Annotated in this window: 50 protein-coding genes and 1 pseudogene (1 of these 51 only partly in view); 30 read left to right on the forward strand and 21 right to left on the reverse strand. The window is 61.1% G+C overall.

What is annotated here, in order from left to right:
- The 3 genes and pseudogenes from AB4O16_RS23800 to AB4O16_RS23810 all read right to left on the reverse strand — a co-directional run.
- Window positions 1–750, reverse strand: the 5' portion of a protein-coding gene (locus AB4O16_RS23800) for a LysR family transcriptional regulator (RefSeq protein WP_460155976.1). It extends 189 nt beyond the left edge of the window; the window shows 750 of its 939 coding nt (coding positions 1–750); it begins with the start codon at window positions 748–750; its stop codon lies off the left edge, out of view.
- Window positions 751–864: 114 nt separating this feature from the next.
- Window positions 865–1,781: pseudogene (locus AB4O16_RS23805) on the reverse strand (DMT family transporter).
- Between the two features lie 13 nt (window positions 1,782–1,794).
- The gene (locus AB4O16_RS23810) at window positions 1,795–2,979 is read right to left on the reverse strand and encodes a cyanate transporter (RefSeq protein WP_460155977.1); all 1,185 of its coding nucleotides are present in this window, start codon (window positions 2,977–2,979) and stop codon (window positions 1,795–1,797) included.
- 475 nt (window positions 2,980–3,454) lie between these two features.
- Between AB4O16_RS23810 and AB4O16_RS23815 the strand changes: the two genes are divergently transcribed.
- The 6 genes from AB4O16_RS23815 to AB4O16_RS23840 all read left to right on the forward strand — a co-directional run bounded on the left by AB4O16_RS23815 (window position 3,455) and on the right by AB4O16_RS23840 (window position 9,998).
- On the forward strand, window positions 3,455–4,837 hold the full coding sequence (locus AB4O16_RS23815; protein WP_160389153.1) for a glutamine synthetase family protein: 1,383 nt from the start codon (window positions 3,455–3,457) through the stop codon (window positions 4,835–4,837).
- 189 nt (window positions 4,838–5,026) lie between these two features.
- Entirely contained in the window at window positions 5,027–6,676 is a 1,650-nt protein-coding gene (locus AB4O16_RS23820) for a phosphoethanolamine transferase (RefSeq protein ID WP_160389154.1), read from the forward strand.
- A gap of 72 nt (window positions 6,677–6,748) precedes the next feature.
- A complete protein-coding gene (locus AB4O16_RS23825) occupies window positions 6,749–7,399 on the forward strand; it encodes a class I SAM-dependent methyltransferase (protein ID WP_460155978.1) in 651 nt (216 codons plus the stop codon).
- Between the two features lie 123 nt (window positions 7,400–7,522).
- Entirely contained in the window at window positions 7,523–8,656 is a 1,134-nt protein-coding gene (gene rnd, locus AB4O16_RS23830; protein WP_460155979.1) for a ribonuclease D, read from the forward strand.
- Entirely contained in the window at window positions 8,653–8,946 is a 294-nt protein-coding gene (locus tag AB4O16_RS23835; RefSeq protein WP_460155980.1) for a YcgL domain-containing protein, read from the forward strand. The genes rnd and AB4O16_RS23835 overlap by 4 nt, the downstream gene beginning before the upstream one ends.
- 119 nt (window positions 8,947–9,065) lie before the next feature.
- The gene (locus AB4O16_RS23840) at window positions 9,066–9,998 is read left to right on the forward strand and encodes a D-2-hydroxyacid dehydrogenase (protein WP_160389158.1); all 933 of its coding nucleotides are present in this window, start codon (window positions 9,066–9,068) and stop codon (window positions 9,996–9,998) included.
- Between the two features lie 140 nt (window positions 9,999–10,138).
- Here AB4O16_RS23840 and AB4O16_RS23845 read toward each other — a convergent pair whose 3' ends face one another.
- Entirely contained in the window at window positions 10,139–10,732 is a 594-nt protein-coding gene (locus tag AB4O16_RS23845; RefSeq protein WP_460155981.1) for a nitroreductase family protein, read from the reverse strand.
- Between the two features lie 164 nt (window positions 10,733–10,896).
- On the opposite strand from AB4O16_RS23845, the gene AB4O16_RS23850 reads away from it, so the two are divergent.
- Window positions 10,897–11,346, forward strand: a complete 450-nt coding sequence (locus AB4O16_RS23850) for a YcgN family cysteine cluster protein (protein ID WP_160389160.1) — start codon at window positions 10,897–10,899, stop codon at window positions 11,344–11,346.
- A gap of 35 nt (window positions 11,347–11,381) precedes the next feature.
- Complete coding sequence (locus AB4O16_RS23855; protein ID WP_460155982.1) at window positions 11,382–12,611, forward strand: hypothetical protein; 1,230 nt, start codon at window positions 11,382–11,384, stop codon at window positions 12,609–12,611.
- A gap of 128 nt (window positions 12,612–12,739) precedes the next feature.
- Here the strand turns inward: AB4O16_RS23855 and AB4O16_RS23860 are convergent, their stop codons facing one another.
- From AB4O16_RS23860 to AB4O16_RS23875, 4 genes are all read right to left on the reverse strand, one after another.
- Window positions 12,740–13,117, reverse strand: coding sequence for a YgaP family membrane protein (locus tag AB4O16_RS23860; protein WP_160389162.1), 378 nt, complete (start codon window positions 13,115–13,117; stop codon window positions 12,740–12,742).
- A gap of 80 nt (window positions 13,118–13,197) precedes the next feature.
- A complete protein-coding gene (locus AB4O16_RS23865) occupies window positions 13,198–13,668 on the reverse strand; it encodes an RNA methyltransferase (protein WP_007911337.1) in 471 nt (156 codons plus the stop codon).
- A gap of 196 nt (window positions 13,669–13,864) precedes the next feature.
- Window positions 13,865–14,236, reverse strand: coding sequence for a YajD family HNH nuclease (locus tag AB4O16_RS23870; protein ID WP_007898702.1), 372 nt, complete (start codon window positions 14,234–14,236; stop codon window positions 13,865–13,867).
- A gap of 50 nt (window positions 14,237–14,286) precedes the next feature.
- Window positions 14,287–14,973: a spermidine synthase gene (locus AB4O16_RS23875; RefSeq protein WP_007898703.1), complete on the reverse strand. Its 687-nt coding sequence runs from the start codon at window positions 14,971–14,973 to the stop codon at window positions 14,287–14,289.
- A gap of 95 nt (window positions 14,974–15,068) precedes the next feature.
- Between AB4O16_RS23875 and AB4O16_RS23880 the strand changes: the two genes are divergently transcribed.
- Window positions 15,069–15,359 (forward strand): hypothetical protein, encoded by a 291-nt coding sequence (locus AB4O16_RS23880; RefSeq protein ID WP_110662116.1) that lies wholly within the window; start codon window positions 15,069–15,071, stop codon window positions 15,357–15,359.
- Here the strand turns inward: AB4O16_RS23880 and AB4O16_RS23885 are convergent.
- Window positions 15,356–15,829: a cyclic nucleotide-binding domain-containing protein gene (locus tag AB4O16_RS23885; RefSeq protein WP_008015977.1), complete on the reverse strand. Its 474-nt coding sequence runs from the start codon at window positions 15,827–15,829 to the stop codon at window positions 15,356–15,358. The genes AB4O16_RS23880 and AB4O16_RS23885 overlap by 4 nt on opposite strands.
- Before the next feature lie 204 nt (window positions 15,830–16,033).
- A complete protein-coding gene (locus AB4O16_RS23890; protein WP_460155983.1) occupies window positions 16,034–18,088 on the reverse strand; it encodes a S9 family peptidase in 2,055 nt (684 codons plus the stop codon).
- A 124-nt stretch (window positions 18,089–18,212) separates the two neighbouring features.
- Between AB4O16_RS23890 and AB4O16_RS23895 the strand changes: the two genes are divergently transcribed.
- Genes AB4O16_RS23895 through AB4O16_RS23905 form a run of 3 tightly spaced genes read left to right on the forward strand, consistent with a single transcriptional unit; the run spans window position 18,213 to window position 20,074 of the window.
- Window positions 18,213–18,710 carry an MFS transporter gene (locus AB4O16_RS23895; protein WP_460155984.1) on the forward strand — a complete coding sequence of 166 codons (498 nt, stop codon included), beginning with the start codon at window positions 18,213–18,215 and terminating at the stop codon, window positions 18,708–18,710.
- A 33-nt stretch (window positions 18,711–18,743) separates the two neighbouring features.
- Entirely contained in the window at window positions 18,744–19,520 is a 777-nt protein-coding gene (locus tag AB4O16_RS23900; protein WP_150717818.1) for a class II glutamine amidotransferase, read from the forward strand.
- Between the two features lie 11 nt (window positions 19,521–19,531).
- Complete coding sequence (locus AB4O16_RS23905; RefSeq protein ID WP_460155985.1) at window positions 19,532–20,074, forward strand: DUF2937 family protein; 543 nt, start codon at window positions 19,532–19,534, stop codon at window positions 20,072–20,074.
- A 53-nt stretch (window positions 20,075–20,127) separates the two neighbouring features.
- On the opposite strand, the gene AB4O16_RS23910 is transcribed toward AB4O16_RS23905, so the two are convergent.
- Window positions 20,128–21,042 carry a LysR family transcriptional regulator gene (locus AB4O16_RS23910; protein ID WP_460155986.1) on the reverse strand — a complete coding sequence of 305 codons (915 nt, stop codon included), beginning with the start codon at window positions 21,040–21,042 and terminating at the stop codon, window positions 20,128–20,130.
- A gap of 146 nt (window positions 21,043–21,188) precedes the next feature.
- On the opposite strand from AB4O16_RS23910, the gene AB4O16_RS23915 reads away from it, so the two are divergent.
- The 4 genes from AB4O16_RS23915 (at window position 21,189) to AB4O16_RS23930 (ending at window position 24,925) form a co-directional block, all read left to right on the forward strand.
- A complete protein-coding gene (locus AB4O16_RS23915) occupies window positions 21,189–22,475 on the forward strand; it encodes an MFS transporter (RefSeq protein ID WP_460155987.1) in 1,287 nt (428 codons plus the stop codon).
- A 73-nt stretch (window positions 22,476–22,548) separates the two neighbouring features.
- On the forward strand, window positions 22,549–23,301 hold the full coding sequence (locus AB4O16_RS23920) for a 5-oxoprolinase subunit PxpA (protein ID WP_460155988.1): 753 nt from the start codon (window positions 22,549–22,551) through the stop codon (window positions 23,299–23,301).
- Window positions 23,298–24,002 (forward strand): 5-oxoprolinase subunit B family protein, encoded by a 705-nt coding sequence (locus tag AB4O16_RS23925; protein WP_160389169.1) that lies wholly within the window; start codon window positions 23,298–23,300, stop codon window positions 24,000–24,002. The genes AB4O16_RS23920 and AB4O16_RS23925 overlap by 4 nt, the downstream gene beginning before the upstream one ends.
- Window positions 23,999–24,925 carry a 5-oxoprolinase subunit C family protein gene (locus AB4O16_RS23930; RefSeq protein WP_160389170.1) on the forward strand — a complete coding sequence of 309 codons (927 nt, stop codon included), beginning with the start codon at window positions 23,999–24,001 and terminating at the stop codon, window positions 24,923–24,925. The genes AB4O16_RS23925 and AB4O16_RS23930 overlap by 4 nt, the downstream gene beginning before the upstream one ends.
- 120 nt (window positions 24,926–25,045) lie before the next feature.
- Here the strand turns inward: AB4O16_RS23930 and AB4O16_RS23935 are convergent, their stop codons facing one another.
- The 3 genes from AB4O16_RS23935 to AB4O16_RS23945 all read right to left on the reverse strand — a co-directional run bounded on the left by AB4O16_RS23935 (window position 25,046) and on the right by AB4O16_RS23945 (window position 28,337).
- Window positions 25,046–26,224 carry a vWA domain-containing protein gene (locus AB4O16_RS23935; protein WP_110658508.1) on the reverse strand — a complete coding sequence of 393 codons (1,179 nt, stop codon included), beginning with the start codon at window positions 26,222–26,224 and terminating at the stop codon, window positions 25,046–25,048.
- 12 nt (window positions 26,225–26,236) lie between these two features.
- On the reverse strand, window positions 26,237–27,082 hold the full coding sequence (locus AB4O16_RS23940) for an AAA family ATPase (protein ID WP_007911294.1): 846 nt from the start codon (window positions 27,080–27,082) through the stop codon (window positions 26,237–26,239).
- 148 nt (window positions 27,083–27,230) lie between these two features.
- Window positions 27,231–28,337: a DUF748 domain-containing protein gene (locus tag AB4O16_RS23945; protein WP_460155989.1), complete on the reverse strand. Its 1,107-nt coding sequence runs from the start codon at window positions 28,335–28,337 to the stop codon at window positions 27,231–27,233.
- Window positions 28,338–28,434: 97 nt separating this feature from the next.
- Between AB4O16_RS23945 and cysK the strand changes: the two genes are divergently transcribed.
- The 4 genes from cysK to AB4O16_RS23965 all read left to right on the forward strand — a co-directional run bounded on the left by cysK (window position 28,435) and on the right by AB4O16_RS23965 (window position 31,772).
- Window positions 28,435–29,409, forward strand: coding sequence for a cysteine synthase A (gene cysK / locus AB4O16_RS23950; protein WP_160386460.1), 975 nt, complete (start codon window positions 28,435–28,437; stop codon window positions 29,407–29,409).
- Window positions 29,410–29,616: 207 nt separating this feature from the next.
- Window positions 29,617–30,555 carry an aspartyl/asparaginyl beta-hydroxylase domain-containing protein gene (locus AB4O16_RS23955; protein ID WP_460155990.1) on the forward strand — a complete coding sequence of 313 codons (939 nt, stop codon included), beginning with the start codon at window positions 29,617–29,619 and terminating at the stop codon, window positions 30,553–30,555.
- A 90-nt stretch (window positions 30,556–30,645) separates the two neighbouring features.
- Entirely contained in the window at window positions 30,646–30,810 is a 165-nt protein-coding gene (locus AB4O16_RS23960; RefSeq protein ID WP_177329315.1) for a hypothetical protein, read from the forward strand.
- A gap of 98 nt (window positions 30,811–30,908) precedes the next feature.
- Window positions 30,909–31,772 carry a DMT family transporter gene (locus AB4O16_RS23965; RefSeq protein WP_460155991.1) on the forward strand — a complete coding sequence of 288 codons (864 nt, stop codon included), beginning with the start codon at window positions 30,909–30,911 and terminating at the stop codon, window positions 31,770–31,772.
- Between the two features lie 36 nt (window positions 31,773–31,808).
- On the opposite strand, the gene AB4O16_RS23970 is transcribed toward AB4O16_RS23965, so the two are convergent.
- The 4 genes from AB4O16_RS23970 to AB4O16_RS23985 form a co-directional block, all read right to left on the reverse strand.
- On the reverse strand, window positions 31,809–32,765 hold the full coding sequence (locus AB4O16_RS23970; RefSeq protein ID WP_160386453.1) for a LysR family transcriptional regulator: 957 nt from the start codon (window positions 32,763–32,765) through the stop codon (window positions 31,809–31,811).
- Window positions 32,766–32,834: 69 nt separating this feature from the next.
- Complete coding sequence (locus AB4O16_RS23975) at window positions 32,835–34,364, reverse strand: tripartite tricarboxylate transporter permease (RefSeq protein WP_460155992.1); 1,530 nt, start codon at window positions 34,362–34,364, stop codon at window positions 32,835–32,837.
- Complete coding sequence (locus AB4O16_RS23980; RefSeq protein WP_460155993.1) at window positions 34,361–34,894, reverse strand: tripartite tricarboxylate transporter TctB family protein; 534 nt, start codon at window positions 34,892–34,894, stop codon at window positions 34,361–34,363. The genes AB4O16_RS23975 and AB4O16_RS23980 overlap by 4 nt, the downstream gene beginning before the upstream one ends.
- Window positions 34,895–34,946: 52 nt before the next feature.
- Window positions 34,947–35,960: a Bug family tripartite tricarboxylate transporter substrate binding protein gene (locus AB4O16_RS23985; protein WP_160386448.1), complete on the reverse strand. Its 1,014-nt coding sequence runs from the start codon at window positions 35,958–35,960 to the stop codon at window positions 34,947–34,949.
- Window positions 35,961–36,371: 411 nt separating this feature from the next.
- Between AB4O16_RS23985 and AB4O16_RS23990 the strand changes: the two genes are divergently transcribed.
- The 6 genes from AB4O16_RS23990 (at window position 36,372) to AB4O16_RS24015 (ending at window position 43,893) form a co-directional block, all read left to right on the forward strand.
- Complete coding sequence (locus AB4O16_RS23990) at window positions 36,372–37,697, forward strand: MFS transporter (protein WP_460155994.1); 1,326 nt, start codon at window positions 36,372–36,374, stop codon at window positions 37,695–37,697.
- Window positions 37,690–38,649: an amidohydrolase family protein gene (locus tag AB4O16_RS23995; protein ID WP_460155995.1), complete on the forward strand. Its 960-nt coding sequence runs from the start codon at window positions 37,690–37,692 to the stop codon at window positions 38,647–38,649. The genes AB4O16_RS23990 and AB4O16_RS23995 overlap by 8 nt, the downstream gene beginning before the upstream one ends.
- Window positions 38,646–39,650, forward strand: coding sequence for a 4-hydroxythreonine-4-phosphate dehydrogenase PdxA (locus AB4O16_RS24000; protein ID WP_460155996.1), 1,005 nt, complete (start codon window positions 38,646–38,648; stop codon window positions 39,648–39,650). The genes AB4O16_RS23995 and AB4O16_RS24000 overlap by 4 nt, the downstream gene beginning before the upstream one ends.
- Before the next feature lie 311 nt (window positions 39,651–39,961).
- Window positions 39,962–41,137: an L-rhamnonate dehydratase gene (locus AB4O16_RS24005; RefSeq protein ID WP_160386440.1), complete on the forward strand. Its 1,176-nt coding sequence runs from the start codon at window positions 39,962–39,964 to the stop codon at window positions 41,135–41,137.
- Between the two features lie 53 nt (window positions 41,138–41,190).
- The gene (araD1, locus tag AB4O16_RS24010) at window positions 41,191–42,186 is read left to right on the forward strand and encodes an AraD1 family protein (RefSeq protein ID WP_460155997.1); all 996 of its coding nucleotides are present in this window, start codon (window positions 41,191–41,193) and stop codon (window positions 42,184–42,186) included.
- Between the two features lie 126 nt (window positions 42,187–42,312).
- The gene (locus tag AB4O16_RS24015; RefSeq protein WP_460155998.1) at window positions 42,313–43,893 is read left to right on the forward strand and encodes an aldehyde dehydrogenase (NADP(+)); all 1,581 of its coding nucleotides are present in this window, start codon (window positions 42,313–42,315) and stop codon (window positions 43,891–43,893) included.
- Between the two features lie 106 nt (window positions 43,894–43,999).
- Here the strand turns inward: AB4O16_RS24015 and AB4O16_RS24020 are convergent, their stop codons facing one another.
- The gene (locus AB4O16_RS24020) at window positions 44,000–44,908 is read right to left on the reverse strand and encodes a DMT family transporter (RefSeq protein WP_160386434.1); all 909 of its coding nucleotides are present in this window, start codon (window positions 44,906–44,908) and stop codon (window positions 44,000–44,002) included.
- A gap of 159 nt (window positions 44,909–45,067) precedes the next feature.
- Here AB4O16_RS24020 and aceK point away from each other — a divergent pair, with 159 nt between their 5' ends.
- The 3 genes from aceK (at window position 45,068) to AB4O16_RS24035 (ending at window position 52,330) form a co-directional block, all read left to right on the forward strand.
- Complete coding sequence (gene aceK, locus AB4O16_RS24025) at window positions 45,068–46,786, forward strand: bifunctional isocitrate dehydrogenase kinase/phosphatase (RefSeq protein ID WP_160386432.1); 1,719 nt, start codon at window positions 45,068–45,070, stop codon at window positions 46,784–46,786.
- A 189-nt stretch (window positions 46,787–46,975) separates the two neighbouring features.
- Entirely contained in the window at window positions 46,976–50,887 is a 3,912-nt protein-coding gene (gene hrpA / locus AB4O16_RS24030; protein WP_460155999.1) for an ATP-dependent RNA helicase HrpA, read from the forward strand.
- 321 nt (window positions 50,888–51,208) lie between these two features.
- Window positions 51,209–52,330, forward strand: a complete 1,122-nt coding sequence (locus AB4O16_RS24035; protein ID WP_160386428.1) for a beta-ketoacyl-ACP synthase III — start codon at window positions 51,209–51,211, stop codon at window positions 52,328–52,330.
- 272 nt (window positions 52,331–52,602) lie between these two features.
- Here the strand turns inward: AB4O16_RS24035 and AB4O16_RS24040 are convergent, their stop codons facing one another.
- Window positions 52,603–53,934, reverse strand: a complete 1,332-nt coding sequence (locus tag AB4O16_RS24040) for a putative porin (protein ID WP_160386426.1) — start codon at window positions 53,932–53,934, stop codon at window positions 52,603–52,605.
- Window positions 53,935–54,214: 280 nt separating this feature from the next.
- Between AB4O16_RS24040 and AB4O16_RS24045 the strand changes: the two genes are divergently transcribed.
- On the forward strand, window positions 54,215–55,339 hold the full coding sequence (locus AB4O16_RS24045) for a GNAT family N-acetyltransferase (RefSeq protein WP_460156000.1): 1,125 nt from the start codon (window positions 54,215–54,217) through the stop codon (window positions 55,337–55,339).
- 11 nt (window positions 55,340–55,350) lie between these two features.
- Here the strand turns inward: AB4O16_RS24045 and aqpZ are convergent, their stop codons facing one another.
- Window positions 55,351–56,049: an aquaporin Z gene (gene aqpZ, locus AB4O16_RS24050; RefSeq protein ID WP_160386422.1), complete on the reverse strand. Its 699-nt coding sequence runs from the start codon at window positions 56,047–56,049 to the stop codon at window positions 55,351–55,353.
- Window positions 56,050–56,262 lie beyond the last annotated feature (213 nt).

Below are 56,262 nucleotides of genomic sequence, written 5' to 3' on the forward strand. Positions count from 1 at the left end.
GGCATAGTCGGTGCCGGTAATCAGCTTCAGCGCTGCACTGTAACTGTTGGCGCGTGCGACGATCTGGCGCTGTTGTGCCTGCTGCGCGAGCCAGCCGTCGACCATGTTGGTCGCGGACGTCCAGGGTGTCGGGAACACGTGTCGACGTTCGACATAGGTTTGCAGGCTCAAGCGCGGTTCCGCCGGCGTGGCGCACTTGTCGAAAACACACACCAGATCATCTTCGAGCAGCGTCTGCGATTTGAAGTCGGCGTGACGGCGATGAAAGTTCGGACCGAAGCACAGCACCAGGTCGAGGCTGCCGTCGCGCAACGCTTCGGCAGGGATCTCGGCTTGGAGTTTGAACACATTGACCATCACCGGAAGATCGGCGAGGGCGAAGGCTTTCAATAAGCGTGGCAGGATCCACTGTTCGAAGTATTCCGGTGCACAGATATTGAAAGTCACGGCCTGCAGGCCAGGGTCGAACGCGGCTGGCCCCGCGTGACAGAGATTGATGCTTTCGAGAATTTTCAGCGCGTGAGGGTACATCGCGCCGGCCTTGCCGGTGGGCTGCATGCCGCCGGTGCGGGTATTGATGAACAGTTCGTCCTCGAAGCTGTTGCGCAGCTTTTTCAGGCAGTAACTCACCGTGGACTGGCTGACGCAAAGCGTCTCGGAGACGTCGGTGACACTGTTCTGCTCGAACAGGGCGACGAACACCATGAGGTCCTGCATGTCGAGCTTTCTGAGCGAATTGCTGTTGAGCATCCATTGCATCTCGTTGCGCCCCTTGCGCTGACCGTGTGCAAGGGTGAGCGAATGATCCTAGCGGAATGAGGGAGCAGGGAGAATGTCCCGCAGGAAGTTTCGCCCGGGAGCTTTTCAGCCCTGGACCACCACCGACTCGGTGCGACGGCTGGACAGCAACAACGCGAACATGCCGATACCTACCAGTACCGCGCCGGCCAACTCCAGCGGCAGCGGCATCTGGCGCCCCCAAACCCAGTGAAACACGGTGATGAACAGCGTGCTCAGGTAGATGTAGGAAATAACCGAGGACGGCGAGATCACGCCGATGGCCCGGTGCAGCAGCCAGAACGTCGCCAGGGTGGCGAACACCGCCAGATACATCAGCCAATAGAAGTCGTTGAGCGTCAGCAATGATGCCGAGCGCCAACCGCCACTCAAACCACAGAACAGCAGCAGAAACAGCGCACCGAACAGCATGTTCCAGAATGTCATGGGCACCGGCCCGCGCCCCTTGAGGCAATCGACTTTCAGGCGTTGGCTGAGAGGGGCATAGAGTGCCATCGCCAGGCAACCTAGGCCGTACACCGTCAGCGCGTACGGCGATGGCCATTCGCCGGGGCCGGTGCCTTTCATGATCAGCAACACTGCCCCGGCAGCGGCGAGCAGCATCGGCACAATCCGTTGTTGCAGACGGCTGTCAGGTGTCAGCACGGCTTCGAAACCCAGGTCATCAACGGCACCAGGGTGAACATCGTCCCGGTGTTGACGGCCGAGGTGTAGCGCAATGCTTCGAACAGTGAGCCGAAGTACAGCGCAAGCAGCAGGCCGAGCGCCGCGTGACCCAGCAGCCCGCGTAAGGTCATGTCGGCATCGCCTTTGAGCAACAACAGCGGCAGAAACACCAAGGTGCAAAACAGCAGGCGCAAACCGGTCAGCAGGATCGGGTCGATGGCCTGGCTGACTTGCGCCGCCGCGGAAAACGATGCGGCGATCAACAAGGCCCACAGCAGCATGCTGGTGTGAGCGGCGGCGAAACCGGTGGTTTTCATGGCTGGCTCCGGGTCAAAGGATGTGGCGGCTGTAGTGCCTTGGGTTGAAGCGCAAAACCATCAGCATCATCAGCGCCATGACCGCTGTCAGCGACCACCAGGCCCATTCAAAGCTGCCGAGCCGGTCGCGGATTATCCCGGCCAGCAGCGGCGACAGGCTGGCGATCAGGTAGCCGATGCCTTGCACGAATGCGGTCAGGCCACCGGCGCGCATGGGATTGTCCAGATGATCCAGCGATACGATCAGGCTCATCGGGAACAGGCCGCCAATGCCCAGTCCCAGCAGGCATGGCCACATCAGGCTCAAGTGCTGCGGGGTCAGAATCAGTCCGCAGAAACCAACGATGATCAGTGCAAGCAAGACCATCAGCACGACGCGGCGATCGCGGCTGCGATTGGCGATGACGGGTGTCAGCAGGCCCGACAGCACTTCCATGGCGGTCAGGAACCCGAGCAGCAACCCGGCCTGCTGTTCGCTCCAGCCCTTTTCCACGTAGTACGGCGCCAGCCAGGCCAGCACACAGGTGTAGGACGCAGTGCCCAGGCCAAAGAAGATCGCGAGTAACCACGCGCGGGAATTGGCGAAGAACGAACCGTTACTGGAGGCCTTTGCATCCAGTGTCGGTATCTGCGCCCGTTGGGTACCCCAGAACAGCAGTGCCAGCACGGCGAGAACCGCCCAGATCGCCAGGCCCATGCGCCAGCTGCCGGTGCGTTCCATCACCAGTGGCGCAAAGGACGCACCCAAGGCGGCACCGCCCATGATCGACGTGACGTAGAGCCCCATGCACAGGGCAACGTGGGCGCTGAAGCGGGATTTGATCAACGCAGGCATCAGGGCCTGGATCAGGGCGATCCCGATACCTGCCAGCACTGCGCTGAGCAGCAACTCCATGGCTGAATCAAGGAACAACCGCGAAACCGTGGCCATGCCGATGATCAGCAACGACAACACCACCATGCGTTGATCGCCGAGTCGCTGGCTGACGCGCAGGCCGACAAACATCGCCAGTCCCATGGCCATCACCGGCAAGAGGGTCAGCAGTGAAGCGAGGCTGAAACTCAGCGCGATGTCCTCGCGAATCGCCGAGAGCAGGGGCCCGACTGCGGCCATGGATGGACGCAGGTTCAGGGCGACGAGAACGATGCTGAACATCAACCAGAGGGCGGGGCGGGTGGTAGCGCGGGTGTTTTCCATGATCAGGCCTGGAACGGTAGGGTTGCGATTAGGCGCGTGAGGCCTGGAGGTCGCAAATCAGAAAGTCTGGCGATCTATTTAGAAATTAGATCCTGTGGGAGTGGTTGAATGTTTAGCCAGGCAATATCCAAAGTTCTTCAAATCCTGATTTAACGACTTAAGCCGGCGTGTGACGCTGCGGGTCATCTGTTTTCTGCGGTTCTCTCTATGGACGGTTGGCCAGTCACAAGCCACTTCAAGGCAACCACCGACGCTCGAGCGTCGAGCCTTGGTCGTCGCTTCACGCCCGCCACCGCGCCAAATCTCTCTGCACTTCCTTCTGAACTGGCCTTCTGGGCGCTGTGGCATTGCCGCCATGCGCGCCCGCCGGATTCCTGCTTTTTCCGCTGATTGTTCCTACATGTTCCGCTTGATGGCGGAATTAAAGTGCGGGTGCTTTTGCGCACCCGTCTGACACGGAAAAAAGTGAGTTCCCATGAGTTGTGCCACGACCTCGTTTGCCACCCGGCAAGAAGCCCTGACCTTTCTGGAGCAGAACCCGGACATCGAAATGTTCGAGCTGTTCATCCTCGACAACAACGGTGTGCCGCGGGGCAAGCTGCTGCACCGGGACGAGTTGCTGGCGGTGTATGAAAGCGGGCGGCCGTTGCCGAGCACCATCCTCGGCCTGACCATCAACGGCGATGACGTGGAGAACTCCGGGCTGGTCTGGGATGTCGGTGATATCGACTGCCGCGCCTACCCTGTCAGCGGCAGCCTCACGCGCATGCCGTGGCGCCTGATACCGACCGCGGCCGTGCAGGTCAGCATGCACCCGACCGAGGGAATGCCCGCCACCATTGCCGATCCCCGCCACTTGCTGGCGAAAGTCATCGAAGGTTTGCAGGCAGACGGCTATTACCCGGTCATGGCGGCGGAACTGGAGTTCTACCTGCTGGACCAGCAACGCGACAGCAATGGCCGGCCGCAACCGGCACGGGATGTCGATGGCGGGCGCCCGCGCGGCACTCAGGTCTATGGTTTGCGCGAGCTTGAACAGATCGAACCGTTCCTGGCCGATCTCTATAGCGCCTGCAAGCTCCAGGGGATTCCGGCGCGCACGGCCATTTCCGAATACGCGCCGGGGCAGGTGGAAATCACCCTCGAACACCGCACCGACGCGCTACAGGCGATGGATGAAGCGGTGCGCTACAAGCGTCTGGTCAAGGGCGTGGCGCACAAGCACGGCATGACAGCCTGCTTCATGGCCAAGCCTTTCGATGACTTGGCCGGTACCGGGATGCACATGCACGTGAGCCTGGCGGACAAGGACGGCAACAACCTGTTCGCCAGCGAAGCTCCGGACGGGACGCCACTGCTCAAGCAGGCGGTCGCAGGCATGCTCAGTACCTTGCTCGATTCGCTGTTGCTGTTCTGCCCCAACGCCAACTCCTACCGTCGATTCCAGGCCAACAGCTATGCACCTCTGGCGGCCACCTGGGGCGTGGACAATCGCACCGTGAGTTTGCGCGTACCTGGCGGGCCGGCATATTCCAGGCACATCGAGCATCGTATCTGCGGCGCGGATGCCAACCCGTACCTGGCGGCTGCGGCGATTCTGGCCGGTATCCATCGCGGTATCCGCGAACAACTCGATCCCGGTGCGCCGGTGGAGGGCAATGGCTACGCCCAGGCTACGAAACTGTTGCCGACTGACTGGCTGACCACATTGCGCTCGCTGGAAGGTTCCAGTTGGGCCAGGGAAGCCTTCGGCGGCCAGTTCCTCGGTGTCTATCTGGCGGTGAAACGCGCCGAGTATCGCCAATTCATGGGGGAGGTCGGTGAGCAGGACTGGCGCTGGTATCTGCACCAGGCTTGAGCCGAAACTGAACCAAAGCTGAACTATTCTCAAATAGTCTTAAAGTTTAAGGCAGGTCTTGAAGCCAACTAATCGTTGGCTTCTTTTTCACAAAAAATTGATGGTTGGCTTCCTAAAATTAGAACTGTCCCGGTAAATGAAATTTTCACATTTACCCAGGGCACTTCTTATCAGGACCTGCCAAACCTCATGTTTAAGATTAAAGCCGTGCGCCCCGAGTGGGTGACGTTGATTGCCAGCGCGTTTTTGTTGGTTGGCTTCAACTTTGTACTCTGGCAACACCTGTTCGAAATCACCGCGTCCGATGGTAAAGGCATCGTCATGCGCGTGGCCTTCGGGGTGATGATCTTGGCGGCCTTCAACATTGTGCTGACCCTCCTGGCCTTCCGGCCGGTGCTCAAGCCGGTCCTGACCCTTCTGTTCATGATCAGTGCGGGTGTGGCGTATTTCATGAGCCAGTACGGTGTTCTGATCGACACTGGCATGTTGCGCAATTTCGCTGAAACCAATGCCACGGAAGTGCGCGACTTACTGTCGCTAAAGTTGTTTGTTTATATTGTTGTTCTTGGCGTATTACCGACTTTGCTGTTGTGGAAGACACCGATTAATTATCGTCGTTGGCACCGTGAGCTGCTCAGCAAAGTCCTGGTGACTTTTGCTTCGGCTGCAGTCATTGGTGGTGTTGCACTGGTTAACTATCAAGGCCTGTCGTCACTGTTTCGCAACCACCATGAGTTGCGCCTGATGGTGGTGCCAAGCAACTACATTGGTGCCTCGGCTGGTTTTTTGCGTGAGAAAGTGGCAACAGCACGGCAACCCTTTGTCAAGATTGGTGAAGATGCCCGACGCAATCCGGCCTGGCAGGCTCACGGGCGCAAATCCCTTACGGTTCTGGTCGTGGGTGAAAGTGCCCGGGCGGAGAACTTCGGCATCCTTGGTTATAGCCGCGACACCACGCCGAAACTGAGCAAGGAAGACGGCCTGATCGCCTTCACCGATGTGCATTCCTGCGGCACTGAAACCGCCGTTTCGGTGCCTTGCATGTTCTCCAACATGGGGCGCAAGGACTACAGCGCCAGCAAGGCAAAGAACGAAGAAGGCCTGCTCGATGTGCTCAAGCGTGCGGGTATCGACGTGATCTGGCGTGACAACCAGTCAGGCTGCAAGGGTACCTGCGATCGCGTCACCGTTCAGGACGTGAGCAATCTGAAAGATCCGGTGCTGTGCGCCAACAGTGAGTGCCGCGACGAAATCCTCCTGCAGGGGCTGCAGCATTTCATCGACAACCTGGACAAGGACACGGTGTTGGTATTGCACCAGATGGGCAGCCACGGACCGGAGTACTTCAAGCGTTATCCGAAAGAGTTCGAGCGCTTCACCCCGGTTTGCGAGAGTAATGCCCTGAACAATTGCAGTCGCGAAAGTATCGTCAATGGCTACGACAACACCCTGGTGTATACCGACCACGTGCTGTCGACCTTGATCGATCTGCTGCGCAGCAACCAGGACAAAGTGGACACCGCGATGCTGTATCTGTCGGACCACGGCGAGTCCCTGGGTGAGTACAACTTGTTCCTCCACGGCACGCCTTACATGCTGGCTCCGGATCAGCAAAAGCATGTAGCCATGTTTGCCTGGTTCTCCGACAGCTATAAAAAGTCCTTTGCGTTGGATACCCAATGCCTGCAACAGAGTCGTGAATTGCCTCTGAGCCAGGACAACCTGTTCCATTCGATGCTCGGGCTGCTGGAGGTCAACAGCAAGGTCTATCACCAGGATCTGGACATGTTTGCCGGATGTCGTGGCCCGGTGACCGACGGCGTGTTGGCCAAGGATTGAGTGCTTTGTCTGTGTTTCGCGCGGTGGCCGCCGATCTGCGGCCTGTAGAACCATTATCAAGAGTCTTTGCACATGTGCGCCCAGCCCCCATCCGCCCTCGAGCTTGAGATTGCCCGGCGCTACGATCAGGAGCACGCGCGCGTCTGCCTTCAGCCGCAACCGCCGGGCCTGGCGGGGCGTTTGCTGCTCTGGCGTGAAGAGCGTGTGGTGCGCAAGGCACTCAAGATCGCTGGCGAACCGGGGCTGATCCTCGACGTGGGCTGCGGTGTGGGGCGTTTTTGGCCCGTGCTGGTCGAACATGGCAATCGGGTGATCCTCGCGACGGACCCGTCCGGGGACATCCTCGATCATGCCCGCACACATCACCCGCAAAGTCTGTTGAAACGGGTCAAGACCTTTCAAAGTTCGGCGTTCACGATTGGCCTGTCGGAAAATGCGGTCGACAGCATTTTTTGCATGCAACTGTTTCAGCACTTCACCCACTCGGAACATCGTCTGGCGATGCTTGGCGAGTTTTACCGGGTCAGTCGCGATACGGTGATCGTTGCGGTGCGCCTGGAAGGTCGTTTCAAGGGGGCGCATTCAACAGTTGAAGGGGGTTTGCCCAGCAAGACCGAGGTCGAAAGCGAGTTCAGGCAGGCGGGATTCCGTTTGCTCGGTCATCAGGACTTTTTACCCGGTTGCGCACAGAGGCGCGTCTACGTGCTGGGTAAGACCGGCTAGCCCGGCGTTGTCGGACTATTCTCTATGTCACGCAGTAATTTTCGCTAACGCTCTTGTTCAGTGGATGCGCGGAAATCGCCGGGGGCGATATATACTGCGCGCCATTCTTCAAGGGAGAGCCGTGTGGCCATCGATATTCACTGGATTCGCGACAACGATAGCCTCGGTCGGTTTTGTGCCGAGTGGCAGCAGTTGCCATTCGTTGCCCTCGACACCGAATTCATGCGGGTCGACACCTTCTACCCGATCGCCGGCCTTCTGCAGGTCGGTGATGGCAAACGTGCCTACCTGATTGATCCACTGACCATCGACAACTGGCAGCCATTGGCCACGTTGCTGGAAAACCCGGCCGTGCTCAAGGTTGTCCACGCGTGCAGCGAAGACCTCGAAGTCTTGCTGCGCCTGACCGGCAGCCTGCCGGCGCCACTGTTCGATACGCAGCTGGCTGCCGCTTACCTGAACCTCGGTTTTTCCATGGGCTATTCGCGGCTGGTGCAGGAAGTGCTCGGCATCGACCTGCCCAAGGGTGAAACCCGTTCCGACTGGTTGCAACGTCCGCTTTCCGAAACCCAGATCAGCTATGCCGCCGAAGATGCCGTGCATTTGGCTGAAGTCTTCGTAAAGCTGCGTCCCAAGCTGTCTGACGACAAGTACGCCTGGGTCCTGGAAGACGGCGCCGAACTGGTGGCCAACCTGCGCCGCGAGATCGATCCGTACGAGGTCTATCGCGATGCCAAGCTGGCCTGGAAGCTGTCCCGCGCCCAACTCGCGGTTTTGCGTGAGCTCTGCGCCTGGCGCGAAAAGGAAGCCCGCGCCCGTGACCTGCCGCGCAACCGGATTGTCCGCGAACATTCGTTGTGGCCGCTGGCGCGTACGCAACCGGACAACCTCGGCGCACTGGCGAAGATCGAAGACATGCACCCGCGTACCGTGCGTCAGGACGGCGAGTTTCTGCTTGATCTGATCAAGCGCTCTGGCAGTGTGTCGCCTGATCAATGGCCTCCAGCCGTGCCTGAGCCGCTGCCGGTCGACGCTGCCGTGCTGCTCAAGCAGCTCAAGGCCATCGGCCAGGCCGAAGCCGAACGCCTGAACATCACGCCGGAACTGATGCTGCGCAAGAAAACCCTGGAAGCGCTGCTCAAGAGCGGCTTCCCCAATGGTCCCTACCAATTGCCTGATTCGCTGCGTGGCTGGCGCCGCGAATTGATGGGCCAGGCGCTGCTCGACAGCCTGGCCGCCGCCGGAGAACAGCCTTGAAACGTATTTGTTCCATCTACCGCAGCTCGAAGCGAAACGAAATGTACCTGTATGTGCTCAAGAGTGACGCTCTGGAGCGCGTACCGGATCCCCTGATGACAGCCTTCGGCAAGCCCATCCACGCGTTCGACCTGGTGCTGTCCCCGGAGCGCAAACTGTCGCGCGAGGACATCGAGGTCGTGCTGGAAAACCTCGACAAACAGGGTTATCACCTGCAAATGCCGCCTGCCGAAGACGAGTACATCGAGCACTTGCCGGAAGAATTGTTGCGTCGCAACGATCCGATGTGAGTGGCAGACAGGGTCTGTTCAGAGTGGTTATGAAACACTGATTGATTTTAGCGATGGCAGCATCGATGGAGCACGGCTCCGTCGGCGGCCGTCTGCACTGTTTTTGAAAGGTTTGAAGCATGCGCGTCCTGATTGCTGAACACGACCACCCCGTGTACGCCCAACTGTTGCGCGAGGCCGCACCGGAACTTGAGGTGCTGACCAGCGGTGATTCCGCCGAGCTGGCCAGCCAGGCCGCCGATTGCCCGGTGTGGCTCGGCCAGCCTGACCTGCTGGCGACCCTGTTGCGCCAGGGTCATCAACCGCAGTGGCTGCAATCGACCTGGGCCGGCATCACGCCGCTGCTGGCCGATGGCTTGCCGCGGCACTATCGGCTGACGCGAGCAGTCGGCATCTTCGGTCAGGTCATGGCCGAGTACGTGCTCACGTACATGCTCGGTCACGAACGTGAAGTGCTGGCGCGGTTGGTCAGCCAGGTCGAGCGCAAATGGGACAGCCGCCATGGCCAGAGCCTGGCGGGGCGCAAGGTGCTGATCGTCGGCACGGGCGATATCGGCCAAAGTGTCGCGCAGTTCCTCGTGCCGTTTGGTGTCGAGTTGTATGGCGTCGCCAGCAGCGCGCGGGAACAGGCACCGTTTATCGAAGTCGGTGCACTGGCGGATCTGCCGCGGCTGGTCGGTGAAGTCGATTACGTGGTCAATCTGCTGCCGAACACCGTGGAAACCCACGATATCTACGACGCGGCGCTGTTCAAGCAATTCAAGCCGACCGGGTTGTTCATCAACGCCGGGCGCGGTGTGGCGGTGGTCGATGCGGACCTGGTGGAAGCCTTGAAGGAAGGGCATCTGGCGGGCGCGGTAATTGACGTCTGCCGTCAGGAACCCTTGCCCCAGCGGCATCCTTTCTGGACAGCCTGGGGCCTGCTGCTCACCGGGCACAGCTCGGCACCGACTTCGCCGTCGATGATGGTGAAGCTGTTTGTCGAAAACCTGCGGGCGTATCAGGCGGGAGAGGCGTTGCGCGGGGAAGTGGATTTTGAACGCGGGTATTAAATCCACCGCTGATTCTGCCTGGAGCACCAAACATGTGGGAGCGAGCTTGCTCGCGATGGGGCCTGTACATCCAACATCAATGTTGAATGTCCTGCCGCCATCGCGAGCAAGCTCGCTCCCACAATGTTTTGTGCAGTGGCTTAGAGGGTGAAATCACCTTCAGCCGCCAGCTCGCTCAACGAACGACGCGGGCTTGGCTCTTCTCGGGCTTGCAGGTAATCCGCCAGGCTGGCCTTGTCCCCCAGCTTGCCCACCGCGACGGCGGCGTGCAGGGCGTAGCCTTCAGGAATGTTGAGCTCCTTGCGGGTCAGTTCCTGGTCGAAACCGGCCATGCCGTGGGTGTGCCAGCCGCTCAGGCTCGCTTGCAAGGCCAGGTGGCCCCAGGCCGAGCCGGTGTCGAAGGTGTGCCACAGGGCCGGGGTTTCTTCGCTGGCGCCAGGCGCGGTGAAGGTGGTTTTCGAAATCACGATCACCAGGGCCGACGCATGTTGCGCCCAGCTGCGGTTGAATTCGTTCAGCAGGCCCAGGTAACGCTCCCAGTTCGGCGTGTCGCGACGTGCGTAAAGGAAGCGCCAGGGTTGCGAGTTGTACGCCGAGGGGGCCCAGCGTGCGGCTTCGAAGAAGCTCAGCAGGGTTTCCTGCGGGATCACTTCGCCCGTGAAGGCGCGGGGCGACCAGCGATCGGTGAACTGGGGGTGAATGGCGTAATCGGCAACGCGTGGATTGGCACTCATCAAGAGATTCCTTGCTACGTTTGAAAGTGGGGGCGACGCAAAACCCTACTTGGCAGCGCGAAAACTCACAAGCCCGTTCTACCGACAGTCGCCAATGCTTGGCCCGCGGGGCGTGGGGCACTAGACTGGCGGCCTTTTCACCACCTGATGTCGATGCTCGAACCATGGCCGCCAAAGTAGAACCGTTCTGGAAACGCAAAACCCTCGATCAACTCGATCAGGAGGAATGGGAATCGCTGTGCGACGGCTGTGGCTTGTGCTGCCTGCAAAAGCTTGAGGACGAAGACGACAACAGCGTTTATTACACGCGCATCGCCTGCAAGCTGCTGGACCTGAAAACCTGCCAGTGCACCGACTATCCTAACCGTCGTGACTCGGTGCCGGACTGTATCCAGCTCACGCCGGGCAAGGCCGACGAGTTCAAATGGCTGCCGCCGACCTGCGGCTATCGCCTGGTCAGCGAAGGCAAGGACCTGCCGTTGTGGCATCACCTGGTGTGCGGCGATCGCGACGCCGTGCATCACGAGCGGATTTCCCAGTCCGGGCGCATGCTCGCCGAGGGCAGCGTGGCGGAAGATGATTGGGAAGATCACCTGATATTCCGCGCAGGCTGATGGCCTGAGGTTCAACCTTTCACGAAGGAGTGTGTATGGCTGTGGGATGGCGGCGGGCGTGGATCGTTGGATTGTTGGTGGTGGGTGCGCCCGTATGGGCGGCGAACAAGGTCGATCTGGATTATCACGTGCGCCTGTTGCCGCAGAGCGATCAGGCCGAAGTGCGCCTGACGCTCGCCCAGGGCTCGGCCGTACGCAGCCTGGATTTCAACCTCGGCGACGGCAGCCACTTCAGCGATTTCAAGGCCGACGGCCAATGGCAACTGAGCCCCGGCAAGGCGGCGCGCGGTGTCTGGCGCCCGGCGGCCGACAAGGCCAGCCTGACCTTCCGCGTGAAAATCAGCCACGGGCGCAAGAACGGCAGTTTTGACTCGCGCATGACGCCAGACTGGGCGTTGATGCGCGGCGACGACCTGGTGCCGGCGGCGAGGCTCGATCAGCAGGATGGCACCGAACTGGTTTCACGCCTTGAATTCGAACTGCCCGCTGGCTGGAAGAGCGTTGAAACCGCCTGGCCACGGATCGGCAAGAACAAATTCCGTATCGATAACCCCTCCCGACTGTTCGACCGGCCTACTGGCTGGATGCTCGCCGGCCAGCTGGGCAGCCGCCGCACTCGTCTGGGCGAGACTGAAGTCGCCGTCGCCTCGCCGCTGGGGCAGGGCATGCGCCGTATGGATGTGCTGACCCTGCTGACGTTCGTCTGGCCGCAGGTGCAGGCGTTGTACCCGCGACACCCTGGCAAACTGCTGATCGTCGGGGCCAATGATCCGATGTGGCGCGGCAGTCAGTCGGCGCATGAGTCGATCTACCTCAACAGTCACCTGCCGTTGGTCAGCGAAAGCGGTAGCAGTGCCCTGGTCCGCGAGTTGGCCCAGATGTTCGGGCGGATCAACGGCACGCAGCGCAGTGACTGGATCGCGGAAGGCTTTGCCGAGTATTACGCCATCGAACTGGTGCGCCGGGCCGGTGGCATGAGCGATGAGCGCTACGCGAGCCTGCACGGCAAGCTGGTCAGGAGCAGCCAGAAAGTCACCACGCTGCGCGGCGGGCGGGTCAGCTCTGCGCAGGTGGCCAGGGCGGTGGTGTTGCTGCAGGAGCTGGACAGCGAGATTCGCCTGAAAACCCACAATAAGCGGTCGCTGGATGACGTATTGCGCGGGGCGATGCGGCTGGGGGATATCGATACCAAGACGTTCGTTCAGCTCAGCGAGAGCGTGATCGGTGGATCCTCAAAGGTACTGAGTACCGAGTTGATTCAGTGAGTCCGTCATCGCGAGCAAGCTCGCTCCCACAGTGATTGGGGGTGAACACAAATGTCGTGAACGCCACATAACCCTGTGGGAGCGAGCTTGCTCGCGATAGGGCCATCAGCCCCGCCGGACAAGCCTGATCAACCCCCGGCTTTCGGCGACTTCAACGAATCATTGCCGGTAACGGTGGCGGTTTTGGTCGCCGCCTCGGCATTGGCCTTCAACTGGCTCAGCTCTTCACCCGCGCGCTGGATTTTCGCCCGAACGTTATTCATGTCCTGACGGCCTTTCTCCAGCAGGCTTTTCGCCGAGCTGTGGCCGGTGATACCGCGCGCCAGGGCCACCCCGCCGATGGCCACCTGGATCAAGCCGAAGATCCCGCCGCGGCGCAGACCCTTGCCCACCATCACCACACCGCCGGCGATTGAACCGATGCGTTCCCAGCCCTGCACGTTCTGCTCGGAGGGGCTCTGGAACGGGGTGGATTCGATACGCTCGACGCGTTTGAGTTCGCTCATGGTCTGTCTCCAGGCTTGTGTGGTCGATAATCAAGCTGACTGCGTGGGCGGGCCGCTTGTTCAATCGGATGTGTGGCGATTCAACGAAATTTTGGCCCGGAGCGGGTATTGAGCCCCTTGGCCATGCGGTCGTAGAGCACGACGTTGACTGTGGCGGCCAGGTTCATGCAGCCGGTGGTCGGAATGTAGACCACGTCTTCGCACCAGTCGCGAATCTCTTTATCCAGCGATCCGTCTTCCGGGCCGAAGATGTAGAGCGCGCGATCCGGGTGGGTGTATTCCGGCAACGGGCGGGCGCCTTCGACCAGTTCCACGGCGACGGGCACACAGTTGAGCGGCAGGATTTTCTTCAGGTCGTCGATGCCGATCAGCGGGATGTCGTAGTGCACGCGCTTGGTATCGGTGACGAAGTCGGCGGCGCGCTCATAGCGCTTGCCGGTGTAGAACACCGACGCCACGCCATAACAGCCAGCGGCGCGCATCACCGAACCGACGTTCTCCGGTGACTTGGGGTTATACAAACCAATGCAGCTGTACCGTTTGTCTGCCACGAGCGGGGTGCCTTTCGGGAAAAAAGCGCGATTATACGGGGATTGGGCGGCAGCGGTCAGTTTGGAGATTGGTGGTGGCAGGACTCTTGCTATCGCGGGCAAGCCCGCTCCCACAGAGGTCTCCGTCGTTCACACATTTTGTGTACACCAGAGAACCTGTGGGAGCGGGCTTGCCCGCGATGGGGGCAGCTCAGTTTCAGTCTTCTTTTTTCATCAACCCGGCCAACGCCGCAAACGGGTTATGCGTGGCCTTGGCGATTTTTGGCGTGCTCAGCGAGCCTTCGTCGAAATACTGCTGGTCGGTGTACCGCGAGTGCTCGTTATCGTGGCAGTACAGGCACAACAATTCCCAGTTCGAGCCATCCTGCGGGTTGTTGTCGTGGTTGTGGTCGCGGTGGTGCACGGTCAGTTCGCTCAGGCGCTTGCCGGAGAACTCACGGGCGCAGCGGCCACAGACGTGCGGGTACATCTTCAGGGCCTTGTCGCGGTAGCCCATTTCCTTGTCGCGCTGGTTGTCGGCGAGGATGCGATCCAGCTTCGAAGTGTTGGTCGGGGTGGACGAACTCATGGGTTCACCTTTGTAGAAAGACTAATGACGGTTATAGGGTGAAGTTTAGCCTAGCCCTTGAGCTTCTCGGCAATCCAGATGGTGTGGCGGGTGCCCTTGTTGCCATGGGCGAAGACCTGCACTTCCTCGGCCTTGAACCCGGCTTTCTTCAGTTTGTCGGAAAATTGCCGGTCAGCGCTGGCCGACCAGACGGCCAGCACGCCTTTTGGCCTCAGGGCCTTGGCGCAGGCGCTCAGGCCGCCGGCGGAATACAGCCAGCTGTTGGCTTTCTGGGTCAGGCCTTCGGGGCCGTTGTCGACGTCGAGCATGATGGCATCGAAGCCCTGGGGTTCGGCTTGCAGGACCTTGGCCACGTCTTCCATGCGAATCACCGTCCGCGGGTCGAGCAGCGGGTTGCCAGCCTTCTCGCCCAGCGGCCCACGGTTCCACTCAACGACACCGGGAACCAGCTCGGCCACCACCACTTCGGCGGTCTTGCCCAGGTGCTTGAGCGCCGAAGCGAGGGTGAAGCCCATGCCCAGGCCGCCGATCAGCACCCGTGAGTTCGGTCGACCGGCGACCTTGCGGCACGGAATCTCGGCCAGGGCATCTTCGGAGCCATGCATGCGCGTGTTCATCAATTGTCCGCCATCGCCACCCTGGATCTTGATGACGAAATCCTCGCCGTATTCGAACAGGCACAGGGCACCGCCGTTTTCAGGAATGGGGGTGGTGTCCAGCAGAACGAAACGTTTCATGGGGCTCTCTTGAAGAAAATTGGCAGAACTCGGGAGGGCAAACAGACGCAGTTGGGAGTAGCCTGTTTATGACGACAAGGCCAACGGAGCCATTGATGAAGCGCACCATTCTAACGGTCATTGCCCTGGCCGCGCTCTCGATAACTGCAGTGCAGGCGCAACAGCTGCAATCGATTCCCGTCAGCCCCGCGCCGATGCCCGGTTCACCCGGCACCGCGACGCCCACACCGTACCCGCAAATCAGCCCGGCGCCTTTGCCGAAAGTCGGGCCGGGCAGTAGCGGCCCGCCGTTGGTGCCGATTGAAATGCCGAGCCCGCCGACCAAGGACCAGCCCGTGCCGGGGATTGAACCGAATCCGCCCAAACCCAAGTCGCCAGGCGGCTAGACCTGCTGCGAAAGCAACTGACCGTCGGCCATGCGCAAGCGTTTGGACAGCGACACGGCGAGGGCGCGAATGATCTTGGCGGCGATTTTCGGTGCGTCGTTGAGCATCTTTTCCAGCGAGTCCTTGCCCAGGTTGAGCAACTGACAGTTGCTCGCGGCCACGCAACTGGCCGAGCGCCGTTCGCCGTCGAGCACGGCCATCTCGCCGAACGAGCGGCCGCTGCGCAAGGTGGCGATGGTGACGCGTTGCCCGTCAGCGGTGGTTTTCTGCACCGCCACCTGACCGGTATGGATGATGCACATGAAACTGCCGGCATCACCCTCCTGGAAGATTTCCTCGCCCTGGGCAATGGTGCTGATACTGAAGTAGCCCGAAGCCGCGGCGAAGTCCGCCGGCAGCAACTGATTGAACAGGCCGCAATCCATCAGCCAGTCGCGAATTTCGTTGTTCAGAAAGGTTGATTCAGACATGTCGTCACGGTCTTTTTGTAGTGTCTGTTGTTCCGGGGTTGAGCCGTTCTTGTGGGAGCGAGCCTGCTCGCGAATGGGTTGTCACAGCCAATGGAGATATTGAATGTGCCACCGCTTTCGCGAGCAGGCTCGCTCCCACAGGGGATATGCAGTGTATCGGCCTGCGGCGTGCGGAATTAAGACCGGTTCGTCGGCCCGAGTTCCTCAGGCGATGCCCAGAACCTTGAACAAAAACGCATATTCGAGTGCTACGTCACGCAATCCCTGATATCGACCGCTCATTCCGCCGTGCCCGGCACCCAGTTCAGTCTTGAGCAATAGCGGATTGCTGTCGGTCTTGGTCGCGCGTAATTTCGCCACCCACTTGGCCGCCTCCCAATACTGTACGCGGCTGTCGTTGTAGCCAGCGATCACCAGGGTCGCCGGATACGCTTGCGCGCTGACGTTTTCGTACGGGGCGTAGGCCTTGATCCGATCATGGACGTCCGGCTCTTCAGGGTTACCCCACTCGTCGTATTCCGTGACGGTCAATGGCAGCTCAGGGTCGAGCATGGTGTTGAGCACGTCGACGAACGGCACTTCGGCGATGGCGGCGCCGAACAACTCGGGCCGTTGATTGAGCACTGCGCCGATCAGCAAGCCACCAGCGCTGCCGCCGCTGATCGCCAACTGCGCTGCCGTGGTAAAGCCCTGGGCGATCAGGTGTTCGGCGCAGGCGATAAAGTCGCTGAAGGTGTTGTGCTTGTGCTCCTGCTTGCCGGCGCGATACCAGGCTTCCCCCAGTTCGCCGCCGCCGCGCACGTGGGCAATGGCAAACGCCATGCCGCGATCCAGCAGGCTCAGGCGCGCATGGGAAAACCACGGGTCGAGGCTTTCGCCGTAGGCACCATAGCCGTAGAGGTACAGCGGCACGGGCTTGCCGAGGTCTGCGCGCTTGATCACCAGGCTGATCGGCACTTGCGTGCCGTCCGGCGCAGTGGCCCAAAGGCGCTGGCTGACGTAGGCGTCGGCATCGAACGGGCCGAGCACCGGGGTTTGCTTGAGGACTTTCTGTTCGCCGGTCGCCAGTTCAAGCTGGCGGATTTGCGCCGGGCGGTTCAACGCTTCGTAGCGCAGGCGGATCCGCTCGCTTTCGAATTCCAGGCTGTTCTGCACGTGCAGGCTGTAGGCCGCATCCGGCAGTTGCACGCGATAAGGCGCCAGGCCTTGCGGGTGCACCTCGATGACCGGCAAGCCGCCGACCCGCAGGCTCAGGGTCATGGCGCCGGTGTTCAGGCTGATGCCGTCGATCATCACCGTGTCGCTGTGGGGGATCAGGTTCTGCCAATGGGTTTCGGCCGGTGCCGCGCCGGTATCGATGGCGGTGTACAGGGCGAAATTGATCCCGTCACGGTTGCTGCGAATGAACCAGGTCCATTGCCCGTCCAGTGCGCCGTGGTCGACGTCGTACTCATGGTCCTCGACTCGCGGTGCGATGCAGGTAAAGGCTTGCTGCGGCTGGTTGGCATCGAGGACCCAGACTTCACTGGTGGTCTTGCTGCCCACGGACAGCAGCAACTGCTGTTCGGAGCTTGAGCGGTAGCAATGCATGAAGAAACGACCGTCCGGCTCATGGAACACTTCTTCAGCCGCCGTACCGTCCAGTCGATAGCGATACAGTTTGTGCGGGCGATGGGTGTCGTCCAGTTCGCCAAAGAACAGGGTCAGGCTGTCGTTGGCCCAAGTCATGCTGCCGTCACAGTCCTGGAACTCCAGCTCGCTGACACGACCGTCGGACAATTCCTTCACGAACAGCGTGTAAATCTCATCGCCGCTTGAGTCGATGCTGTAGGCCAGGCGCTGATGATCCGGGCTGACACTGAAAGCACCCAGGGAAAAGAAACCGCCGTTGGCCAGTTCGTTAGGGTCCAGGAGCAGTTGTTCGCGGCTTTCGTCGAGGGTCAGGCTGTCATCGGCCGGGCGCGGGCAGCGGTAATGCCGGGCGTACTCATCGCCCGCCGTGGTGCGGGTGTAGTACAGATACGGTCCCCAGGGCGAGGGCAGGGACAGGTCGGTCTCGAGAATCCGTCCCTTGATCTCCTCGAACAGGGTTTCGCGCAGCCCGGCCTGGTCGGCGGTTTGCGCCTCCTGATAGGTGTTTTCGGCTTTCAGGTAGTCGAGCACTGCGTCGGTGTCGCGCTCTTGCAGCCAGGCATACGGGTCGGAACCTTCAGCCTTGTGGGCAATCGGGGCGTCGCAAGTGTTGGCGGATAGGGGCATGAAGGACTCTCGAACAGTGTACGGAATAGGGGCTTCGCCATCTGTGGGAGCCTGGTTGTCAGGCATTGATGCAGCCTGATGGGCGAAAAGCCGTTATCATAAGCGCCTCTTTGCCTGCCTTGCCATGGACACCATGACCGAGAACGACTATCTGATCGCTTGGGGCCTCTACGCCTTTGCCGCTTTGGGCTGCCTGTTGGTGTGGATGCGCTTGACCCGCTGGATGTGGCGATGGTTGCGCGAGCCGCTGCGGCTGCTGATGGCGGTGTTGCTGTTCAGCCCGACCATCATCGACCCGGTCAAGGATAAAGTCGCACCGGCCATCGCCATTACGGCGCTCGACCTGTTGTTCAAGGTCGGCAACAACGCCTGGCGGGCGATTTCCGATCTGTTCATGTACGGCATGATCGCGTTCGGCCTTTACCTGGTGCTGGTGGCGATCCGTTTCCCCATCGAGCGCGCCTCCAACGCCCGCAAGGAACAGGCTGCCGCCGCCAAAACCGCTGCGCGCACTGAAGAATCCGAAGACGATCAACCGTTCGGCGGTGCCGGCGATGATCGATACGGTCGTCCTCCCGTGCCGAGCAATCCTCAGCGGATGCGCGTCGAACCCCGTCTGTAACCGTGCCCCCTGCGATCGAGTGAGAGTCTGAGCATGTGTGAGTTATTGGGCATGAGCGCCAATGTCCCGACCGATATCGTGTTCAGCTTCACCGGGCTGATGCAGCGCGGTGGCCGCACCGGCCCGCACCGCGATGGCTGGGGCATTGCCTTCTATGAAGGTCGCGGGCTGCGGCTGTTCCAGGACCCGGCGGCGAGCTGCGAGTCGGAAGTCGCGAACCTGGTGCAGCGCTATCCGATCAAGAGCGAAGTGGTGATCGGGCATATCCGCCAGGCCAACGTCGGCAAAGTCTGCCTGTCCAACACCCATCCGTTCGTCCGTGAGCTGTGGGGGCGCAACTGGTGTTTCGCGCATAACGGCCAGTTGGCTGACTTTCAGCCAACGGCCAGTTTCTACCGCCCCGTGGGTGATACCGACAGCGAAGCGGCGTTCTGCGATTTGCTCAACCGCGTACGCGCGGCGTTCCCCGAGCCGGTCGAGGTCGAAGAACTGCTGCCGGACCTGGTGGCTGCTTGCGCCGAATATCGCAGCAAAGGCGTGTTCAACTGCCTGCTCAGCGATGGCGACTGGCTGTTCTGTTATTGCTCGACCAAACTGGCGCAAATCACCCGTCGTGCCCCGTTTGGTCCGGCGCGCTTGAAAGATGTCGACGTGATCGTCGATTTTCAGGCCGAAACCACGCCCAACGACGTGGTCACCGTCATCGCCACCGAACCCCTGACCGAAAACGAAACCTGGACCCGCTACGAACCGGGTCAATGGAGCCTGTGGCGACGCGGTGAATGCGTCAGTCAGGGCACGACCGAATAAGGACTCCTTGCATGTTGCTCAGTTATCTACGGCTGGTGTTGTTTGCGGCGGGCCTGTTGATCGGTGTTCAGGTACCGGGCTTCATCAGTGATTACGCCAAACGCGTCGAAGCCCATCTGATCGAGGCGCAAGCCGGGTTGAGCGGTTTTCAGAACACCGCCAATCAGTTTTTCAAGGGTGACATGCAGGCCCTGGTGGCCCATTACCGAGCCAGCGAAGACCCGATCTTTCGCAGCGACGCCGACAGCCTGAGCAATCTGCTGACTCGTCAACTGGCGCTGGACAAGCAATTCCAGGCGATGCAGGGGCCTTGGTACATCCGCTTCCTGCAAGTGGTGCTGGCCGCCGACCCCGACATCCGCAAGGAAACCTGGAATGGCTACAGCTACCAGATCCTGTTGACGCCCGAGGCGATGACCTGGGGCATGAGCGGCGCCTTGCTGCTGTCGTTCGGGATTGAGTGCCTGTTCCGGCTGATCGACTGGGTGGTGCTGGGTGGAAGGCGTCTGCGCCAGAGCCGGCCGATTGAAGAGCGGGATTTGCGCGGGCTGTAAAAATGCGCGGTCCCTTGTGGCGAGGGGGCAAGCCCCCTCGCCACAGGATGCGTTCAGTCAGCCAGGGTGATGTAGTGTTCGCCCACCTTCAACGCGTACTCCTCCAGCACCTGCTGGCACAGCGCGACAATCTCCTCGACCCACTCCACGCCCACTCGCCACGACACCACCACCTGCAGGTCGGGTGGTCGCTGATCGATGTCCAGCAGGGTCAATTCGCCCCGTGCCAGCTCTTCGGCCACCAGCACCGGTGGCAATGCGCCGATGCCAAAGCCGTCGCGCAGCAGCCGGGTAATCGCCGACACCGAGTTCACGCAGTTCAAGCGTGGCGCCAGCACGCCATTGGCCTGCATCAGGGCGAGCACTTGCTGATGCGGGTGGGAGTTTTTCGAGTAGGTAATGATCCGCTCGTTCGCCAGATCGGCGACGCCTGAATACTCGCGGTTGTAAATGGCGTTGCTGGCGACGATCCAGCCCATGGGATGGCTGGCCAGTTCCAGGCTGCGCACGCTTTCCTGGCGCAGCAGATCGGTCTGCAGGATCACATCGAGAAAACCTTTTTGCAGCTGATCGCAGAGGTTCAGCGAGGTATCGGCCACCAGCTCGATTTCCACCAGCGGGTAGTGATCGGTCATCTGCGCCACCAAGGGGCTGAGCCAGGTGTGGATCACCGTGTCCATCACGCCGATGCGCACCCGTCCGGCCTTGCTCGAACGGGTCTCGATCGACTGTTTGAGCGCTTGCATGGTGTCCATCATGCGCTCGGCGTAATCGAGCACTTTCAGGCCTTCGGGGGTCAGGCTCACGCCGCGCGAATCCCGCAGGAACAGCTTTACCCCGAGCTCGCCTTCGAGCACGGCGATACGGCTGGAAATCGAAGCCTGAGTGGTGAAGAGCTTGTCGGCGGTCAGGCGAAAACTCTTGAGTCGGGCGACCCAGACAAAGGTCTCGAGAAACTTCAGGTTCATGGGATAAAGATTTCTTATGGCTAAGGCGGGTTTTTATTAGTTGGACGCAGCAGGGGCGCGCGTCCAAAAATCGGCGCATCCGGTTCCCACGATAGGCGTCGTCGGGGCTCAGAACAATACCAATAAAATCAGCGCGGAGATTTGCCATGAGTGCGCCCGACACCACTGCCATCCCGAAAGCCTCGGCCCGCCCGGGACCTTTCGACTGGTACCGCAACATCAATCAGCAGGAACGCCGCACCTTCTGGAGCTGCAAGATCGGCTATGGCCTGGACGGCATGGACACCCAGATGCTCAGCTTCGTGGTGCCGACCCTGATTGCCATGTGGGGCATCACCACCGGCCAGGCCGGGCTGATTCACACCAGCACGCTGATCGCTTCGGCCATCGGCGGTTGGGTGGCGGGGATACTCTCCGACCGCATCGGTCGCGTACGCACCTTGCAACTGACCGTGCTGTGGTTTGCCTTCTTCACCTTCCTCTGCGGCTTCGCCCAGAGCTACGAGCAACTGCTGATCGCCCGCACGTTGATGGGCTTCGGCTTCGGCGGCGAATGGACGGCCGGTGCGGTGCTGATCGGCGAGGTGATTCGCGCCCAGGACCGCGGCAAGGCCGTGGGCATGGTGCAGTCCGGCTGGGCGCTGGGTTGGGGGCTGACGGCGATTCTGTATGCGCTGCTGTTCTCGGTATTGCCACCGGAAGACGCCTGGCGTGCGCTGTTCATCCTCGGCATCGTGCCGGCGATTTTCGTGATTTTTGTCCGCCGTCTGGTCAAGGACCCGGAAATCTATCGTCAGGCCAAAGCGAAACAGGAGCCGAGCAACCCGGCGAAGTTCTACGAGATTTTCGCCCCCGGCATGCTATTCACCACGATTCGCGCTTCGTTGCTGACCACCGGCGCGCTGGGCGGTTACTACGCGATCACGTCCTGGCTACCGACTTTCCTGAAGAATGAACGCGGCTTGAGCGTACTCAATACCAGCGGTTATCTGGCGATGGTGATCGTCGGTTCCTACGTGGGTTATGTCATCAGCGCCTATTTGACCGACATCCTCGGACGCAAGAAGAACTTCATCCTGTTCGCCGTCGGTTCGTTCACCATTGTGCTGCTGTACACGCAATTGCCGGTCAGCAACGGCGTGATGCTGTGGTTGGGCTTTCCGCTGGGCTTCTTCGCCTCGGGGATTTTCAGTGGCATGGGCGCGTTCCTGACCGAGCTGTTTCCTACGCGCATTCGCGGTTCGGGCCAGGGTTTTTGCTACAACATCGGCCGGGCGCTGGCGGCGTTGTTCCCGCTGCTGATCGGCCTGCTCAGCCAGACCGTGCCGCTGAGCGTCGGCATCGGTGCCTTTGCTGCGGTGTCCTACGGCGTGGTGATCCTCGCGGCCCTGAGCCTGCCGGAAACCCGTGGCAAGCAACTCGACGCCCAGTAACTGATAATCTGCGGGGCTGTCATACAGATATGTCCCGCAGCTGAAAAGAATAAAGCCTACAGGAGTGTTCCGAGTGAGCCGCCTGCTATTGAACTGCGACATCGGCGAGAGTTTCGGCAGCTGGACCATGGGTCTGGACGCAGAAATCATGCCCTTCATCGATTGCGCCAACATCGCCTGCGGCTTTCACGCCGGCGACCCGAGCATCATGCGCAAGACCGTCAGCCTGGCCCTCAGCCACGGTGTGCAAATTGGCGCGCATCCGGCCTATCAGGACCTGGTGGGGTTCGGCCGGCGTTCCATGGCCTATGCCACCCAGGAACTGCAAGACATCCTGCATTACCAGATCGGCGCCCTCGACGGCATCTGCCGGGCCCAGGGCGGTCGGGTCAGTTACGTCAAACCCCATGGCGCGATGTACAACGACATGATGGCCAACCCGGTCCAGCTGCGCGCCGTGCTGCAAGCGGTGGCGTCCTATGACCGCAACCTGCCGTTGGTGTTGATGGCAACCCGCGACAACAGCGCCGCCCAACAAATGGGCGATGAATACGGCGTGACCCTGTGGTTCGAGGCCTTCGCCGACCGGGCTTACGACAGCGCCGGCAAGCTGGTCTCGCGACAACTGCCGGGAGCGGTGCATCACGACCCGGAAACAATCATCGGGCAGGCGCTGACCATTGCCTGTGGCGATCCGCTCACCGCCAGCGATGGCAGCGCCCTGCATTTGCAGGCCAACACCCTTTGCGTACACGGCGACAACGCCAGTTCGGTCGCAGCCGTGCAACGCATCCGTGAAGCCTTGAACCGGCAGAACGCGTCATGAAGCTGCGAGTGGAAGTGGTGGCGCTGGATTGCCTGATGGTGCGCCTGTTCGATGAGATTGCCGAAGCCAACATGCCGTGGATGCTGGCGGCCAGCGAAAGTCTGCGCGGCGCATTCGGTGAATATCTGATCGATCTGGTGCCGTCCTACACGACCTTGATGGTGCATTACGACCTGACCGCGCTGAGTCCTGCCCAGGCCCGGGAGTTGATTGCCGAAGCCTTGATCGACCTGTCGCCCAACGCGCATGCCCGCGGCCAATGTCATGTGCTGCCGGTGTGGTACGACTTGAGTGTCGGGCCGGAGTTGAGCCTGCTGTCGCAGCGCAGCGGATTGGCGGTGGAGGAGGTGATCCGTCGTCACTGCGAGCGCGAATACCAGGTGTTCGCCCTGGGTTTTGCACCGGGCTTCGCCTTCATGGGGCTGGTGGAAGAGGTGCTCGCGGCACCGCGCCTGAACACGCCACGCAAGAAAGTCGCCGCCGGCAGTGTCGGCATCGCCGAACGGCAAACGGCGGCTTACCCGGTGGTGTCGCCGGGGGGCTGGAACCTGATCGGCCGCACGCCGGCCAGATTGTTCGACCGCAACCGTGATGGCTACAGCCTGATGCAACCCGGCGACACGGTTCGGTTCGAAGCGGTCGGCCATGCCGAGTTCATCAACCTGGGTGGTGACGATACGCCACTGGAGGCCCTGGCATGAGCCGTCTGACGATTGAAGCGAGTACGCCGCTGTGCCTGTTGCAGGATGCCGGTCGATTTGGCGTGCGGCACCTGGGCGTGACCCAGGGCGGCGCGGCCGATTGGCGTTCGATGTCCTGGGCCAACTGGCTGCTGGGCAACGGGCTGGATGCGCCGGTGATCGAAGTCACCCTCGGCGGGTTCACCGTCGTGGCCGAGGAAGATTGCGTGCTGGCCTTGGCCGGGGCGGATCTGGGCGCGCAGGTGGACGGCGAAACGCTGGCGCCGTGGCGCAGTTTCCGGCTGCACAAGGGACAGCGTTTGCAATTCACCCAGCCGTTGCTCGGCGCCCGCGCCTATCTGGCGGCGCCGGGTGGTTTTGCTGCACCGAAAGTCCTGGGCAGCAGCGCGACGGTGGTCCGTGAGGAGCTCGGCGGCCTTGACGGCATGGGGCGCGCTTTGAGCAAAGGTGCGGGTTTGAGCTACTCGGGTAATTCGGTGATGTTGTTGCGGGAGTTGACCGCAGACCAGCGACCAAATCTGAACCTTGATACTCCGTTGGACCTGGTCCTCGGTGCTCAGATCGGCGAGTTCAGCGGGCAGAGCCTGTTCGATGCGTTCAACAGCGTGTGGAGCCTCGACAGTCGCGCCGACCGCATGGGCATTCGCCTGTTGGGCACGGCGTTGCAGTATCAGGGTAAACCGATGATTTCCGAGGGGATTCCGTTGGGGGCCGTGCAGGTGCCGCCGGACGGGCAGCCGATCGTGTTGCTCAATGATCGGCAGACCATTGGTGGATATCCGCGCCTGGGGGCGTTGACGCCGTTGGCGCTGGCGCGGCTGGCGCAGTGTTTGCCGGGGGCGCAGGTGCGGTTGAAACCCGTGGTGCAGGATGTCGCCCATCGTGAACATGTCGCGTATTTGCAGCGTTTTTTGAACAGCTAAAAGCATCGCTGGCAAGCCAGGCTCCCACAGGGATTGAGGTTGCTCACATAATTTGTGAACTACCTCAATCCCTGTGGGAGCCTGGCTTGCCAGCGATGGCGGCCTGAAGGGCTACCAGGATTACTTGGACAAAAACCGCATCCCTTCCTCCAACCCCCGCAAGGTCAGCGGATACATCTGGTCGTCGATCAAATCCCTCACGATGTTGGTCGATGAGGTATAGCCCCAAGTGTCCTTCGGATAGGGGTTGATCCAGATAAGCTTCTTGTACTTCTCCTTGAACCGCTGCATCCACACATACCCGGCTTCTTCGTTCCAGTGCTCGACGCTGCCGCCCGCCTGGGTGATTTCGTAGGGCGCCATGGCGGCGTCACCGATGAAGATCACTTTGTAGTCGGCGCCGTACTTGTGCAGCAGGTCCATGGTCGAAGTGCGCTCGGAGGTGCGGCGCATGTTGTTCTTCCACACCGATTCATAAATGAAGTTGTGGAAGTAGAAGTACTCCAGATGCTTGAACTCGGTCTTGCAGGCCGAGAACAACTCCTCGCAGATCTTCACATGGGCGTCCATCGAGCCGCCGATGTCGAACAGCAGCAACAGCTTGACGGTGTTGCGCCGTTCCGGACGCATCTGGATGTTCAGCAGGCCGGCATCCTTGGCGGTATGGTCGATGGTGCCATCGATGTCCAGCTCTTCCGCCGCGCCCTGACGGGCAAACTTGCGCAAGCGCCGCAGGGCGACCTTGATGTTGCGGGTGCCCAGCTCGACCGAGTCGTCGAGGTTCTTGTATTCGCGCTGGTCCCAGACCTTGACCGCCTTGCCCTGGCGCTTGCCGGCGTCACCGACCCGAATGCCTTCCGGGTTGAAACCGCCGGAGCCGAACGGGCTGGTGCCACCGGTGCCGATCCACTTGTTGCCACCGGCGTGGCGTTCCTTCTGTTCTTCGAGGCGTTTCTTGAACTCTTCGATCAGCTTGTCCAGGCCGCCGAGGGACTGGATCGCCGCGCGCTCTTCATCGGTCAGCGAGCGCTCGAACTCCTTGCGCAGCCAGTCTTCGGGGATCAATGCCTGAAGATGATCGTCGAGCTTTTCCAGGCCATTGAAGTAGGCGCCGAAGGCCCGGTCGAACTTGTCGAAATGCTTTTCGTCCTTCACCAGGATCGCCCGGGACAGGTAATAGAACTCGTCCATGTCGGCGAAGGTCACGCGCTGTTTCAGCGCGTTGATCAGGTCCAGCAGTTCACGCACCGAGACCGGCACCTTGGCTGCGCGCATTTCATTGAACAGGTTGAGCAACATGGCATCAGCCTCTTAGCGGGTGCCGCGACGGCTCATGAACGCCAGACGCTCCAGCAGTTGCACGTCCTGTTCGTTTTTCACCAGCGCACCGGCCAGGGGCGGGATGGCCTTGGTCGGATCGCGTTCGCGCAGCACCGCTTCGCCGATGTTGTCGGCCATCAGCAGCTTCAGCCAGTCCACCAGTTCGGAGGTCGAAGGCTTCTTCTTCAGGCCCGGCACCTTGCGCACGTCGAAGAACACGTCCAGCGCTTCGCTGACCAGGTCCTTCTTGATGTCCGGGTAGTGCACGTCGACGATCTTCTGCAGGGTGGTGCGGTCGGGGAAGGCGATGTAGTGGAAGAAGCAGCGGCGCAGGAACGCGTCCGGCAGCTCTTTTTCGTTGTTGGAGGTAATGATGATGATCGGCCGCTTCTTCGCCTTGATGGTCTCGTCGATTTCGTAAACGTAGAACTCCATCTTGTCGAGTTCTTGCAGCAGGTCGTTGGGGAACTCGATGTCGGCCTTGTCGATTTCGTCGATCAGCAGGATCACCCGCTCCTCGGATTCGAAGGCTTCCCAGAGCTTGCCCTTTTTCAGGTAGTTGCGAACGTCGTGGACTTTTTCGTTGCCCAGTTGCGAGTCGCGCAGGCGGCTGACCGCGTCGTACTCGTACAGGCCCTGGTGGGCCTTGGTGGTGGACTTGATGTGCCAGGTGATCAGCTTGGCGCCAAAGGATTCGGCCAGTTGCTCGGCGAGCATGGTCTTGCCGGTGCCCGGTTCGCCCTTGACCAGCAACGGCCGCTCCAGGGTGATGGCGGCGTTGACCGCCAGCTTCAGGTCATCGGTGGCGACGTAGGCCTGGGTGCCTTCGAACTTCATCTGCTAATCCTCGAACGGTAACGCCGACCTGAACGAGGCAGGGCGGTGCGGGGCGAAATAGTTGTAGTACCCGACTATAACGCGGTGCCCGGTCGACTGTGAACGCAGACGGCCTATTCAGTCTCTGAATGGAGCGTCACTTGGTGACTCAGCCTGCATCCGGCTGGGGGCGTTCATACCGTGCATTGAACGCCTGGATGAAACCATTGCGTAAAATCTGCAAAAAAGCCTGGAACGCGCTGACATCTTGCTGATGTACGTTGCCTTTGAGTTCGACCCGTGTGGCGAACTGGTTTTTGCCCTGGTTTTTCAAGACGGTCTCGGTACCGCCGACAAGGGCTTCCCAAATCGAGCGGAACAGCCCTTTGTCCTTGTTTTCCACGTCCTGCTGCCAGTTGAACACGTCGACATCGCGCAGCAACGGCTTGATATAGCCCGTCAGTCGCCCTTTGTCGGCTTTGGCTTCGATCACCACGTCGCCATGGCCGGCATTGAAGTCGAACTTGCCGTAGGCCGCGGCGAAGTCGTTCATGCGCTTGAGTTCGATTTCCCTGGCGCGCAAGCGAAACTCGAAGTCTTCGAAGTTGCTCAAGGGATCGAAAGTGGCCGTGGTCTCCAGTGGCGCATGCCCCAGCAGCAGGGCCTTGCCTTCGAAACGCGCATCACGCTTGCCTTTGGTATCGACCACGTTGGTCAGGTTGAAAATGCTCGCATCGACTTTTGTGGCGTTCATGTTCACCGGCGGTTTGGAGTTGAAATTGCGAAAGCTGATCTTGCCGTCGCTGATCCGCACTTCGTTCAGGGTAATGGGCAGCAGCTTGCCTAACTGGGCGCGCCAATCGGTGCCCTGACCGGTCTGGGAGTTTTGCTTGTTGGCCCCGCCGTCGACGAAGTTGACCTCGGGACGAATGAACTGCACTTCGGCCACCACCGCATGGTCGTACCAGAGTGAGTGCCAACTCACCGAAAGATCGATCAGTGGTGCGTTGACGAAGGGCACCGGAACCTTGCCCTCGACCTTGACGATTTTCAGGCCGTTGATCTTGTAGGCCCCGCGCCACAGGGCCAGGTCTACGTCGGTGATTTGACCCCGATAGTCGCCCATGTCCGCCAGCCGCTCATTCAGGTAGTCGCGCACCAGATAGGGCAGGGCAATGTGTAGCGATATCAACAGTGCAACGAGGCCGATGAGGGTCCACAGGGGCCAGCTGTATCGACGTTTCATGGTGGCAAATCTCTGGCGATCTAAAGCCATTGACTGCACTGATCAGCGGACGTTCGACCTGACTGGACGCCTGCGGGCAAGAGGCTTACCTTGATGCCCTCTTTTTGCTGTCGTTAAGGACCCAGCCATGAGCCGCATTTTCGCTGACAACGCCCACTCCATCGGCAATACGCCGCTGGTGCAGATCAATCGCATTGCGCCGCGTGGAGTCACCATCCTGGCCAAGATCGAAGGGCGCAACCCCGGTTACTCGGTCAAGTGCCGGATCGGCGCGAACATGATCTGGGATGCCGAGAGCAGCGGTAAACTCAAGCCGGGCATGACCATCGTCGAGCCGACCTCGGGCAATACCGGCATTGGCCTGGCGTTCGTGGCCGCCGCCCGTGGCTACAAGCTGATGCTGACCATGCCGGCGTCCATGAGTATCGAGCGGCGCAAAGTGCTCAAGGCACTGGGTGCCGAACTGGTGCTGACCGAGCCGGCCAAAGGCATGAAAGGTGCCATCGAAAAAGCCGGTCAAATTGTTGCCGGCGACCCGTCGAAGTACTTCATGCCGGCGCAATTCGACAACCCGGCCAACCCGGCCATCCACGAAAAAACCACCGGCCCGGAAATCTGGAACGACACCGACGGCGCGGTCGACGTGCTGGTGGCAGGCGTCGGAACCGGGGGAACCATCACCGGGGTTTCGCGGTATATCAAGAATACGCAGGGCAAACCGATTATCTCGGTGGCGGTGGAGCCCGTGGTGTCGCCGGTGATTACCCAGGCCCTGGCGGGTGAGGAGATCAAGCCGAGCCCGCACAAGATCCAGGGCATCGGTGCCGGTTTTGTGCCGAAGAACCTTGATTTGTCGATTGTCGATCGTGTGGAGCTGGTCAGCGACGAAGAGTCCAAGGCCATGGCATTGCGCCTGATGCAGGAAGAAGGGATTTTGTGCGGCATCTCCTGCGGCGCCGCCATGGCAGTGGCTGTGCGGCTGGCGGAGACCCCGGAAATGCAGGGCAAGACCATCGTCGTGATCCTGCCCGATTCCGGTGAGCGTTATCTGTCGAGCATGCTGTTCAGTGATCTGTTTACCGACCAGGAGAATCAGCAGTAACGATCCATTGAACGGGTCCGGTTGATGATGGGATCTCATCAGCCGCCGTTCAGGTGCCTCATGTTAAGAAATGGTTTGTTGCATATTCATTAACGGTGAATGTTGAAAAGTGCAGGTTTTTCAACGGGTCGCTAGTGTTTATCATGCTGGCAGCCATGTCGGGCAAGGGACATGGCGCAGTATCGTTTATCTTCAAAGGAGTTGTTGATGACCTTATCGTTTGCCGCTAAAGCCTCGTTGTTGCTGCTGTTTCTGGGCAGTACCCTGTATGTGCATTTACGCGGCAAGGCGCGGTTACCTGTTTTACGCCAGTTCGTTAACCATTCGGCCCTGTTCGCCCCCTATAACGCCTTGATGTACCTGTTTTCCGGCGTGCCCTCCAAACCCTATCTGGACCGCAGCAAGTTCCCCGAACTGGATGTACTCAAGGACAACTGGGAGGTGATTCGCGACGAGGCGATGCACTTGTTCGACGAGGGGTATATACGCGCGGCGGCAAAGAACAACGATGCCGGTTTTGGCTCGTTCTTCAAGAAGGGCTGGAAGCGTTTCTATCTCAAGTGGTACGACAAACCGCTGCCTTCTGCCGAAGCCTTGTGCCCGAGAACCGTGGAGCTGGTCAGCCGCATTCCCAATGTCAAAGGCGCCATGTTTGCGCTGCTGCCCGGTGGCAGCCACCTCAACCCGCATCGCGATCCGTTTGCCGGTTCCCTGCGTTATCACCTGGGGCTGTCGACACCCAATTCCGACAACTGCCGCATCTTCGTCGACGGTCAGGTTTACGCCTGGCGCGATGGGGAAGACGTGATGTTCGACGAGACCTACGTGCACTGGGTCAAGAATGAAACAGAAAAGACCCGGGTCATCCTGTTCTGCGATATCGAGCGACCACTGAACAATCGCTTCATGACCCGCATCAATCGCAGTATCAGCGCCTGCCTGGGACGCGCCACCGCCCCTCAGAACCTGGACGACGAGCGTGTCGGCGGGATCAACCGGGTCTACGCCTGGAGCAAGAACTCCAGCGATAAATTCAGTGGTGTGGTCAAGCAATGGAAACGACGCAACCCCAAGGCCTACCGTGTGCTGCGCCCGGTGCTGGCGGTAGCGGTGCTGACGTTATTGGGGTATTGGTTGTTTGGCTGAGTCGTTGCAATCCATGTCGAACGCTGGTTATAGTCGGCGCACGGTGAGTTTCGGACTCCCTTTCTTTTCCCTCGAACAAAGATCAGCCCAATGCCTGCATCCCTCATCAACGCGGTAGTCGATTCAGCGGTCAACGCTGGCGTCGTGCCGTGCGGGAATCAGCAGCCCGGGCAGATCAGTCATTACCCCCCACCTGTCAGCCGCACGCCGGTGTGCGCAGTCGTATCACCGCCAGGCGTCGGCGTTTCGGGCTGATCAGCTGCTTTGTGCTGTTCCCCCAGCCCGCCTGAAAAAACGACTGAATTTCAGCTTTTTTGCTGAGTTGGCTATTTGCCTGACTACAGGTGGTATTCATGTTTGTCCTTTCGAAAAAATCCGCGCTCGCGGCGGCGTCCACGAGCCTGTTCGTCCTGCTGTGGAGCAGCGGGGCGATCTTCTCCAAATGGGGGCTGGCCCACGCGTCACCCTTTGCCTTCTTGATGTTTCGGTTTGTCATCGCGCTCTGCGGCCTGGTGTTGCTGGTGCCCTTGCTCAAGCTGAAGTTGCCCAAGGGCGGCAAGGCGATGCTGTATGCGATGGCGACCGGCGTGGTGCTGTTGGGGGCTTATCAGATTTTCTATCTGCTGGCCCTCGACCTCAAAGTCACGCCCGGGGTGATGGCGACCATCATGGGCGTGCAGCCGATCCTCACCGTGGTGCTGATGGAACGCCAGCGGTCCTGGAGCCGCCTGTTCGGCCTGGCCCTGGGCCTGACCGGGTTGATCATGGTGGTCTATCAGGGCATCGGCCTGGCCGGGATGTCGCTGGCCGGGATGCTCTTCGGCTTGCTGGCGCTGGCGAGCATGACGTTCGGTTCGATCATGCAGAAACGCATCACCGACAATCCTCTCGGCACACTGCCGGTGCAATATCTGGCCGGACTGCTGTTGTGCGGGATTTTCGTACCCTTCCAACCGTTTCACTTCGAGCACGGCAGCGGTTTCATCGTGCCGGTGCTGTGGATGGGGCTGGTGGTGTCGGTGCTGGCGACGTTGTTGCTGTACCGCTTGATCGCCCGGGGCAATCTGGTGAACGTCACCAGCCTGTTTTACCTGGTGCCGGCGGTCACGGCGGTGATGGACTATCTGATCTTCGGCAATCGCCTGGCGATGTTGAGCCTGTTCGGCATGCTGTTGATCATCGTCGGTCTGGTGTTCGTGTTCCGTAAAACTGGGTAAAACCGAGAAGGCCCGGAGCGCTGCTCCGGGCCTTTTTCATTTGGCCAGTGCGTGCTCGGCCCGCACCGAATTCATGAACGCCTGCATCGCCGACGACTGAATGCGATGACGTCGGGTGATCAGCCCGAAGGGTGGCAGCCGTGCCTCGAACTTGATCGGCAGCACCGCGAGCAGATCGCGGCCGGGATAATCCTCGACCACCGACAGCGGCGTGACGCCGAGCATGTCGGTCTGCTGAATCAACGACAGCAAGGTCATGATCGACGTGGTCTCGACGATGCTGCTCGGGATATCGACCCGGGCATTGTGGAACACCTGGTTGATGATCGCGCGCATCGGGCTGGGTTGCTGTTGCAGGACCCAGGTCATGTTCTGCAGTTCGGCCCAGCTCAGTTGTGTGGCCTTGGCCAGTGGATTCTGTGCCCCGGAAATCACGCACAGCGCTTCTTCGCCGAGGCTGTCGAACAGCAGCTCCTCGGCCCGGGCACCGGCCGGAATCCGCCCCAGCACGATATCCAGCTGATCCTGTAAAAGCGCCTGTACCAGTACGTCGCTGGTGTCGACCTGAATGCTCATCGACAAACGTGGATGGCTTTGTTTCAAGGTCGCGATGGTGCGCGTCAGCAGCCCCGAAGCCAGCGCCGGAATGGCCCCGACTGCGACCCGGCCAAGGTTGCCCGATTGCAGGGCGACCAGCTCTTCGCGCATGCCGCTGAGTTCGGCGAACACCATGCGCGCGTAGTAGATGACCGTTTCCCCGAACGGCGTTGAGCGCATGCCCCGGGGCAGGCGTTCGAACAGTTCGACGCCCAGCAGGTCCTCGGCTTCATGGAGCATTTTGGTCGCCGCCGGTTGGGTCATGCCGATGTGGTCGGCGGCACGGCGTAACGAGCCGAACTCCTGCAACGCCAGCATCAACCGCAGTTGGCGCAGGCGCAGTCGACTGTGGATCACGTTGGCTTCTGGAATTCGAACATCAGGCGTTCGGGTCATGGGCTCGACTCGCAAGAAAGACTGCGGCAAGCCTGACAACAATTGCCAGGCGTTGCCAGCATTGCTGTGTCACAGCACCGATTTAGTCTTGGCGACCCCGGATTTGCGCAGGCCGATCAACGTTTGCAGTGCTTTGGAAATCAACGGCCAGAACAGCATCAGCAGGGCTGCCGTGGTCAGGCTGCCCACCAACGGGTTGGACCAGAAAATCCCCAGGTGCCCGTCGGAGAACAGCATCGACTGGCGGAATGCATCTTCGGCCTTGTCGCCCAGCACCGCCGCCAACACCAGCGGCGCAATCGGGTAGCCGAGTTTCTTGAACAGATAACCCAGCGCACCGAAGCCGAGCATCAGCACCACGTCGAAGAACGAGTTGTGCACCGAGTAGGCACCGATGGCGCAGACCATGATGATGATCGGCGCGATGATCGAGAACGGAATGCGCAGGATCGAGGCGAACAACGGCACGGTGGCCAGCACCACGATCAGACTCACCACGTTGCCCAGGTACATGCTGGCGATCAGGCCCCAGACAAAATCGTGTTGCTCGACAAACAGCGTCGGCCCCGGGTGCAGGCCCCAGATCATCAGGCCGCCGAGCATCACTGCCGCAGTGGCCGAACCTGGAATGCCCAGGGTCAGCATCGGCAGCAGGGCACTGGTGCCGGCCGCGTGGTCGGCGGTTTCCGGGGCGATCACGCCTTCGATTTCACCCTTGCCGAAGTTGTCGCGGTTCTTCGAGAAACGCCGAGCCAGGCTGTAGCTCATGAACGACGCGGCGGTGGGGCCGCCCGGTGTGATGCCCATCCAGCAACCGACCAGGGTGCTGCGCACGATCGTCCACCAGTAGCGCGGCAATTTCGCCCAGGTGCGCAGGATGACCATTGGCGTGATCCGCGCATGCTCGCCACGGAACACCAGGCCTTCCTCGACGGTGCAGAGAATTTCGCCGATGCCGAACAGACCGATCACCGCTACTTCAAAGCTGATGCCGGTCATCAGGGTCGGCTGGTCGAAGGTCAGGCGCAGGTTGCCCGATACGGTGTCCATGCCGACGGCGGCCATGGCGAAACCGATCATCATCGCCACCACGGTTTTCAGCGGCGGGTTCTTGCTCATGCCGATGAAGGTGCAGAACGCCAACAGGTACACCGCAAAGAACTCCGGCGAACTGAAGGACATGGCGAACTCGGCAATCCGCGTCGACAGGAAGGTCAGCAGCAACACGCCACACAGGGCACCGATCAGGGCCGAACTGAACGCGGCGGTCAGGGCTTCGGCGGCGCGCCCTTCGCGGGCCATCGGGTAACCGTCGAAGGTGGTCGCCACCGATGACGGCTCTCCGGGGATGTTGAACAGGATCGAGGTGATCGAGCCGCCGAACAGCGCGCCCCAATACATGCACGACAGCAGGATGATCGCCGACACCGGCGACATGGTGAAGGTCAATGGCAGCAAGAGTGCCACGCCGTTGGGGGCGCCAAGGCCGGGCAGAACGCCGACCAGAATGCCCAGCAGCACGCCGATCACCATCAGGCCGATATGGCCCGGCGTGAGGATCAGGTTCATGCCTTGCAGCAGGGAATCGAACTCGCTCATTTGAAATTTCTCCCGGCCAGGGCAATCCAGTCGCCCATCGGGCCGGCATCCAGCGGCACCTTGAACCACAGCGCGAAAATCAGGTAACTGGCCAGCACCGCGCCCAGGGACACGCTGCCGATCATCCATTTGCCGTAGGGCTTGGCGCGGACCTTGTCACGCCACATGAACCAGGCAATGAAACACGCCGACGCCACATAGATCCCGGTAAAGGGCATGGCGCCGACAAACAGTGCAATCGGCACGAACACCGACATCACTTGTTTGAAAGCACTGCGACTGACGAACGCAACGCTCAAGACTTGCCAGCGCACCAGGGTCAACACGCCGTTGGCTACGCTTGCGGCGCTCAACATCAGGCCGATGTAAAAGGGGAAGTAACCCGGCTCGGGGCCGGCATCACCCCAACCGATGCCTTGTTCGACACTGCCGAACATCACCACGGCGCCGATCAGGGTGGTGAACAACGCCAGGCCGAGTTCGACCCAACGGGTGCCGACCAGCGCCGGTGAATCCGAAGAATGGGACATGAAAACACCTCCAGCAGATGACGACCGCCCGCAGGCGAGCGGCCGCGACAACTCAGTTTTTCAGCCAGCCGGCTTCTTTGAATACCGGGGTGACGCGGGCGGTGTCTTTTTCGATGTAGGCGGTCAGCGGTTCGCCTTCGAGGAAGGTCGGCACCAATGCGTTCTGCTTCACGTAGGCCTTGAACTCATCGGTCTGGGTGACCTTGCGCATCAGCTCGACATAGAACGCCCGTTGTTCGGCGCTGATATCGCCGGGCATGAACACGGTACGCGGGAAGCGGTACTGATCGATGCCCAGGCCTTGTTCGTGGCAGGTCGGAACATCGGCCCAGGATTTATCGCCGGCGACTTTTTCAGTGTAGGCCATGCGCTCTTTACTGAAGACGCAGAGCGGCTCGACCTGATCGCCACGCCATTGGCTGATGCTTTCGCTGGGGTTGTTGACGTTGGCGGCGATGTGTTTGCCGGCCAATTGGGTCGCGGCTTCACTGCCGCTCTTGAACGGGATGTACACCAGTTTGCTGTTGGTGGTCTGGTTGAGCAGCAGGGTCAGGGTCTGGTCGACATCCTTGGACTGGCTGCCACCCATGCGCAGGTTCGACGGATCAGCCTTGACCGCCTCGTAGAAGCTTTTCGCGTCCTTCCACGGCGCGCCTTTGTAGCTCCAGAGGATGAAGTCGTCTTCGGCGACGGCGGCAATCGGCGTCAATTCCTGCCACTGGTAACCGAGCTTGGACACCAGCGGCAACAGGTAGATGTTGTTGGTGCCGATCACCAGTTTCTCGGCATCGCCCTTGTTCATTTTCATGTCGAGGAACGCTTCGGCGCCATTGCCGCCGCCCTTGTTGAGGACGATGGTGTTGACGTCGAGCAGCTTGTGCGTGGTGATGATCGACTGGATCAGGCGACCGAGTTGGTCGGTGCCGCCACCAGGGCCGCCAGCCACGACGATTTCGACATTCTTGTCCGGTTGCCAGGCGTGAGCGAGGGCGGGAAGGGCGCCGGCGGCGACCAGTGTGCAGCCAAGAAACAGACGGGATGTGCGACGGACGAATGCATTTCGCATGATGGAATGGCCTCGTTTTTGTGTTTTTTGTAATTGTTATGAGCGGCTTGTCTGCGCTGTAAAGCCGCAAGCCTGGCCCGAGTGTGGGAACGTGCCGTCGCCGCGTCTAGTCAAAACAATACATACACCGATAGCCTGGGGTTATACCTCGGCGCAGAAACGTTGAAAGGTCGTTGAAAGCAGGGCATGACATAACCCGGGGCTATCACCCGATTTCAAGTTTTGATTAGACGGTTATCGATGAGCCTCCGATAGTGCTCAACAACACCCATTCCGTAGGAGCCGGCTTGCTGGCGATAGCGGTGTGTCAGGCGCCATCAATGCTGGTTGATGCGCCGCCATCGCCAGCAAGCCGGCTCCTACAGATCGAACGTTTGCATCACCACAAAAATAATAAAAGAGGTACGCACCATGGCTCGTTCCAGTGCTTCCCTGCATCTGCCTGGCGCAGGTGCTTCGCCCGCAGCGGTGGCAACCGCCAAGGCCAGCAATGTGCGCTGGCGGATCTTCGCGATCATTTTCGCGCTGACCATGGTCAACCTGATCGACCGGGTGTCGCTGTCCATCGCGATGCCGACCATCGCCCAAGAGTTTTCCTTGTCACCCGGCATGCAGGGCCTGATCCTCAGCAGCTTTTTCTGGGCCTATGCGTTGTTGCAGATTCCCGGCGGCTGGATGATCGACCGTTTCGGTCCGCACCGGGTCATCAGTTGGTCAACCGGTTTGTGGGGCACGTTCCAGGTGTTGGCGGCGTTTGCCACCGGCGGCCTGTCGTTGTTGTTTGCACGGGTTGCGTTAGGCGCCGCCGAAGCGCCGCTGTTCCCATCGGGCGGCAAACTGATTTCGCTGTGGCTGGCCCCGGGCGAACGCAGTCGCGGCGCGGTGCTGATGGACAGCGGCAGCCCGCTGGGTGTGGCGCTGGGCGGATTGATCATTGCCTATCTGATTGCCTCGCTGGACTCCTGGCGGTTGGCCTTTGTCATCGCCGGTATCGCGACCCTGGTGCTGGCCTGGCTGGCGCGGCGTTATCTGCGCGATGACCCGGCCAGCCACCCCCAGGTCAATGAACCGGAGTTGCAGAAAATCAACGCCGGACGCGCCACCCCTGCCGCCGAAGCCGCACGCGCACCGGTCAAGGGCCTGGGCATCGCCGCCCGTTCCCTGAGCGCTCTGCTGATCGGGCGGGCCAGTTGGGCAATGGTGTATTTCGGTCTGCTGACCTGGGGGCCAAGCTATCTGTCCCAGGCTCGCGGGTTCGATATCAAGGGCATTGGCGCGGCGACGTTCGTGATCTTCGTCTGCGGCGCCCTGGGTTCGTTGACCGGTGGTTTCCTCTGCGACGGTTTGATCCGCAAAGGCGTCAGTCGCGCCGTGGCGGTCAAGAGCCTGCTGGCGTTTTCCGGTCTGGTAGCGCTCGGCGCGTTCCTGTTGCTGCCGACCCTCAGCGATCCTTTTGCGGCAGTGGCGCTGTTGGCCATGACCGCGTTTTTCCTGATGTGGGGCAGCCTCTACTGGAGTTTCCCGGCGCTACTGGCGGCACCGGCACGGGTCGGCCTGATCGGCGGTGTGATGAACATGGCCGGCAGCACCGGCGGCATCGCGGTGCCGATTCTGGTGGGCGTGATCCTGCAAGTGTCCGGAGGTTTTGCGCCGGTGCTGGGGTTCTTCGCGGCTTGCTCGGCGGTGTTCGTGCTGGCCACGCTGTTCATCAGCCTGGATGAGGTGCGCCATGACTAATCCGTTATGGAGCGGCCCGATCATCGACGCCCATCATCACTTCTGGGACCCGACCCTCAACGATCATCCCTGGCTCGCCCCCGAGGCCAGTATCCCGTTTCGCTACGGTGATTACAGCGCCATCAAGCGCCGCTATTTTCCCGAGGATTACTTCGCCGATGCGGGTTCCCACAACGTCGTGCAGACGGTGTACATCGAGACCGAATGGAACCCGCAGGACCCGATTGGCGAAACCCGTTTCATCGAGCAACTGGCCGCCCGTTACGGCGTGCCGAATGCGGTTGTGGCGCAAGCCTGGCTCGATCATCCGGACGCTATCGATGTGCTGACCGAACAGGCCGGCTTCAAGTGTGTGCGCAGCGTCCGCCACAAACCCGGTGGCCCGATCGCCCCCTCGCAAGTCGGGCACATGCGCAGCCTGATGAGCGACGAACACTGGCGCCGCAGCTATGCCGCGCTCGAAGGGCTGGGCCTGCATTTCGACCTGCAGACACCCTGGTGGAACCTGCACGAGGCTGAACGGCTGGCCCGGGATTTTCCTGGCATCACGCTGATTCTCAACCATGCCGGCTTGCCCAACGACCGTAGTGCCGAAGGCCTGGCGGGTTGGCGGTTGGCGATGGCGCGGCTGGCCCAGTGGCCGAACGTGCAGGTGAAGATTTCCGGTCTGGGGCAGGGCGGCCAGCGCTGGCGCGCCAAGGACAACGCCTGGATCGTGCGCGAAGTGGTCGCGATGTTCGGCAGCCATCGCGCGATGTTTGCCAGCAACTTTCCCGTGGACAGCCTGTGCGGCTCGTTCGATGACATCTACAGCGGTTTCAAATCCATTGTCGCCGATCTGCCCTTGGCCGATCAGGAGCGACTGTTCTACAGCAACGCGCAGCGCGTTTATCGCTGCGAGCCTTGCGCCATTGACCGGGCGTGGCCTGAACCCTCGAGGAGTGAAGCATGAAAAAATCCACCATCGCCATGGTCCTGGGTGACCCGGCGGGCATCGGCCCTGAGTTGATCGCACGCCTGCTCGCCGAACCCGAAGTACGCAACAAGGCCAACGTGATCCTGATCGCCGACGAGGCGGAAATGCGCCGCGGCATGCGCATCGCCGGCACCGAGTTTCCTTATCGGCGCGTGGACGCTTTGGAACGGCTGGAGTTTGTCGATGACACGCCGCTGTTTTATGACTTTCGTGGCGACACCGTTGGCGAATTCCCGCGCAGCGAAGCCAGTGTGATTGGCGGTCGCTACAGCCTCGACACCCTGGAAAAAGCCCTGCGCCTGACCGAAGCCGGCACCACCGATGCGGTACTGTTCGGGCCGTTGAACAAGACTTCGCTGCACATGGCCGGTATGGCCCACAGCGACGAGTTGCATTGGTTCGCCGAGTTGCTGGGTTTCCATGGACCGTTCTGCGAGTTCAACGTGCTCGACAACCTGTGGACTTCAAGGGTGACCTCCCACGTGGCCCTGGCCGATGTGCCGGGCTTGCTCAGTCAGCAGCGGGTGGTGGAAGCGATCCAGTTGATCGACACGGCGCTCAAGCGCAACGGCCTGGAGAAGCCGCGGATCGGTGTTTGCGGTTTGAATCCGCACAATGGTGACAACGGCTCGTTCGGCCGCGAAGAGCTGGACATCATCGGTCCGGCGGTGCGCTCGGCGCAGGCGCTGGGGATTGCTGCGGAGGGCCCGTATCCGGGGGACACGATTTTCCTCAAGGTCCAGGGCGACGCCAGTGCCTTCGACGCGGTCGTCACCATGTATCACGACCAGGGCCAGATCGCGATCAAGCTGATGGGCTTCTCCCGTGGCGTGACGGTGCAGGGCGGGTTGCCGATCCCGATCACCACCCCGGCCCATGGCACCGCGTTCGACATCGCGGGGCAGGGCAAGGCCAACGTCGGCGCGACGCGCCAGGCGTTCGAAATTGCCTGCCGTATGGGCCGCAACCGCCACTGACACCACGCAATACCCCTGTAGGAGCCGGCTTGCTGGCGATGCGGTCTGGCAGACACTTTTCAGGTGCCTGACGGACTGCAATCGCCAGCAAGCCGGCTCCTACAGTTTTGTGGAAAGGCTGATAACTCGATCTACTCAATAATCGGTTTTTGCTATCACCCCAGGTTATCGCCGGATACGCATAAGTGATTATCCGCAACCCCCGGGCGCTGGCTAAAGTCGGCCCATCGAATGCCGGAGCCCACCGATCAAGAGGCTCTGCGTACACGACCAACAATGACAAGAAGGCCGGTAGCCCAAGGACTGTATTCATGAAAATCAAAGCGATCCGTACCCGCGTTTTCGAGTGGAAAGGCAAAGTCGTCCCACCTCAGGCGCACTTTTGCACCAATGCCAGCGACATCCTGTTCGAACGCGGCGATGCCATGGGCTCGTTCCGTTTCCACGGCTGGCTGGTGGTGGAAGTCGAGACCGACACCGGTCTTGTCGGCATCGGTAACTGCGCCCTGGCGCCGCGTGTGGCCAAGGAAATCATCGACACCTACCTGGCACCGATCGCCATTGGCGAAGACCCGTTCGACAATGAATACATCTGGCAGAAGATGTACCGCCAGAGCCACGCCTGGGGCCGCAAGGGCATCGGCATGGCGGCAATCTCGGCGATCGACATCGCGATCTGGGACATCATGGGCAAAGCGGTGAACAAGCCGGTGTTCAAGCTGCTTGGCGGTCGCACCAAGGAAAAGATCTGGACCTACGCCTCCAAGCTCTACGCCAACGACAACCTCGACCTGTTCCTCGAAGAAGCGCAGGGCTATCTGAGCCAGGGATTCACCGCGCTGAAGATGCGCTTCGGCTATGGCCCGAAGGACGGCCCGGCGGGCATGCGTCGCAACATCGAACAAGTGCGCGCCCTGCGTGAGCTGGCCGGCCCCGACGTCGACATCATGCTCGAATGCTACATGGGCTGGACCCTCGAGTACGCCCGGCGCATGTTGCCGAAACTGGCCGAGTTCGAACCGCGCTGGCTTGAAGAACCGGTGATCGCCGACGACATCGAAGGCTACATCGAGCTGAAAAAGATGGGGATCATGCCGATCTCGGGCGGTGAGCATGAGTTCACTTCCTACGGCTTCAAGGACCTGCTGGAGCGTCGCGCCGTCGACGTGATCCAGTACGACACCAACCGCGTCGGTGGCATCACCGCCGCGCGCAAGATCAACGCCATGGCCGAAGCCTGGTCGGTGCCGGTCATTCCGCACGCCGGACAGATGCACAACTACCACCTGACCATGTCCACCACCGCGTCGCCGATGGCCGAGTTCTTCCCGGTGTTCGACGTCGAGGTCGGCAACGAACTCTTCTACTACGTGTTCAAGGGCGAGCCGCAACCGGTCAACGGCTACATCCAGCTCGACGACGACAAGCCGGGCCTGGGCCTGGAAATCTCCGATGAGTACCTGAGCGACTTCAACATCATCGAGTGACCTTCAGGCGCCGCCTCCGGGCGGCGCCACCCCTGACTTTCTGGAGGGCCGCCATGCGCCTGATTCAATTCGAAAACACCGCGGGGCAACGCCAGGTCGGACTCGTCGAGGGTTCGCAAGTCCTGGTGCTGCATGCCACCCGCAGCACCCGTGAACTGGCACTCGCGGCAATCCGCGCCCAGCACAGCCTGCAGGAAGAAGTTGCGCTGCGCGGCACCGAGCCTGGTCCTGACTATGCGCTGCTGCTGCAGCAGGGCAAGGTTCTGCCGCCGCTGGACCACGAAGACCCGGCGCATTGCCTGATCAGCGGCACCGGCCTGACCCATTTGGGCAGTGCTTCGGCACGGGACAAAATGCATCAGCATGACGGTGAGGTCGAAGCCGGCATGACCGACACCATGCGCATTTTCAAATGGGGCCTGGAGGGTGGGAAACCGGCGGCAGGGCAGGTGGGTGCGCAGCCGGAGTGGTTCTACAAAGGGGACGGCAGCATCGTCGTGCGACCCGGCGCGGACTTCCCGGTGCCGCCGTTTGCCGAAGACGCCGGTGAAGAACCGGAACTCACCGGACTCTACGTGATTGGCGACGACGGCCAGCCGTACCGCGTGGGTTATGCACTGGGCAATGAGTTCTCCGACCATGTGATGGAGCGTCGCAACTACCTGTACCTCGCCCATTCGAAACTGCGCAGCTGCTCTTACGGTCCGGAGTTGCGCGTGGGCGAGTTGCCCCGGCACCTGGTCGGCACCAGCCGGATCAAGCGCAACGGTGAAACGATCTGGGAAAAGGAATTTCTCAGCGGCGAGGACAACATGTGCCACAGCCTGGCCAACCTGGAGTTTCATCACTTCAAGTACGCGCAGTTCCTGCGTCCCGGTGATGTGCACGTGCATTACTTCGGCACCGCCACGCTGTCGTTTGCCGACGGGGTAAAGACCCAGCCGGGAGACAGCTTCCAGATCAGCCTCGATGAGTTCGGCGCGCCGCTGGTCAACGGTATCGGCGAAAGCGCCCAGCCGCTCGGCATCGGTCAGGTGCGCACGCTTTAACCCTTGTAGGAGCCGGCTTGCTGGCGATCGCAATGGCAATGGCGCAATGATCATCAACGTCGTGCGCCAAATCGCTATCGCCAGCAAGCCGGCTCCTACAGGTCTGCATTTGATCAAGGAGTCCATATGACCCAATTTCTCGGACACAACTACATTGGCGGTCGCCGCAGTGCCAACGGCACGACGCAGCTGCAAAGCCTCGATGCAACGACGGGCGAAGCGCTCCCCGGATTCTTCATTCAGGCATCCGAAGCCGAAGTGGATGCCGCCGCCAAAGCCGCCGCCAGCGCTTACCCGACCTACCGCAACCTCAGCGCTGAAAAGCGCGCAACGTTCCTCGATGCCATCGCCGATGAAATCGATGCGCTGGGTGATGATTTCGTCGCCACGGTGTGCCGCGAAACCGCGTTGCCCGCCGGACGTATTCAAGGTGAACGCGCGCGTACCAGCGGCCAGTTGCGCCTGTTCGCCAAGGTGCTGCGTCGCGGTGATTTCTACGGTGCGCGCATCGACCGCGCATTGCCGGATCGCCAGCCGTTGCCACGCCCGGACCTGCGTCAGTACCGCATCGCCCTGGGGCCGGTGGCGGTGTTCGGCGCCAGTAACTTTCCGCTGGCATTTTCCACCGCCGGGGGCGATACCGCCTCGGCGCTGGCCGCCGGTTGCCCGGTGGTGTTCAAGGCCCACAGCGGGCACATGGCGACCGCCGAGTGGGTAGCGGACGCGATCATCCGCGCCGCCGAACGCACGGAAATGCCGGCCGGCGTGTTCAACATGATTTATGGCGGTGGCGTCGGCGAATGGCTGGTCAAGCATCCGGCGATTCAGGCCGTCGGCTTCACCGGTTCGCTCAAGGGAGGCAATGCCTTGAGCCACATGGCCGCGACCCGGCCACAACCCATTCCGGTGTTTGCCGAGATGTCGAGCATCAACCCGGTGTTCCTGCTGCCCGAAGCCCTCAAGGTGCGCGGCGAGCAGATCGCGGCGCAACTGGCCGGTTCGGTGACGTTGGGTTGCGGCCAGTTCTGCACCAACCCGGGCCTGGTCATCGGCCTGCGTTCACCGCAGTTCAGCGCATTCCTGGAAACCTTTTGCGCGAGCATGAATCAGCAACCGCCACAAACCATGCTCAACGCCGGTGCGCTGGCCAGCTATGGCCGGGGCCTTGGCGAGCTGCTCGAGCATCCGGGCCTCACCCATCTGGCGGGCCAGCCACAACAGGGCAGCCAGGCACAACCGCAAGTGTTCAAGGCCGATGTCAGCCTGTTGCTCAAGGGCGATGGGTTGCTGCAAGAGGAAGTGTTCGGGCCGACCACCATCGTCATCGAAGTCGAGGATCGTGCGCAGTTGGCGGCAGCGTTGCATGGCCTGCGCGGGCAATTGACCGCGACGTTGATCGGCGAGGCCGAAGAGTTACTGGAGTACCGCTGGCTGGCTGAAGTGCTGCAAGAGAAAGTCGGGCGGATCTTGCTCAACGGCTATCCGACCGGGGTCGAGGTCTGTGAGGCGATGGTCCACGGAGGGCCGTACCCGGCGACGTCGGACTCTCGTGGCACCTCCGTTGGCACCTTGGCGATTGACCGTTTCCTGCGGCCGGTGTGCTTCCAGAATTACCCGGATGCGTTGCTGCCCGAGGCTTTGCAGAACGCTAATCCGTTGGGGATTCGGCGGTTGGTGGATGGGGAGGTCAGTGCTTCAGCCTTGTAGTGCCTGAGCGGCCGCCATCGCTGGCAAGCCAGCTCCCACAGGGTTGTACGCAGGCCCTTGTAGGAGCTGGCTTGCCAGCGATGGCGTCATCAGCAACACCATCGAATTACCTGGCAGTCACCTCAGCCACCTTCACCGCAGCCGGCTTCAATACCATCCACAACGCCACCGCAATCAACACCCCGCCATAGACATGCGCCATCGACAGCGGCTCATCGAGAAACAGCCCTCCCCACAGCACCCCGAACAGCGGGATCAGAAAGGTCGTGGTCATCGATTTCACCGGCCCAATCGAGCTCAACAGCCGGAAGTAGATAATGTACGCAAAGGCCGTACACCCAAGACCCAACCCCAGCAACGACAGCCACACGCTCCAGCCGCCCCAGCTCGCCGGTGGTTGGCTGATCACGCTGTAGCCGAACAGCGGCAACAGGAACAATGTCGCGCCGAGCATGCTGCCCAGTGCCGACAAACGGCTGTCGAGGCCACCGGCCTGATCGAGCCAGCGCCGGGCCAGAAACCCTGCAAAGCCGTAGCAAGTGGTCGCGAGCAGGCAGGCAATGGCTCCCATCAGCAGTTGCATATCGAACGCCACGGGGCCGGCACGGGTCAGCACGCCCACGCCGAACAGCCCCAGGAACACGCCGCCGAGTTTGGCGCCAGTGAGCCTTTCATGGAAAAACAGGCCGCCGATCAGCACGCCCATCAAGGGCGTCGTGGCATTGAAAATCGACGAATAACCGGCGGGCAGCACCTGCGCGGCCACCGAATAGAGCGTCGCCGGAACCCCAGAGTTGATCACCCCGAGCAGCATCACGGTCTTGAGCTTGCCCTTGAAATCCCAACTGATGCGCATCAGCCCGAGTATCACCAGCAGTCCGGCAGCGGCGATGGATACACGGAAAAAAGCGGTTGGAATGCTGCCAATCACCGGGGCGATGATGCGCATGAACAGAAAACTCGCACCCCAAATGGCCGCCAGGGACAGTAAACGGAAAATATCGACGGGGTTCACAGCGAGGTCCTTCCTTGATGGAGGGGCGAAAGTGTTGCTGAGTGTGTGACCGATGGCAACCGAAAACCGGGCATTCAATTCGCCCGCAAAATTACGCTTCTCCTGCACCCGCTTCACTGGCTAAGCTCAGGGCTCCCGAATTCCCGCAGAGGTCTCACCATGCCGCAGCAATGGCCAGCCGCCGATATCGCCCGCTTGATCCTCGATGGCTTTGACGATTACCGCGAGCATTTCCGGCAGATCACCGACGGCGCCCGGGCTCGCTTCGAGCAAGCCAGGTGGCAGGAGACGCAATCGGCGTCGGCGGCGCGGATCAATCTGTACGAAGACAAGGTCGGTGAAACGGTGGACCGACTGCGCACCGCGTTTGATGCCGACACGCTGGACGTCAGCTGCTGGCCGCTGGTCAAAAGCGCCTACATCAGCCTGATCGACCTGCGTTTTGACGATGAGCTGTCCGAGACCTGGTACAACTCGATCTTCTGCGGGCTGTTCAGCCATGACCTGATCAGCGACGGCTGCATGTTCATTCACACCACCCGCCCGAGCCTGCGTCGGGCCCGGGCCGCGCAAACCCGCACCTACAAGCCCCACGGCCAATTGTCGGTGATGCTCGCCAGCATTTTCGCCGACTACCGCTTCAGCGAGGACTACGCCGACCTGCCCGGCGACCTCAAGCGCCTCGAAGCGCAACTGCGCGAGAACCTGCCGGACTGGGTGTGCAAGGACCCGGAGCTCAGCGTCGAGTTGTTTTCCTCGGTGCTGTATCGCAATAAAGGCGCGTACCTGGTCGGGCGCATCTATACCGCCGACGAGCAGTGGCCGCTGGCGATTCCCTTGCTGCACCTGGAAGGTCGCGGGATCCAGATCGATGCGCTGATCACCGACGAGGCGGACGTGTCGATCATTTTTTCCTTCACCCGCTCGTATTTCATGGTGGATGTACCGGTGCCGGCGGAGTTCATCGGCTTCCTGCGGCGAATCCTGCCGGGCAAGCACATTGCCGAGCTGTACACCTCGATCGGCTTCTACAAGCACGGCAAGTCCGAGTTCTACCGGGCGCTGATCAACCACCTGGCCAACACCGACGACCAGTTCATCATGGCCCCCGGTGTGCGCGGCATGGTCATGAGCGTGTTCACCCTGCCGGGTTTCAACACCGTATTCAAAATCATCAAGGACCGTTTTTCGCCATCGAAAAACGTCGACCGCGCCACGGTGATCGAGAAGTACCGTTTGGTGAAGAGTGTCGACCGGGTAGGGCGCATGGCCGATACCCAGGAATTCGCCGACTTTCGTTTCCCGCTGAGCAAGTTCGATCCGGCGTGCCTGGAGGAACTGCTGGAAGTTGCGCCGTCCACGGTGTCGGTGGAAGGCGATACGGTGCTGATCCGTCACTGCTGGACCGAGCGCCGCATGACGCCGTTGAACCTGTACCTGGAAAACGCCAACGAGGCTCAGGTGCGCGAAGCCCTGGAGGACTACGGGCTGGCGATCAAGCAACTGGCGGCGGCCAACATCTTTCCCGGCGACATGCTGCTGAAGAACTTCGGCGTCACCCGTCACGGCCGGGTGGTGTTCTACGATTACGACGAGATCTGCTTCCTCACCGAGGCCAACTTCCGCCATATCCCGCAACCGCGCACCCCGGAAGACGAAATGGCCTCCGAGCCGTGGTACTCGATCGGACCGCTGGACGTGTTCCCGGAGGAGTTTCCGCCATTCCTGTTTGCCGATTTCGGGCAACGCAAGTTGTTCGATCAGTTGCATGGCGAGTTGTATAACGCCGATTACTGGAAAAGCCTGCAGGAAGCGATTCGGGGCGGCAAAGTGATCGATGTATTCCCGTATCGGCGTAAAGGCCTCGACAGCGAGTAGCACCGGTACGCATCGCTGTAGGAGCGAGCTTGCTCGCGATGGTCGTTAACGGTGACGCGGGAAACCTGACACCCCGTGGCGTTCTTGAGTTCATCGCGAGCAAGCTCGCTCCTACAAGGGATCTCGCTCAACCTTCAAATCTGCGACAATCCGCACCCTGCGCCACTAGACGACTGAATTGCGTACCCGATGACCGACGAATCGCCCTCCATCGACAAACTGCTGAAAAACCTCGATCACGCCATGCTCGCCGACCGCCACCGGCTGCGGCGGCAGTTGCTTGAGCTGCGCAAGAAACCCGACGAGGCCAAGCTGGCCCAGTGGGTGGCGCGCATGCAGGCGTCCTGTGAGCAGGTGCTGGCGCGCCGCGCCAGCCTGCCGGTGATTCGTTACGACGACAGTTTGCCGATCGCGGCCAAGCGCGACGAAATCAAGAAGGCGCTGGAAAAGCATCAGGTGCTGATCATCGCCGGTGAGACCGGCTCGGGTAAAACCACCCAGTTGCCGAAGATCTGCCTGGAAATCGGGCGCGGCCAGCATGGCCTGATCGGCCACACCCAGCCGCGCCGGATCGCTGCGCGCAGCGTCGCCAGCCGGGTCGCCGAAGAACTCGGCACGCCGCTGGGTGCGCTGGTCGGTTATCAGGTGCGGTTCGAGGACCAGAGCGATTCCAACACCCTGATCAAACTGATGACCGACGGCATCCTGCTGGCGGAAACCCAGAACGACCGGTATCTGGAACGCTACGACACGATCATCGTCGACGAAGCCCACGAACGCAGCCTCAACATCGACTTCCTGCTCGGCTACCTGAAAACCCTGCTGCCGCGTCGTCCGGACCTGAAAGTCATCATCACTTCGGCGACCATCGACCTTGAGCGCTTCTCCGGGCATTTCGACGATGCACCAATTGTCGAAGTCTCCGGGCGCACGTTCCCGGTGGACACCTGGTATCGCCCGCTGACGCTTGAGCAGGACGAAGAGGGTAACCGCGTCGAGGACGACCTGACGGTGGATCAGGCGATCCTCGCCACCCTCGACGAAATCGCCGCCTATGAGCGCAGCGAGCGCCGCAGTCCCGGTGACGTGCTGGTGTTCCTGCCCGGTGAGCGCGAGATTCGCGACGCCGCCGACATGCTGCGCAAGGCCCAGCTCAAGCACACCGAAATCCTGCCGCTGTACGCGCGACTGTCACCAGCCGAGCAGCAGCGGATTTTCCAGTCGCACCCGGGTCGTCGGGTGGTGCTGGCGACCAACGTCGCGGAAACCTCGCTGACCGTGCCGGGCATCCGCTACGTGATCGACAGCGGCACCGCGCGCATCAGCCGCTACAGCTACCGGGCCAAGGTCCAGCGCCTGCCGATCGAGGCGGTTTCCCAGGCCAGCGCCAACCAGCGTAAAGGCCGCTGCGGGCGAGTCGAGCCGGGTATCTGCATCCGCCTCTACAGCGAAGAAGACTTCCTCGGGCGCCCGGAATTTACCGATCCGGAAATCCTGCGTACCAACCTTGCCGCGGTCATCTTGCAGATGCTGCATCTGCGCCTTGGCGAGGTCACGGCATTCCCGTTTATCGAGCCGCCGGATGGCAAGGCCATCAGCGATGGCTACAACCTGCTGCAAGAACTCTCGGCGGTGGATCGCAACAGTCAACTGACCCCGCTCGGTCGCCAACTGGCGCGCCTGCCGGTGGACCCGCGCATGGGCCGCATGTTGCTGGAAGCGGCGAAACTCGGCAGCTTGCAGGAAGTGCTGATCGTCGCCAGCGCCATGTCGATCCAGGACCCGCGCGAGCGTCCGCCGGAACGCCAACAAGCGGCGGATCAGGCCCACGCTCAGTGGAAAGATGTCGACTCGGACTTCGCCGGACTGGTCAATCTGTGGCGTGGTTTCGAAGAGCAGCGCCAGGCGCTGACCGCCAGCCCGCTGCGCAACTGGTGCCGCAAGAACTTCCTGAATTACCTGCGCCTGCGCGAGTGGCGTGACTCCCATCGCCAGTTGAGCCTGATCTGCCGCGACATGCAGTTGAGCCTCAATAAAGAGCCGGCGGACTATCCGAAACTGCACAAAGCCGTGCTGGTTGGCCTGCTCAGCCAGATCGGGCAGAAGACCGAAGAGGGCGATTACCTCGGCGCGCGTCAGCGGCGTTTCTGGATTCACCCGTCGTCGGGCATCGGCAAGAAGCGCCCGCAGTGGCTGATGACGGCCGAATTGGTGGAAACCACCAAGCTCTACGCGCGCATGGTCGCCAAGATCGATGCCGACTGGATCGAGCCGCTGGCCGGGCACCTGATCAAGAAAAACCACTTCGAACCGCACTGGGAGAAGAAGCGCGGCCAGGTGGTTGCGTTCGAGCAGATCACCCTGTTCGGGCTGATCGTGGTCGGGCGCCGGCCGGTGCATTACGGTCCGGTGGACCCGGTGGTGTCCCGCGAACTGTTCATCCGCGAAGCGTTGGTGCGCGGGGAAATCCAGTCCGGGGCCAAGTGCCTGACGGCCAACAAGCAGTTGCTGGAACAGCTCGACGAACTGGAAGCCAAGGCCCGTCGTCGCGACATCCTCGCCGACGAAGAAACCCTGTACGCCTTCTACGACGCTCGGCTGCCGGCGGAGATCCATCAGACCGCGACCTTCGACAGCTGGTACCGGATCAACAGCCAGAAAGACCCGCAGCTGCTGATCATGCGCGAAGAAGACGTGCTGGCCCGCGAGGCCAGCGAAGTCACCGCCCAGCATTACCCGGACACGCTGCACATCGGCGATCTGGAGTTGGCGCTCAGCTACCACTTCGAACCCAACCATCCTCGGGATGGCGTGACCCTGCGCGTGCCGGCGCCGCTGTTGCCGATGCTGCCGCCGGAACGCCTGGAATGGCTGGTGCCGGGCGTCATTGAAGCCAAGTGCATTGCCCTTGTGCGCAACCTGCCCAAGGCCCTGCGCAAGAATTTCGTGCCGGTGCCGGATTTCGTCAAGGCGGCCTTGCAGCGCATGACCTTTGCCGAAGGCTCGCTGCCCCAGGCGCTGGGCCGCGAGTTGCTGCGCATGACCGGTGCGCGGGTCAGCGACGAAGCCTGGGCCGAGGCCGCGCAGCAGGTCGAAAGCCATCTGCGGATGAACCTGGAAATCGTCGACGCCCAGGGCAAGTTCCTCGGCGAAGGTCGCGATCTGGCCGAGCTGACTGCGCGTTTCGCCGAGGCCAGCCAGGCCGCGTTGGCGGTGCCGCAAACCGCGAAGAGCCAGCAGCCGGTAGAGCCGAAAGTGTTCGCCGCGGTGGCCGAAAAAACCCAACAGAAGATCGCCGGGCTGTCGATGACGGTCTATCCGGCGCTGGTTGAAGAGGCCGGCACGGTCAAGGAAGGGCGTTTTTCGACCCCGGCCGAGGCCGAGTTCCAGCATCGCCGTGCCTTGCAGCGCTTGCTGATGCAGCAACTGGCCGAACCTGCCAAGTTCCTCCGTGGCAAGTTGCCGGGCCTGACCGAGCTGGGCCTGCTGTACCGCGACATGGGGCGTGTCGATGCGCTGGTGGAAGATATTCTGCTGGCCAGTCTCGACAGCTGCATTCTCGAGGGCGAAGACCCGTTGCCCCGTGATGGCGCCGGTCTGGCGTCGCTGGCCGAGCGCAAACGTGGCGCCTGGACCGAGCACGCCGAGCGCGTGGCGAAGCTGACCCTGGAAATCCTCAAGCACTGGCACGGCCTGCAAAAGCGCTTCAAGGGCAAGATCGACCTGGCGCAAGCCGTGGCCCTGAACGACATCAAGCAGCAACTCAGCCACCTGGTGTATCCGGGGTTTGTCCGGGAAACGCCGATGCAGTGGCTCAAGGAGTTGCCGCGTTACCTCAAGGCCATCGAGCAGCGCTTCGAAAAAATCGGCGCCCAGGTGCAGCGCGACCGGGTCTGGAGCGGCGAGTTGAGCGGCCTGTGGACGCAATACCAGACCCGCGCCAACAAACACGCCCAGGAAGGCAAGCGCGATCCGCAGCTGGAGCTGTATCGCTGGTGGCTGGAGGAATACCGGGTGTCGCTGTTTGCGCAGCAATTGGGAACCAAGGTGCCGATCTCCGACAAGCGCCTGAACAAGCAGTGGAGTCAGGTAGAGCCCTGACCGAGCCCCCTGTAGGAGCCGGCTTGCTGGCGATGGCGTTCTTCAAGGCGCTATCGCCAGCAAGCCGGCTCCTACAGGTTGGCCATCTCCATTCCGAAACGCCGCTTCAGGTCGAGTCATCTCGCAAAAAGGGGCCAAAACCCACGCTTTATGGCAAACTTCGCGCCTATAAACGCCGGCCCCGCGGTTTTGAGCCTTCATGTCGCGGGCAGGTCGGAATAAAGCGATGCCAGGTTTGCGTCCCTCGGACGGGAATAGACCCTTTGTGTGTTGGTACGACGGTGCCAGCACTTTCTGCCTGAACAGATTAGAGACACGACCATGCATAACGTCGTCATCAGTGGCACCGGCCTGTATACCCCGGCCAACAGCATTTCCAACGAAGAGCTGGTCCAGTCTTTCAATGCTTACGTCGCGCAATTCAACGCGGACAACGCCGACGCCATCGCGCGCGGTGAAGTGCAGGCCTTGACCGAATCCAGCGCCGCCTTCATCGAAAAAGCTTCCGGCATCAAGAGCCGTTTTGTCATGGACAAGGAAGGCATCCTCGATCCGCAACGCATGGCCCCACGCCTGCCGGAGCGCTCCAATGACGAATGGTCGGTGCTTTGCCAGATGGCCATCGGCGCCGCCGAGCAAGCCCTGCAGCGCGCCGGCAAGACCGCCGCTGACATCGACGGCGTGATCGTCGCCTGCTCCAACCTGCAACGTGCCTACCCGGCGATTGCCATCGAAGTGCAAGAGGCGCTGGGCATCCAGGGTTTCGGTTTCGACATGAACGTGGCGTGTTCCTCGGCGACCTTTGGTATCCAGACCGCCGCCAACAGCGTGAAACTGGGGCAGGCCCGGGCGATCCTGATGGTCAACCCGGAAGTCTGCACCGGCCACCTGAACTTCCGCGACCGTGACAGCCACTTCATCTTCGGCGATGCCGCTACCGCGGTGATCATCGAACGTGCCGACCTGGCGACGTCCAAATACCAGTTCGACATCGTCAGCACCAAGCTGCTGACCAAGTTCTCCAACAACATCCGCAACAACTTCGGCTTCCTCAACCGCGGGGCGGAAGAGGGCATCGGCGCCAAGGACAAACTGTTCGTGCAGGAAGGCCGCAAGGTGTTCAAGGAAGTCTGCCCGATGGTGGCCGAGCTGATCGCCGAGCACCTGCAGGAAAACCAGCTCAACGTCAGCGACGTGAAGCGCTTCTGGCTGCACCAGGCCAACCTCAGCATGAACCACCTGATCGTCAAGAAACTGCTCGGCCGCGACGCCACCGAACAGGAAGCCCCAGTGATTCTCGACACCTACGCCAACACCAGTTCCGCCGGTTCCGTGATTGCGTTCCACAAGAACCAGGACGATCTGGCCGCCGGTTCGCTGGCCGTGCTCAGTTCGTTCGGTGCCGGTTATTCGATTGGTAGCGTGTTGCTGCGCAAGTTGTAGGAGCGCGGACTGCCCCGCATCCCGGCAGCGCCGCATTACCTGTAGGAGCGAGCATGCTCGTGATGGTCGTCAACGATGACGCTGGATGCCTGACACCCAGCGGCGATCTCAGGTTCATCGCGAGCATGCTCGCTCCTACAGGTAGGTTGACGCCAATAGAAACAGCCCGGCGTTGACCTATCGGAGGATGATGGGGACCGATAGACCAGCGTCAGGCTGTGGGGGTAACCCGGGCTTCCTTGACCGGGTCATGTAGCGGTGCTGCGGTTAAATCAGAACTTCGCTTCGGCATCCAGTTGCAGGGTGTTGATGTCCGAATCTTTCTTGTTGATGTTGGCGTTGGTCTGGTCCGAGGTCGCCATGAAGTAGGTCGCGCCCAGGGCAAAGTTCTTGTCCAGGTCGTAGCTCACTTTCAGCTTGCTGCCGCGCGAACCGGTGAAGCCGTTGGCGAAGTCGGAGTCGGTGAAGGCGCCCACCACCGCGTTACGCTGAACGTCGCGGTAGTTGTAGTCGACGTTGAAGCCATACAGCTTGGACTTCACGCCGGCCAGCCAGCCGGTGTCCTGGTCGTTGCTGGCATCGGTGTTGTTGACGTACTGACCGTAGATCGACAGCGGCACTGGCAGGTTGCTGAAGTCCAGTTGACCAAAACCTTCGTACAGCTTGAACTGTTCGCCCGGGCTGTTGCCGTTGACGGCCAGTGCGCACGGCGCGGTGACGGTGCCGCTGGTAGGGCAGGCGCTGCTGTCGTCGTTGTCGTAGGCGTAGAGGCTGCCACCCAATGTCAACTTCATGCTGTCGGTGATGGCGAAGCGACCCCCCAGCTGGCCGGCGTACAGACGCAGGTCGTGCTTGAACTGCACGCCTTCGCCGTCGACGTTGTCCTTGAGGGTGTAGTGGCCAGCGCTACCGAACAGCTCGGTGCTGCCGCTCAGCGGGTATTTGTAGGTGACCGCCAGACCTTCCGGGTTGATGTCGCTATCCCAGATGATGTCGCCCATGCTCACCCATTGTTGCGGCATCTTGCCGCCCACCAGGTGCAGGTTCTTGATCGCGTCCGGGTGATAGTCGATGTAACCCTGGTCCAGCCAGATCTGCTTCTTGTCGAAGTAGTTGTTCAGGTCCTGGTTGGTGGAGCGAGCGTCGTCGTTGCTGCCGGTGGCGATACGGATACCGGTGTCGACCTGCGAGTTGATTTCGCTGTAGGCACCCAGGCGGGCACGAATGCGCTGACGGTCCTGGTCCTTGTTGTTCGGCACGCCATCGTTGTGGACGTTTTCCTGGCGGAAGCGCACGTCGCCCTTGAACTGGGTCTTTGCCGCCCAGGCAAGTTTCTGGTCGAAGGCGCTCAGTGTGTCGGTTTTCTTCGCGGTGGCCGCGATTTGCTCGTTGGTCTCTTGCTGAGCCTGACGGGCGATCTGCTGGTCTTTCTGATCCCTGGCCAGCTCGGCTTGCAGTTCGCTGTACTGCGCGTTGGTGATCGAGCCGTTAGCCTTGAGCATGTCGAGCAGTTTGGCGTCGACTGCGGCACTGGCCGGAACACTCATGGCCAGCAACAGGCCACCGCACAAGGCCGCCGCAGTTTTCGTGGAAGCAAGACGCATATCAATCTCCGAAGATGAGAGGGGATGACTGAGCCATCCGGGACACAACCGACCATAAGGGGCGGAAAACAGTGGCCGGGTATAACCCGGCGCTCTAAAAACAGGCGCCAGTATCGCGATCGTTTATTACAGAGCGGTGGCAATGTGATGTCATGTCCATGACGATACAAAGTCGCCCTGAACTATTGAGTTAGAGCGCTGTCGTCGTTTTGACCGTGTGCATTGCCGGGCGATAGGCGATACTCGCGGGGCTTTCACGCCATGATGAGTGAGGACGGTGATGCCGTTGCAACGCCTGCAAAGACTGTCGGAAATCGCCCCGCAAACCTGGGACGCCCTGGTGCCCGAGACGCAGCCTTTTCTGCGTCACGCTTTTTTGAGCGCCCTGGAAGACAGCGGCAGCGTCGGCCCCCATTCCGGCTGGCAGCCCGAACATTTGCTGCACATTGAAGGTGAGCGCCTGATCGCCGCTCTGCCCAGCTATCGCAAGTGGCATTCCTACGGCGAGTACGTGTTCGATCACGCCTGGGCCGATGCCTGCGAGCGCGCCGGCATCGATTACTACCCCAAGCTGTTGACCGCGGTGCCGTTCAGCCCGGTCACCGGGCCGCGGCTGTTGGCGGCCAGGGTAGAGGATGGTTTCGAACTGTTGAAAAGCCTGCCGGGCTACCTCGAGATAGAAGGGCTCTCCAGCGCGCACATCAACTTCACCGATCCGTTCACCGATGCGGCACTGAGCGAGCAGCCCGGCTGGCTGCAGCGCGTGGGCTGTCAGTATCACTGGCAGAATCGCGGCTACCGGGATTTCCAGGACTTCCTCGACGTGCTCAGTTCGCGCAAGCGCAAACAGATGCGCAAGGAGCGCGAGCAGGTGGCGGTGCAGGGTTTTGAGTTCGAATGGCTGGAAGGGCGGGAACTGAGCCAGGCGCAATGGGATTTTGTCTATGCCTGCTACGCCAATACCTACGCGGTGCGCCGGCAAGCACCGTATCTGACGCGAGAGTTTTTCAGCCTGTTGGCCGAACGTATGCCGGAGTCGATTCGCGTGGTGCTGGCCAGGCAGGGTTCACGGCCGGTGGCGATGGCGTTCAGCCTGGTGGGGGGCGACAGCTTTTATGGCCGTTACTGGGGATGCCTGGCGGAGTTCGATCGCCTGCATTTCGAGACCTGTTTCTACCAGGGAATGGATTATGCCATCGCCAATGGCTTTCAGCGTTTCGATGCCGGGGCCCAGGGCGAACACAAACTGATTCGTGGGTTCGAGCCAGTGATTACGCATTCCTGGCATTACCTGCGGCATCAGGGGTTGAAAGCGGCGGTGAAGGACTTTCTGCAGCAAGAGAGGTTAGGAGTGCTGGCGTATGCAGAGGAAGCGAAGTCAGCCTTGCCTTATCGACAAGGCTGACCTTCAGCGTTTCAGCTTTCTTCCTTGCCCAGCCAGCGATACAGCACGCCGCCGACAATGGCGCCGAGCAGTGGCGCGACCCAGAACATCCACAGTTGTTGAATCGCCCAGCCGCCGACGATCAGCGCCGGCCCGGTGCTGCGCGCCGGGTTGACCGAGGTGTTGGTGACCGGAATCGAAATCAGGTGGATGAGTGTCAGCGCCAGGCCGATGGCAATCGGAGCCAGGCCAGCCGGCGCACGTTTATCGGTGGCGCCGAGGATGATCAGGATGAACATCGCGGTCATCACCAGTTCAGTGACAAACCCTGACGCCATCGAATAACCACCGGGCGAATGTTCGCCATAGCCGTTGGACGCCAGGCCTCCCGCCAGTTCGAACCCGGGTTTGCCGCTGGCGATGAAGTACAGCAGGGCGGCTGCAATCACGCCGCCAATCACTTGGGCAACGATGTAGGCCGGCAACTCACTGGCCGGAAACCGCCCACCCACCACCAGGCCGAGGGATACCGCAGGATTGAGATGACAACCGGAAATATGGCCGATGGCGAAAGCCATGGTCAGCACTGTCAGGCCAAACGCGAAAGACACCCCGAGCAGGCCGATCCCCACCTCCGGAAAAGCTGCTGCCAATACCGCACTGCCGCAACCACCCAACACCAGCCAGAACGTACCTACCAACTCTGTAGCCGAACGTTTTAACAGAGACATAGAGAGTGCCCTTTCGAGATTATGCTGCCTTGAGCATCCAGCCGATGGACTGCAGAACCACCTCCAGAACGTTGAAGTGAGTACAGCACGGTTTTTTCAGAATTCCAGCAGGCATAAAAAAACGCCAGGCCCTGTGTTTGACAGGCTCTGGCGGTTATTTCGATTTTCGGTATGGCGCTTATCCCTGTGGGAGCGAGCTTGCTCGCGATAGCG

It is taken from the genome of Pseudomonas sp. S2_H10 (genome assembly GCF_054668285.1).

What these genes read in the sequence shown, in the direction of transcription:
- AB4O16_RS23810 (WP_460155977.1), bottom strand. Translation starts at nt 2,979, where the DNA reads ATGGAAAACACCCGCGCTACCACCCGCCCCGCCCTCTGGTTGATGTTC.
- AB4O16_RS23815 (WP_160389153.1), top strand. Translation starts at nt 3,455, where the DNA reads ATGAGTTGTGCCACGACCTCGTTTGCCACCCGGCAAGAAGCCCTGACC.
- AB4O16_RS23820 (WP_160389154.1), top strand. Translation starts at nt 5,027, where the DNA reads ATGTTTAAGATTAAAGCCGTGCGCCCCGAGTGGGTGACGTTGATTGCC.
- AB4O16_RS23825 (WP_460155978.1), top strand. Translation starts at nt 6,749, where the DNA reads ATGTGCGCCCAGCCCCCATCCGCCCTCGAGCTTGAGATTGCCCGGCGC.
- AB4O16_RS23840 (WP_160389158.1), top strand. Translation starts at nt 9,066, where the DNA reads ATGCGCGTCCTGATTGCTGAACACGACCACCCCGTGTACGCCCAACTG.
- AB4O16_RS23845 (WP_460155981.1), bottom strand. Translation starts at nt 10,732, where the DNA reads ATGAGTGCCAATCCACGCGTTGCCGATTACGCCATTCACCCCCAGTTC.
- AB4O16_RS23850 (WP_160389160.1), top strand. Translation starts at nt 10,897, where the DNA reads ATGGCCGCCAAAGTAGAACCGTTCTGGAAACGCAAAACCCTCGATCAA.
- AB4O16_RS23855 (WP_460155982.1), top strand. Translation starts at nt 11,382, where the DNA reads ATGGCTGTGGGATGGCGGCGGGCGTGGATCGTTGGATTGTTGGTGGTG.
- AB4O16_RS23860 (WP_160389162.1), bottom strand. Translation starts at nt 13,117, where the DNA reads ATGAGCGAACTCAAACGCGTCGAGCGTATCGAATCCACCCCGTTCCAG.
- AB4O16_RS23870 (WP_007898702.1), bottom strand. Translation starts at nt 14,236, where the DNA reads ATGAGTTCGTCCACCCCGACCAACACTTCGAAGCTGGATCGCATCCTC.
- AB4O16_RS23875 (WP_007898703.1), bottom strand. Translation starts at nt 14,973, where the DNA reads ATGAAACGTTTCGTTCTGCTGGACACCACCCCCATTCCTGAAAACGGC.
- AB4O16_RS23880 (WP_110662116.1), top strand. Translation starts at nt 15,069, where the DNA reads ATGAAGCGCACCATTCTAACGGTCATTGCCCTGGCCGCGCTCTCGATA.
- AB4O16_RS23885 (WP_008015977.1), bottom strand. Translation starts at nt 15,829, where the DNA reads ATGTCTGAATCAACCTTTCTGAACAACGAAATTCGCGACTGGCTGATG.
- AB4O16_RS23890 (WP_460155983.1), bottom strand. Translation starts at nt 18,088, where the DNA reads ATGCCCCTATCCGCCAACACTTGCGACGCCCCGATTGCCCACAAGGCT.
- AB4O16_RS23895 (WP_460155984.1), top strand. Translation starts at nt 18,213, where the DNA reads ATGGACACCATGACCGAGAACGACTATCTGATCGCTTGGGGCCTCTAC.
- AB4O16_RS23900 (WP_150717818.1), top strand. Translation starts at nt 18,744, where the DNA reads ATGTGTGAGTTATTGGGCATGAGCGCCAATGTCCCGACCGATATCGTG.
- AB4O16_RS23905 (WP_460155985.1), top strand. Translation starts at nt 19,532, where the DNA reads ATGTTGCTCAGTTATCTACGGCTGGTGTTGTTTGCGGCGGGCCTGTTG.
- AB4O16_RS23910 (WP_460155986.1), bottom strand. Translation starts at nt 21,042, where the DNA reads ATGAACCTGAAGTTTCTCGAGACCTTTGTCTGGGTCGCCCGACTCAAG.
- AB4O16_RS23915 (WP_460155987.1), top strand. Translation starts at nt 21,189, where the DNA reads ATGAGTGCGCCCGACACCACTGCCATCCCGAAAGCCTCGGCCCGCCCG.
- AB4O16_RS23925 (WP_160389169.1), top strand. Translation starts at nt 23,298, where the DNA reads ATGAAGCTGCGAGTGGAAGTGGTGGCGCTGGATTGCCTGATGGTGCGC.
- AB4O16_RS23930 (WP_160389170.1), top strand. Translation starts at nt 23,999, where the DNA reads ATGAGCCGTCTGACGATTGAAGCGAGTACGCCGCTGTGCCTGTTGCAG.
- AB4O16_RS23935 (WP_110658508.1), bottom strand. Translation starts at nt 26,224, where the DNA reads ATGTTGCTCAACCTGTTCAATGAAATGCGCGCAGCCAAGGTGCCGGTC.
- AB4O16_RS23940 (WP_007911294.1), bottom strand. Translation starts at nt 27,082, where the DNA reads ATGAAGTTCGAAGGCACCCAGGCCTACGTCGCCACCGATGACCTGAAG.
- AB4O16_RS23945 (WP_460155989.1), bottom strand. Translation starts at nt 28,337, where the DNA reads ATGGCTTTAGATCGCCAGAGATTTGCCACCATGAAACGTCGATACAGC.
- cysK (WP_160386460.1), top strand. Translation starts at nt 28,435, where the DNA reads ATGAGCCGCATTTTCGCTGACAACGCCCACTCCATCGGCAATACGCCG.
- AB4O16_RS23955 (WP_460155990.1), top strand. Translation starts at nt 29,617, where the DNA reads ATGACCTTATCGTTTGCCGCTAAAGCCTCGTTGTTGCTGCTGTTTCTG.
- AB4O16_RS23960 (WP_177329315.1), top strand. Translation starts at nt 30,646, where the DNA reads ATGCCTGCATCCCTCATCAACGCGGTAGTCGATTCAGCGGTCAACGCT.
- AB4O16_RS23965 (WP_460155991.1), top strand. Translation starts at nt 30,909, where the DNA reads ATGTTTGTCCTTTCGAAAAAATCCGCGCTCGCGGCGGCGTCCACGAGC.
- AB4O16_RS23970 (WP_160386453.1), bottom strand. Translation starts at nt 32,765, where the DNA reads ATGACCCGAACGCCTGATGTTCGAATTCCAGAAGCCAACGTGATCCAC.
- AB4O16_RS23975 (WP_460155992.1), bottom strand. Translation starts at nt 34,364, where the DNA reads ATGAGCGAGTTCGATTCCCTGCTGCAAGGCATGAACCTGATCCTCACG.
- AB4O16_RS23980 (WP_460155993.1), bottom strand. Translation starts at nt 34,894, where the DNA reads ATGTCCCATTCTTCGGATTCACCGGCGCTGGTCGGCACCCGTTGGGTC.
- AB4O16_RS23985 (WP_160386448.1), bottom strand. Translation starts at nt 35,960, where the DNA reads ATGCGAAATGCATTCGTCCGTCGCACATCCCGTCTGTTTCTTGGCTGC.
- AB4O16_RS23990 (WP_460155994.1), top strand. Translation starts at nt 36,372, where the DNA reads ATGGCTCGTTCCAGTGCTTCCCTGCATCTGCCTGGCGCAGGTGCTTCG.
- AB4O16_RS23995 (WP_460155995.1), top strand. Translation starts at nt 37,690, where the DNA reads ATGACTAATCCGTTATGGAGCGGCCCGATCATCGACGCCCATCATCAC.
- AB4O16_RS24000 (WP_460155996.1), top strand. Translation starts at nt 38,646, where the DNA reads ATGAAAAAATCCACCATCGCCATGGTCCTGGGTGACCCGGCGGGCATC.
- AB4O16_RS24005 (WP_160386440.1), top strand. Translation starts at nt 39,962, where the DNA reads ATGAAAATCAAAGCGATCCGTACCCGCGTTTTCGAGTGGAAAGGCAAA.
- araD1 (WP_460155997.1), top strand. Translation starts at nt 41,191, where the DNA reads ATGCGCCTGATTCAATTCGAAAACACCGCGGGGCAACGCCAGGTCGGA.
- AB4O16_RS24015 (WP_460155998.1), top strand. Translation starts at nt 42,313, where the DNA reads ATGACCCAATTTCTCGGACACAACTACATTGGCGGTCGCCGCAGTGCC.
- aceK (WP_160386432.1), top strand. Translation starts at nt 45,068, where the DNA reads ATGCCGCAGCAATGGCCAGCCGCCGATATCGCCCGCTTGATCCTCGAT.
- hrpA (WP_460155999.1), top strand. Translation starts at nt 46,976, where the DNA reads ATGACCGACGAATCGCCCTCCATCGACAAACTGCTGAAAAACCTCGAT.
- AB4O16_RS24035 (WP_160386428.1), top strand. Translation starts at nt 51,209, where the DNA reads ATGCATAACGTCGTCATCAGTGGCACCGGCCTGTATACCCCGGCCAAC.
- AB4O16_RS24040 (WP_160386426.1), bottom strand. Translation starts at nt 53,934, where the DNA reads ATGCGTCTTGCTTCCACGAAAACTGCGGCGGCCTTGTGCGGTGGCCTG.
- AB4O16_RS24045 (WP_460156000.1), top strand. Translation starts at nt 54,215, where the DNA reads ATGCCGTTGCAACGCCTGCAAAGACTGTCGGAAATCGCCCCGCAAACC.
- aqpZ (WP_160386422.1), bottom strand. Translation starts at nt 56,049, where the DNA reads ATGTCTCTGTTAAAACGTTCGGCTACAGAGTTGGTAGGTACGTTCTGG.